This is a genomic window from Streptomyces sp. NPDC003032, assembly GCF_053591415.1.
Genome location: NZ_JBSFTT010000018.1, coordinates 57,672 through 112,520 on the forward strand (window position 1 = coordinate 57,672; position 54,849 = coordinate 112,520).

At 70.3% G+C, this 54,849-nt stretch carries 50 protein-coding genes and 2 pseudogenes (2 of these 52 running past the window's edge); 26 read left to right on the forward strand and 26 right to left on the reverse strand.

What is annotated here, in order from left to right; genetic code table 11:
• From ACWDZ7_RS24590 to ACWDZ7_RS24600, 3 genes are all read right to left on the reverse strand, one after another.
• A protein-coding gene (locus ACWDZ7_RS24590) for a hypothetical protein (RefSeq protein ID WP_451799775.1) crosses the window boundary here: on the reverse strand, positions 1-522 show its 5' portion. It extends 210 nt beyond the left edge of the window; the window shows 522 of its 732 coding nt (coding positions 1-522); it begins with the start codon at positions 520-522; its stop codon lies beyond the left edge, outside the window.
• A gap of 202 nt (positions 523-724) precedes the next feature.
• Positions 725-1,243 (reverse strand): DUF2716 domain-containing protein, encoded by a 519-nt coding sequence (locus ACWDZ7_RS24595; RefSeq protein WP_451799777.1) that lies wholly within the window; start codon positions 1,241-1,243, stop codon positions 725-727.
• A 513-nt stretch (positions 1,244-1,756) separates the two neighbouring features.
• A complete protein-coding gene (locus ACWDZ7_RS24600; RefSeq protein ID WP_451799778.1) occupies positions 1,757-2,170 on the reverse strand; it encodes a hypothetical protein in 414 nt (137 codons plus the stop codon).
• A gap of 318 nt (positions 2,171-2,488) precedes the next feature.
• Between ACWDZ7_RS24600 and ACWDZ7_RS24605 the strand changes: the two genes are divergently transcribed.
• The gene (locus tag ACWDZ7_RS24605) at positions 2,489-3,220 is read left to right on the forward strand and encodes a DUF7873 family protein (RefSeq protein WP_451799780.1); all 732 of its coding nucleotides are present in this window, start codon (positions 2,489-2,491) and stop codon (positions 3,218-3,220) included.
• Positions 3,221-3,656: 436 nt separating this feature from the next.
• On the opposite strand, the pseudogene ACWDZ7_RS24610 reads toward ACWDZ7_RS24605, so the two are convergent.
• Positions 3,657-4,112, reverse strand: a pseudogene (locus tag ACWDZ7_RS24610) (IS630 family transposase); the annotation flags it as partial.
• A 90-nt stretch (positions 4,113-4,202) separates the two neighbouring features.
• On the opposite strand from ACWDZ7_RS24610, the pseudogene ACWDZ7_RS24615 reads away from it, so the two are divergent.
• A pseudogene (locus tag ACWDZ7_RS24615) lies at positions 4,203-5,322 on the forward strand (SMI1/KNR4 family protein).
• A 1,182-nt stretch (positions 5,323-6,504) separates the two neighbouring features.
• Here ACWDZ7_RS24615 and ACWDZ7_RS24620 read toward each other — a convergent pair.
• The 3 genes from ACWDZ7_RS24620 to ACWDZ7_RS24630 form a co-directional block, all read right to left on the reverse strand.
• Positions 6,505-6,654, reverse strand: a complete 150-nt coding sequence (locus ACWDZ7_RS24620; RefSeq protein WP_451799781.1) for a hypothetical protein — start codon at positions 6,652-6,654, stop codon at positions 6,505-6,507.
• Between the two features lie 160 nt (positions 6,655-6,814).
• Entirely contained in the window at positions 6,815-7,372 is a 558-nt protein-coding gene (locus ACWDZ7_RS24625) for a hypothetical protein (protein WP_451799782.1), read from the reverse strand.
• A 357-nt stretch (positions 7,373-7,729) separates the two neighbouring features.
• Positions 7,730-7,873, reverse strand: a complete 144-nt coding sequence (locus ACWDZ7_RS24630) for a hypothetical protein (RefSeq protein WP_451799783.1) — start codon at positions 7,871-7,873, stop codon at positions 7,730-7,732.
• Between the two features lie 433 nt (positions 7,874-8,306).
• Here ACWDZ7_RS24630 and ACWDZ7_RS24635 point away from each other — a divergent pair, with 433 nt between their 5' ends.
• On the forward strand, positions 8,307-9,545 hold the full coding sequence (locus ACWDZ7_RS24635) for an FUSC family protein (protein ID WP_451799976.1): 1,239 nt from the start codon (positions 8,307-8,309) through the stop codon (positions 9,543-9,545).
• 252 nt (positions 9,546-9,797) lie between these two features.
• Here the strand turns inward: ACWDZ7_RS24635 and ACWDZ7_RS24640 are convergent, their stop codons facing one another.
• Positions 9,798-10,457 (reverse strand): NADPH-dependent F420 reductase, encoded by a 660-nt coding sequence (locus ACWDZ7_RS24640; RefSeq protein WP_451799785.1) that lies wholly within the window; start codon positions 10,455-10,457, stop codon positions 9,798-9,800.
• A 75-nt stretch (positions 10,458-10,532) separates the two neighbouring features.
• Here ACWDZ7_RS24640 and ACWDZ7_RS24645 point away from each other — a divergent pair, with 75 nt between their 5' ends.
• Together ACWDZ7_RS24645 and ACWDZ7_RS24650 are read left to right on the forward strand one after the other, a co-directional pair.
• Positions 10,533-10,883 carry a winged helix-turn-helix transcriptional regulator gene (locus ACWDZ7_RS24645; protein ID WP_451799787.1) on the forward strand — a complete coding sequence of 117 codons (351 nt, stop codon included), beginning with the start codon at positions 10,533-10,535 and terminating at the stop codon, positions 10,881-10,883.
• A gap of 285 nt (positions 10,884-11,168) precedes the next feature.
• Positions 11,169-12,092 (forward strand): endo-beta-N-acetylglucosaminidase H, encoded by a 924-nt coding sequence (locus ACWDZ7_RS24650; RefSeq protein WP_451799788.1) that lies wholly within the window; start codon positions 11,169-11,171, stop codon positions 12,090-12,092.
• A 159-nt stretch (positions 12,093-12,251) separates the two neighbouring features.
• Here ACWDZ7_RS24650 and ACWDZ7_RS24655 read toward each other — a convergent pair whose 3' ends face one another.
• Positions 12,252-13,028, reverse strand: coding sequence for a thioesterase II family protein (locus ACWDZ7_RS24655; RefSeq protein WP_451799790.1), 777 nt, complete (start codon positions 13,026-13,028; stop codon positions 12,252-12,254).
• On the reverse strand, positions 13,025-14,020 hold the full coding sequence (locus ACWDZ7_RS24660; protein WP_451799791.1) for an LLM class flavin-dependent oxidoreductase: 996 nt from the start codon (positions 14,018-14,020) through the stop codon (positions 13,025-13,027). The genes ACWDZ7_RS24655 and ACWDZ7_RS24660 overlap by 4 nt, the downstream gene beginning before the upstream one ends.
• 414 nt (positions 14,021-14,434) lie before the next feature.
• Between ACWDZ7_RS24660 and ACWDZ7_RS24665 the strand changes: the two genes are divergently transcribed.
• Together ACWDZ7_RS24665 and ACWDZ7_RS24670 are read left to right on the forward strand one after the other, a co-directional pair.
• A complete protein-coding gene (locus ACWDZ7_RS24665; RefSeq protein WP_451799793.1) occupies positions 14,435-15,304 on the forward strand; it encodes an AfsR/SARP family transcriptional regulator in 870 nt (289 codons plus the stop codon).
• Between the two features lie 375 nt (positions 15,305-15,679).
• Positions 15,680-17,134, forward strand: a complete 1,455-nt coding sequence (locus tag ACWDZ7_RS24670) for a flavin-containing monooxygenase (RefSeq protein WP_451799794.1) — start codon at positions 15,680-15,682, stop codon at positions 17,132-17,134.
• Between the two features lie 96 nt (positions 17,135-17,230).
• Here ACWDZ7_RS24670 and ACWDZ7_RS24675 read toward each other — a convergent pair whose 3' ends face one another.
• From ACWDZ7_RS24675 to ACWDZ7_RS24685, 3 genes are read right to left on the reverse strand one after another with little or no spacing between them, the layout of a single operon-like run.
• Entirely contained in the window at positions 17,231-18,835 is a 1,605-nt protein-coding gene (locus ACWDZ7_RS24675; RefSeq protein WP_451799796.1) for a long-chain-fatty-acid--CoA ligase, read from the reverse strand.
• Positions 18,832-23,391 carry a type I polyketide synthase gene (locus tag ACWDZ7_RS24680; RefSeq protein ID WP_451799797.1) on the reverse strand — a complete coding sequence of 1,520 codons (4,560 nt, stop codon included), beginning with the start codon at positions 23,389-23,391 and terminating at the stop codon, positions 18,832-18,834. Before ACWDZ7_RS24680 ends, ACWDZ7_RS24675 begins: the two co-directional genes overlap by 4 nt.
• A gap of 25 nt (positions 23,392-23,416) precedes the next feature.
• On the reverse strand, positions 23,417-23,680 hold the full coding sequence (locus tag ACWDZ7_RS24685) for an acyl carrier protein (RefSeq protein ID WP_451799798.1): 264 nt from the start codon (positions 23,678-23,680) through the stop codon (positions 23,417-23,419).
• 209 nt (positions 23,681-23,889) lie between these two features.
• Here ACWDZ7_RS24685 and ACWDZ7_RS24690 point away from each other — a divergent pair, with 209 nt between their 5' ends.
• The 3 genes from ACWDZ7_RS24690 to ACWDZ7_RS24700 all read left to right on the forward strand — a co-directional run bounded on the left by ACWDZ7_RS24690 (position 23,890) and on the right by ACWDZ7_RS24700 (position 26,645).
• On the forward strand, positions 23,890-25,344 hold the full coding sequence (locus ACWDZ7_RS24690) for a CoA transferase (protein ID WP_451799800.1): 1,455 nt from the start codon (positions 23,890-23,892) through the stop codon (positions 25,342-25,344).
• Between the two features lie 104 nt (positions 25,345-25,448).
• The gene (locus tag ACWDZ7_RS24695; protein WP_451799801.1) at positions 25,449-26,006 is read left to right on the forward strand and encodes a carboxymuconolactone decarboxylase family protein; all 558 of its coding nucleotides are present in this window, start codon (positions 25,449-25,451) and stop codon (positions 26,004-26,006) included.
• Positions 26,007-26,102: 96 nt separating this feature from the next.
• A complete protein-coding gene (locus tag ACWDZ7_RS24700; protein WP_451799802.1) occupies positions 26,103-26,645 on the forward strand; it encodes a GNAT family N-acetyltransferase in 543 nt (180 codons plus the stop codon).
• Positions 26,646-26,771: 126 nt separating this feature from the next.
• On the opposite strand, the gene ACWDZ7_RS24705 is transcribed toward ACWDZ7_RS24700, so the two are convergent.
• On the reverse strand, positions 26,772-28,046 hold the full coding sequence (locus ACWDZ7_RS24705; RefSeq protein ID WP_451799804.1) for a DUF5933 domain-containing protein: 1,275 nt from the start codon (positions 28,044-28,046) through the stop codon (positions 26,772-26,774).
• 494 nt (positions 28,047-28,540) lie between these two features.
• Here ACWDZ7_RS24705 and ACWDZ7_RS24710 point away from each other — a divergent pair, with 494 nt between their 5' ends.
• Entirely contained in the window at positions 28,541-29,845 is a 1,305-nt protein-coding gene (locus tag ACWDZ7_RS24710; RefSeq protein ID WP_451799806.1) for a hypothetical protein, read from the forward strand.
• Here the strand turns inward: ACWDZ7_RS24710 and ACWDZ7_RS24715 are convergent.
• Positions 29,832-30,674, reverse strand: coding sequence for a class I SAM-dependent methyltransferase (locus ACWDZ7_RS24715; protein WP_451799978.1), 843 nt, complete (start codon positions 30,672-30,674; stop codon positions 29,832-29,834). The genes ACWDZ7_RS24710 and ACWDZ7_RS24715 overlap by 14 nt on opposite strands.
• Positions 30,675-31,710: 1,036 nt before the next feature.
• Positions 31,711-32,073, reverse strand: a complete 363-nt coding sequence (locus ACWDZ7_RS24720; protein WP_451519484.1) for a helix-turn-helix transcriptional regulator — start codon at positions 32,071-32,073, stop codon at positions 31,711-31,713.
• Between the two features lie 129 nt (positions 32,074-32,202).
• Between ACWDZ7_RS24720 and ACWDZ7_RS24725 the strand changes: the two genes are divergently transcribed.
• The 3 genes from ACWDZ7_RS24725 to ACWDZ7_RS24735 all read left to right on the forward strand — a co-directional run bounded on the left by ACWDZ7_RS24725 (position 32,203) and on the right by ACWDZ7_RS24735 (position 36,716).
• On the forward strand, positions 32,203-32,943 hold the full coding sequence (locus tag ACWDZ7_RS24725; protein WP_451799807.1) for an anti-sigma factor antagonist: 741 nt from the start codon (positions 32,203-32,205) through the stop codon (positions 32,941-32,943).
• A gap of 115 nt (positions 32,944-33,058) precedes the next feature.
• A complete protein-coding gene (locus ACWDZ7_RS24730) occupies positions 33,059-34,849 on the forward strand; it encodes an RICIN domain-containing protein (protein WP_451799809.1) in 1,791 nt (596 codons plus the stop codon).
• Between the two features lie 40 nt (positions 34,850-34,889).
• The gene (locus ACWDZ7_RS24735) at positions 34,890-36,716 is read left to right on the forward strand and encodes an RICIN domain-containing protein (RefSeq protein WP_451799811.1); all 1,827 of its coding nucleotides are present in this window, start codon (positions 34,890-34,892) and stop codon (positions 36,714-36,716) included.
• Positions 36,717-36,724: 8 nt separating this feature from the next.
• On the opposite strand, the gene ACWDZ7_RS24740 is transcribed toward ACWDZ7_RS24735, so the two are convergent.
• On the reverse strand, positions 36,725-37,111 hold the full coding sequence (locus tag ACWDZ7_RS24740) for a cupin domain-containing protein (RefSeq protein WP_451799813.1): 387 nt from the start codon (positions 37,109-37,111) through the stop codon (positions 36,725-36,727).
• A complete protein-coding gene (locus tag ACWDZ7_RS24745; protein ID WP_451799815.1) occupies positions 37,108-38,022 on the reverse strand; it encodes an alpha/beta hydrolase in 915 nt (304 codons plus the stop codon). The genes ACWDZ7_RS24740 and ACWDZ7_RS24745 overlap by 4 nt, the downstream gene beginning before the upstream one ends.
• Before the next feature lie 139 nt (positions 38,023-38,161).
• Between ACWDZ7_RS24745 and ACWDZ7_RS24750 the strand changes: the two genes are divergently transcribed.
• The gene (locus ACWDZ7_RS24750) at positions 38,162-39,196 is read left to right on the forward strand and encodes a PucR family transcriptional regulator (protein ID WP_451799816.1); all 1,035 of its coding nucleotides are present in this window, start codon (positions 38,162-38,164) and stop codon (positions 39,194-39,196) included.
• Positions 39,197-39,316: 120 nt separating this feature from the next.
• A complete protein-coding gene (gene xylA, locus ACWDZ7_RS24755) occupies positions 39,317-40,483 on the forward strand; it encodes a xylose isomerase (protein WP_451799818.1) in 1,167 nt (388 codons plus the stop codon).
• 23 nt (positions 40,484-40,506) lie between these two features.
• Here the strand turns inward: xylA and ACWDZ7_RS24760 are convergent, their stop codons facing one another.
• From ACWDZ7_RS24760 to ACWDZ7_RS24770, 3 genes are read right to left on the reverse strand one after another with little or no spacing between them, the layout of a single operon-like run.
• The gene (locus tag ACWDZ7_RS24760) at positions 40,507-41,775 is read right to left on the reverse strand and encodes an ROK family protein (RefSeq protein WP_451799820.1); all 1,269 of its coding nucleotides are present in this window, start codon (positions 41,773-41,775) and stop codon (positions 40,507-40,509) included.
• Positions 41,776-41,797: 22 nt separating this feature from the next.
• Positions 41,798-42,919 (reverse strand): tetratricopeptide repeat protein, encoded by a 1,122-nt coding sequence (locus ACWDZ7_RS24765; RefSeq protein ID WP_451799822.1) that lies wholly within the window; start codon positions 42,917-42,919, stop codon positions 41,798-41,800.
• Complete coding sequence (locus tag ACWDZ7_RS24770) at positions 42,916-44,238, reverse strand: tetratricopeptide repeat protein (protein WP_451799824.1); 1,323 nt, start codon at positions 44,236-44,238, stop codon at positions 42,916-42,918. Before ACWDZ7_RS24770 ends, ACWDZ7_RS24765 begins: the two co-directional genes overlap by 4 nt.
• A 142-nt stretch (positions 44,239-44,380) precedes the next feature.
• Here ACWDZ7_RS24770 and ACWDZ7_RS24775 point away from each other — a divergent pair, with 142 nt between their 5' ends.
• The 3 genes from ACWDZ7_RS24775 to ACWDZ7_RS24785 all read left to right on the forward strand — a co-directional run bounded on the left by ACWDZ7_RS24775 (position 44,381) and on the right by ACWDZ7_RS24785 (position 45,894).
• On the forward strand, positions 44,381-44,812 hold the full coding sequence (locus tag ACWDZ7_RS24775; RefSeq protein WP_451799826.1) for a hypothetical protein: 432 nt from the start codon (positions 44,381-44,383) through the stop codon (positions 44,810-44,812).
• A 260-nt stretch (positions 44,813-45,072) separates the two neighbouring features.
• Positions 45,073-45,381 (forward strand): hypothetical protein, encoded by a 309-nt coding sequence (locus ACWDZ7_RS24780; protein ID WP_451799827.1) that lies wholly within the window; start codon positions 45,073-45,075, stop codon positions 45,379-45,381.
• Positions 45,382-45,432: 51 nt separating this feature from the next.
• Positions 45,433-45,894, forward strand: coding sequence for a hypothetical protein (locus ACWDZ7_RS24785; protein ID WP_451799828.1), 462 nt, complete (start codon positions 45,433-45,435; stop codon positions 45,892-45,894).
• 30 nt (positions 45,895-45,924) lie between these two features.
• On the opposite strand, the gene ACWDZ7_RS24790 is transcribed toward ACWDZ7_RS24785, so the two are convergent.
• Positions 45,925-46,818, reverse strand: coding sequence for an NADP-dependent oxidoreductase (locus ACWDZ7_RS24790; RefSeq protein ID WP_451799830.1), 894 nt, complete (start codon positions 46,816-46,818; stop codon positions 45,925-45,927).
• An 80-nt stretch (positions 46,819-46,898) separates the two neighbouring features.
• Here ACWDZ7_RS24790 and ACWDZ7_RS24795 point away from each other — a divergent pair, with 80 nt between their 5' ends.
• Together ACWDZ7_RS24795 and ACWDZ7_RS24800 are read left to right on the forward strand one after the other, a co-directional pair.
• A complete protein-coding gene (locus tag ACWDZ7_RS24795; protein ID WP_451799832.1) occupies positions 46,899-47,492 on the forward strand; it encodes a TetR/AcrR family transcriptional regulator in 594 nt (197 codons plus the stop codon).
• Positions 47,492-47,926 carry a DUF6196 family protein gene (locus ACWDZ7_RS24800; protein WP_451799833.1) on the forward strand — a complete coding sequence of 145 codons (435 nt, stop codon included), beginning with the start codon at positions 47,492-47,494 and terminating at the stop codon, positions 47,924-47,926. The genes ACWDZ7_RS24795 and ACWDZ7_RS24800 overlap by 1 nt, the downstream gene beginning before the upstream one ends.
• Here the strand turns inward: ACWDZ7_RS24800 and ACWDZ7_RS24805 are convergent.
• Positions 47,912-49,138, reverse strand: coding sequence for an erythromycin esterase family protein (locus ACWDZ7_RS24805; protein ID WP_451799835.1), 1,227 nt, complete (start codon positions 49,136-49,138; stop codon positions 47,912-47,914). The two genes, ACWDZ7_RS24800 and ACWDZ7_RS24805, sit on opposite strands and share 15 nt — an antisense overlap.
• A 58-nt stretch (positions 49,139-49,196) precedes the next feature.
• On the opposite strand from ACWDZ7_RS24805, the gene ACWDZ7_RS24810 reads away from it, so the two are divergent.
• Positions 49,197-49,949 carry a TioE family transcriptional regulator gene (locus ACWDZ7_RS24810; RefSeq protein WP_451799837.1) on the forward strand — a complete coding sequence of 251 codons (753 nt, stop codon included), beginning with the start codon at positions 49,197-49,199 and terminating at the stop codon, positions 49,947-49,949.
• A gap of 101 nt (positions 49,950-50,050) precedes the next feature.
• Positions 50,051-50,671 carry an L-threonylcarbamoyladenylate synthase gene (locus tag ACWDZ7_RS24815; RefSeq protein ID WP_451799838.1) on the forward strand — a complete coding sequence of 207 codons (621 nt, stop codon included), beginning with the start codon at positions 50,051-50,053 and terminating at the stop codon, positions 50,669-50,671.
• A 34-nt stretch (positions 50,672-50,705) separates the two neighbouring features.
• Here ACWDZ7_RS24815 and ACWDZ7_RS24820 read toward each other — a convergent pair whose 3' ends face one another.
• Entirely contained in the window at positions 50,706-51,656 is a 951-nt protein-coding gene (locus tag ACWDZ7_RS24820; protein ID WP_451799840.1) for a polyprenyl synthetase family protein, read from the reverse strand.
• Between the two features lie 298 nt (positions 51,657-51,954).
• Entirely contained in the window at positions 51,955-52,770 is an 816-nt protein-coding gene (locus tag ACWDZ7_RS24825; protein ID WP_451799842.1) for a DJ-1/PfpI family protein, read from the reverse strand.
• A 145-nt stretch (positions 52,771-52,915) separates the two neighbouring features.
• Here ACWDZ7_RS24825 and ACWDZ7_RS24830 point away from each other — a divergent pair, with 145 nt between their 5' ends.
• Positions 52,916-53,047 (forward strand): hypothetical protein, encoded by a 132-nt coding sequence (locus tag ACWDZ7_RS24830; RefSeq protein ID WP_451799844.1) that lies wholly within the window; start codon positions 52,916-52,918, stop codon positions 53,045-53,047.
• 32 nt (positions 53,048-53,079) lie between these two features.
• Here the strand turns inward: ACWDZ7_RS24830 and ACWDZ7_RS24835 are convergent, their stop codons facing one another.
• The gene (locus tag ACWDZ7_RS24835; protein ID WP_451799846.1) at positions 53,080-53,811 is read right to left on the reverse strand and encodes an SDR family NAD(P)-dependent oxidoreductase; all 732 of its coding nucleotides are present in this window, start codon (positions 53,809-53,811) and stop codon (positions 53,080-53,082) included.
• A gap of 65 nt (positions 53,812-53,876) precedes the next feature.
• Here ACWDZ7_RS24835 and ACWDZ7_RS24840 point away from each other — a divergent pair, with 65 nt between their 5' ends.
• Together ACWDZ7_RS24840 and ACWDZ7_RS24845 are read left to right on the forward strand one after the other, a co-directional pair.
• Positions 53,877-54,407, forward strand: coding sequence for a MarR family winged helix-turn-helix transcriptional regulator (locus tag ACWDZ7_RS24840; RefSeq protein ID WP_451799848.1), 531 nt, complete (start codon positions 53,877-53,879; stop codon positions 54,405-54,407).
• A gap of 212 nt (positions 54,408-54,619) precedes the next feature.
• On the forward strand, positions 54,620-54,849 hold the start of the coding sequence (locus ACWDZ7_RS24845) for an ANTAR domain-containing protein (protein WP_451799850.1). It continues 655 nt past the right edge of the window; only the first 230 of its 885 coding nucleotides appear in the window; the start codon lies at positions 54,620-54,622; the stop codon falls past the right edge of the window.

Below are 54,849 nucleotides of genomic sequence, written 5' to 3' on the forward strand. Positions count from 1 at the left end.
ACTGCCGCTCTTGGTCCTGGTGTTCTCGTACCGCATCCGCAGGTACGGAACCGGCGTCCGGGAGAGGATCGTCGGCCGCAGCATGCGCTTGCACCGCAGAACCGCCTCGTCCAGGCTCTCGTCTCCGCGGAACTCGCACTGGTACGCCGGGAAGACCGCTGAGACGACCTCGTTCAGGGTCTCGTTCCGCCCGTGGTGGTAGCCGTGCACGGGTGGTGAAGCCGCTGCCACGGCGTCGAACCGGTAGGCACCGTAAGAGAAGCCGGTGGCGATCGTGATCGGTCGGGCGCCTGGTCCGCGCCCGAGGCGGTGCTGTCTCGCGAACTCAAGAACAGCCCTGGTCAAGCCTTCGTCGTGGACGTCCAGCGAGTTCATTTGGTAGGCCCAGCCTCCGTCGACGTCGACGGCGAGGGAGAACATGAAGCGCGACATGGGCGACCATCGCCAGGCCATGGGCAGGCCAGGTACCTCCTCGACGTTCCCGATCCCCGCGACAGCCTGTTCGATGTTCATGTCCGTCATTTTCTCCTTCCTGCGCCAGCTGCATGATCTGGGGAGGAAGGCAGGCTCAAGCCAGCCTGGATCCAGTCCCGGAGCAAACGACTCCACGGGGCCCGGACCGGTCTGCCGGCGCTGTTTCGGCGCCTCACCGACCATGCCGCTTCGTACCGGACAACACTTCTGCGGACCCGGCTCCTCACCCCACCACGAACAGCACGCTGCGCTAATGACGATGAGCAGGCTGACCGGCTCTGCGTATCGGCACGCCGAGAATTTCGTCGACCTGCGCTCCTACGACATCGAGGAGCCCTTGCCCGAACAGACACAACGATTCCTCCCAGGGGTGCCCGAAGCTGCCGATCTGGAAGTCTTCCGTGAGGTAGACGTAGTAGTCGCCATCGGGATACGGGCTCAGCGGCCACGACTTCTGCCCCGGGCCTCCGGCCAGGTGGGGCGAGAACCGGAACGAGGCGTGTTGCCAGTCCAGTGCGTACAGCCCGACCTGCGGAGGAACACAGGACGTCAGTCCTTGCTGGACCACCTCGACCAGTCGGTCGAGCCGCTCGTGACCCGGGCCGTCATCCAACGACGCCAAGCTCCAGGTGGCCGAGGCGACGGGTTCCTCGATGGCCGGCCAATAGGCTGAGTTCATGCTGGGCCGAAACGCAAACTCCGCGTAGAAGCGGTCCCACACACGGCGGTACTCGGCTTCCGGGAGCGGGACCACGGACTCGTTCTTCACCCGCAGAGCCTACCGATCGGCCTCGTCGAGAAGCGCGCGAGTAGATCTTTCACGGAACTCCGGTCAGAGCGCAGCAACGTGGGGTGTCTACGGCAGACGGGCAGCCCGGTGCGCTCTCGCCGCGGCAAGGGCACGATCATCAGCCTGGCGGCGGCTGAGGCCGATCCGCTCCTATGACCGCGGTGTGCTGTCCCAGCGCCACGTGGGCAGACGAGGGTGCCCCGGCAGTTCGGCGCGGCCGGTAGCCGGCAGCAGGGTGAGCCAGGGATCACGCCAGCGCCGCGAAACGCACGCACCATGGCGACCAGCAGCGCGCCGCACGCCTCCAGCGAGGTGCTCGGCAGTTCCACTCCAGTGAACCGGCCTTACCGCCCCACGCCTCTGGGCCGCGTCCCGAAGGATGCTCACGGCGAGCCGCACGACAGAGTCGCTAGTGCACTGTCCATGAGGGTGCGGCCGACAATCACGGACAACGCACCAGCCCCCGAAGGACAGCCGGCCACTTCTCCAGTCTCATGGGGAGTTGGCCGGCGGCCCATCGGAGCGAAGCACGGCCTGCAACTCGTCGGGGGTGACAGGCCAGTAGTCACGGACGGGCTGACCGACTTCGGATGGCCAACTGGGACGAACGCGTTCGACGAAGTCTGCGAAGTCGGTCCGTAGATACCGAGAGTCGGACGGCTTCAGCCGGATTTGTTGGCGGCTGTCTGCCCACCAGATCTCGAAATCGGCAACCGTGCCCTCCGCCGGCCAGTCTTCGCCCTCGTTCGGAAGCAGCAGGACGTCGACAAAGCCTCCGACGCTCAGCCCGATGTCCACGAAGATCCCGATCGCACCGGGCCGGGGAACTTTCACCACGGTGCCCTGGAAGACCTGCCCGAAGCGCAGATCCCTCCGAATCCGAGCCCACTCGGCATCTGTCGCCACGAACAGATCATCGCGCCTTCGTCCGGGGCGCGAGTGGCTGGGACCCAACGTGAACTGCCGCAGCGCCCCCTCACGATGATCGCTTCAGCGACACGGCACTGCCGCTAGTGCTATGACCGGGGTACGTGCGGTAGGAGAGCCGTGGCCCTCCGCCTTGCGATGCACCGCACGGGCCGCCGGCCGGGCGGCCTCCTTACGGTTGGTGACCTTCGCGCCCCGGTCCGGGCTCACACTCGCCGCCCCGCCCTCTCGGGCGGAAGGGACGGCGCAGGCGTTTAATCGGATGTGCGTGCGGCGCGGGGTTGTTAGGTTCGCCGTGTGCCGAAGCTGAATCAGATCATCGCAGTCGAAAAGGGCGTCAAGTCCAAGGCCCTCCAGGAGCTCACCCAGGCTCACCAGGACGTGCAGAAGCCCGCCCTGCTGGCCGGCATCTCCCGGACCTACCAGCCCAAGGACGAGGAGGGCGAGCAGCTGCCGCCCGAGTCCACGCGGGTGCAGATCAAGGCCGAGGATGCTCTGCGGGCGACCGCCGGGACGCTGACGCGGCTCTTCGACGTGACCGCGACGAAGGACTGGGCGAACCGGTCCGCGGTCGCGGACGTGGTGGTCGACGGTACGGTGCTGTTGCCCCAGGTGCCCGTCCCGTACCTGTTGTTCCTGGAGAAGCAGCTCACCGACCTGCACACCTTCGTACGCAAGTTGCCAGTGCTCGACGCCTCCGAGTCTTGGAACCTGGACCCCTCGACGGACTCGTGGAGGACGGACCCGGTGCGGACCATCCGCACGAAGAAGGTTCCGCGCAACCACGTGAAGGCCGAGGCCACGGAGAAGCACCCGGCGCAGGTCGAGGTGTACTACGAGGACGTCCCGGTCGGTTACTGGACCACGGTGAAGTTCTCCGGCGCGCTGCCCGCCCGGCGGGTCAACGAGCTCCTCGACCGCGTCGAGAAGCTCCAGCAGTCCGTCAAGTTCGCCCGCGAGGAGGCGAACAACACCGAGGTCACCGACCAGCGGGTCGGCGACGCGGTATTCGGCTACCTGTTCCGGTAGCCTCCATATACGCCCTCCGTCGCGAGCGGAGGGTGCGCGATGAGCGCAAGCTGAAACTGATGTTGAAGCTGATGAAGGGGTGTCAGTTGGGGGTTCGAATCCCTCCCCCCGCACCACGTGCGGGGGTGGCCCAAGCCTGGCAGAGGCGGCCCCGTGAAACTCAGATTCTCGCTCCAGTCTCAGTATTCGCCGCCGAACACCGGATCGACCGAGCGTGGGCGAACATCGACGGATGGGGGTTCAAGTCCCCTCGGCGCCTCTCTCGTGGCGCTGTAGTTCAAAGGCAGAACACGTCGATCTCAACATGACCCGCGGTTCTTAAACGCCGCCGGTGTGCGCAAATGGGTGGCAAGCTGGAGCCCGGGAGCTGGACATGCTCCCGGGCTCCGTCACGTTCCGGCCCGCGACTTGTGCTGTGACCGGGAAGGTTCACCGGGTTGCGGATACGGGCGCGTTCGCGCCGTTGGGCCCCGAGGACGTCGGGGTGACGGGCGTTCTGGCTGCGCCAGCGCAGGTAGGCATGCAGGGCCCGTGTCTGGACGGTGTGGTTGGGGTGGTTGGGGTGGTTCGAGTTGGCCGGGGTGAACTGCCGTAGTGGTCCGAAATGCACCTCGATGGTGCCTTTGCGGCGCCGGTTGATCCCAGCAGGAGCTGGCGGTGGGGCGGATTCCCAGGCGCCCGAACTCGTCGAACGCGAAAGTGCGGTCCGGTCGTTCATTGATCGCGTACTCGATCCGGGCGAGCTTCGCGTCGAAGGCCGCATCCGGGGACTTCTTCCAGGTGGTCTTGGTGCGCTGCCAGTGGTGGCCGTCTGGACGACGAAGTCCTCGTCGTTACGATCGAGAAGGCGGGGACGGCCTCCCGCCCAGCGAGAGTTCAGGCATACGAGCCCGCGACGGGGACCGTGCTGCCGCCGACTGAAGCAGGCGTCACCCCAGCAGGGCCGAACACCGTTGTCAGTGCCGGATGACACCATGCGGTCATGAGTAGCGAGTCTTTCAACTGGCGCCACCTTCTCGGACGTTGGCAGGAGGAGTGGGTTCCCCGCGAGGACGAGGACGACGACGACGAGGACGACAACGACGGCGGGCAGAACGTCGTCCCTCCGGGCCGCCCCGGGGCGGACGAGGCGGCGATCGCCGCGGCCGAGGAGCGGCTGGGGCGGCGGCTGCCTCCCTCGTACCGCGAGTTCCTGGCCGTGAGCGACGGGTGGCACGTGGACCAGATGGCCGGGGTCTACCAGCTCGGCGGTGTTGCGGACATCGACTGGTTCCGGGATCCGTTCGACATGACCCCGCTGTACGAGCAGAACCTGGGCGACAATCCGCGCGAGGAGGACATCCTGCTGGCCGGGATGTGGCAACGGGCGCTGCGGCTTGAGACGGACTCCGACATATCGCACGCCCTGCTCGACCCGGGCGACAGCGACCGGGACGGCGAGTGGGCGCTCTACCTCTATATACCGCTGTGTCTGGGTCGAGGGAATCACCCCCGCCTCCTTGCCCGCCCTGATCGGCGAGGAAGGCGCCGAACTGAGCGCGCCAACGGATCCGCGCAAGGCGTCCTGGCACGCGCCCAAGCCCCATGAGCGGGAGGGCGTGGAACTCTGGGAGGACCGGGCCGTGGCCGCCGTCGGCCGCACCGCCCAAGCGTGGGCCTTCGCCTTCGACGGCCACTCCCACCACCACCTGAACAAGCTGTTCCTGTCTCCCGCTCCAGCCGCCTCCTTGTCCGGCCGCGCGGTGGTGGTGTGGCGCGACCCGAGGCGCTCGTCACCGGGTGACCACCCGGCCGCGTTCCACCTGTCGGTGGCCGAGCGGGGCAAGGAGCTCTACGCGTTCACCGTGCGGGGTACGGAGGTCCAGCGCTCCGGCGCGATACCCGAGGCCTTGGAACCCGCACGGCTGTTCCGTCCGGAGGACTCCGAAATGGTCGGCGAGCTACGCGCGTTGGAGGCCCTGCACACGGAACTCGGCCTTTCACTCCCCCGCTTCGCGCTGACCCAAGGCAGGCTCCCCACCTTCACCACCCGGTCCTGGACCCGGGAGCCACGCGCGGGCGAGGGGTTCTCCTACGCCTACTTCGCGCGGCATCGGCCCTGAACTCGGGTCCGTCCTCCTGCACACCCTCTGCCGTCGGCGGGTCCGTACCGCTGATGGCCTGGCCGGCAGCTGTGCCGCCGGCCGCCGAAGCCAGTCCTGCGGCCACACTCGCCAGGCCAAGCGCCTTACGCCGTACGTTCTCCTCCGGGCGAAGTACGTCAGGTCCTCGGTGGCGCCGAGCCCGGCGGCGGCCGCGCCGCCGAGCGCCAGCGCCTCTTTCCAAGCACCCCAGCACAGGCTGCGGGCCAGTACAGGCGGCGGCCCGCGCCAAGTCCCGTACGGCCGTGTCGTCGCCCCGTCGTGCCGCCTCCGCGAGCGCGCGCCGGACCAGCCCCGACCCGGCGGCGACCTCGCGCCGGCCAGGACGCTGACCGGTCCAGTCGGCGAGTTCGGCGGTGGCGTCGGCCGCGACCCGCAGGGTGCCGGCCCTTTCGGCGGTCAGGACGGCGAGCCGTCCCCCGGCACGGTAGCCGCCGCTCTCACGGGTGACCAGGCGCAACCGCTGAAGTTCCGTCAAGGCCTCCGGCACGGGGGTGCCCGCACCGACCGCCCCCAGGAGGGCCGCGGACACGGGAAGCGGCTGGAAGGCGCATAGGGCACCGAGCAGCCGGGCGGTTCCCTGGCCGGAGCCGTCCGGCGAGTCCCGAGGCCACCGCGGCCTCGTCCGCGGTGAAGGCCGCGGTGAAGGCCGCGGTGAAGGCCGCATGGGCGGTGCCGCCTCCCGCCTCCAACAGCGCCGCCGACGCGGCCAAGGCGCGCGGATGCCCGTGCACCTCGGCGGCGAAACGGGCGGCTCCCCGCGCCTCGGCGCCGCTGAGCGGCCGGTCGAGTCCGCGTTCGAGCTGGGCGAGCGACGCGCTCGCCGACAGCCCGCCGGGCCGGCAGTCGCGGGTACCGGCTCCCGTTTCCGCCGGGCCGTGCTGGGTGGAGGAGACCAGTACGTCACAGCCGGGCAGCGCGTCCCGCAGCGCGGCGAGCCCGCCGAGGCTTCGGTTCAGCCGGATTCACCGGGGGTTCGGACCTACATGAGGTGGAGAACGCGCGATGCGACGAGGGCCTGCGCGACGATCTCTCGCAGGCCCTCACAGCAACTCGCCTCGGCCGTGAACAGGACTGCTCAGGCAGCCCCGCTACCCGTTCCCGGGTGGGTGGGGCGAAATCGTCGGCGACCTTCACGTCTACCTATTCGCCGCCTTTGGCCTTGTGGGCGGGCGAGACGGTCACCTCGGCGCGTTCCTTCGGGGCGAGTTGGACCTGTAGGTATCCCCAGCGGGTGAACAGGGCCAGTTCAGGATGGGCGGTACGGCGGCCTTCCTTGAGAAGGCACCTCATGCTGCCAGAGGGCGGGCGGCAACGGCGAGTTGGTGAGGGAAGGCCGCATTCTCGTCGAACAGCTTGTGGTGCTGGAGGCAGTGGTAGAGCTGGCTGAGGAAGGAGGGGACCGAGCCGCTTGGCCGACTGAATGCGTACTGACGCGTGACCGAGTCCCGCGTCAACCGGTGATGCTGACGCGGCGCAGGTAAAGGATCTCGCCGCCCTCAGGGCTGAACCAGATCCGACGGTTCTCGGCCTCATTCTCCAGAACGGGGTTGTCGAAGACGTGGCTGCCGGGCTGGACCGTGACGGTGACTCGCTCCAGGCACCAGTCCGGTCCGCCGCCCAGCGGGACGTAACGGAGATAGACGGGGTACCGGTTGAGGTCTTCGGTGTCGAGCTGCGGCCTGCGCGGATCGTTGAGATCGCCTCGCTCAACGGTGCTCTCCTCGCCCATGATGAACGTCTGTGCCACGCCTTGCCTGAAGTCGTCGGCTGCGGTTTCCAGCCTGAACTCACGTCCTGCGATGCCCAGGCGAACCGTGCTGTCCGTGCCGGCCCAAGTGACGTCGGCCGTCTGCACATGCGCCTCGATCTTGGTAATGGCTACCATTTTTTGTTCTCCTTGTGTGTCATCGCCGGCATATCGGGATTGCCCGGTGCGTCGGCGACGTGTCTTCCGGGCGTCGGTGCGACAGGCCGGACTCGTGGTGAATCGCGGCCCGCGCAGGAACATCACTCGCGCCTCTGCGGCAGGATTGCACCTCACGCCGACCACTCATGCGTTGAGCAGGCATAGACAGACGGCCGACAACTCACAGGAGCGGACGGAACGGTGGCTCTGCACTTGGTGGCGCGCCACGCAACGGGACGCGGAAAATTGCTAGTCCTTCCGATTGCTGCATTCCCGCCACAAGCAAAACCACTCAGAAACCCACTCCTGTGAGTGAATAGAACCTCACGCCCACGCCATACGTTTCTTCCTCGCATATCGACGAGAATTACGGATGCCTCCGCCAGGCGTACGTCCTCGCCCTCCTGTCCCGCCATCGGGGTGGCGATCTCACCCGGCGCGACGGCCTTCACGGTGATGTCATACTCGGCCGACTCCAGTGCCAGTGCCACGGCCTGCGTGAGCCAGGAGCGGCGCGCCCAGGTCGGCGTCGAGCATGTCCCGCGCGGTGTCGTACGTCATGTCGACGAGGGGCGAGGCCGTGCAGACGCCGGTGTTGTTCACCAGGATGTCGATGCGGCCGCGTTCCGGGCCAGCTCGTCGGCGGCGCCGGCGGCTTTCGGCAGCCGCGTCACATCCAGGTGTACGACGGCGGCGCGGCGCCCGTGGCCGCGTACCTCTTCAGCGGTCTGCGCCGTGCGCCGTCCTCGCCGGTGTGCCACGTGATGCCGGCGTCCATGCCCTGCGCGGCGAGCCGGGCGGCGGTGGCGCGGCCGACGCCCGAGCCGGAGCCGATGCCAGAGCGGAGCCGATGCCATGCCCATGCCCATGCCCGAGCCCGAGCCCGAGCCCGAGCCCGAGCCGGAGCCGGAGCCGGAGCCGGAGCCGGTGACAACGGACTTTGGTGACACCACGCGACGGGTGGTGCAAAACGGCGTCTGGGGGGTTCCTGGTGCTGAAGTGTGGTGAGGGGCTCATGATCGGGCACGTGAATGGGATGCCGGACGTATCAGCACCCGTGATCAAACTGGTGCGGCGGACCACCGAACCCGTCGCGGCGCAGACGCTGCGTTCCACGGCCGCCGCCGTCATCTCCTTCGTCGTCGCCCTGATGGTCCTGCCCGCGCAACCCGCTCCCCTGACGGCCCCGCTGACCGCGCTCCTGGTCGTCCAGGTCACCTTGTACGCGACCCTCACCACCGGTATCCGACGCGTGAACTCCGTCGTCGTCGGTGTCCTCATCGCCATCGGCTTCACCACTCTGGTCGGGCTGACCTGGTGGAGCCTGGGCCTGACGATCTTCACCTCGCTGATCATCGGCCGTTTCGTGCGGGTGAGCGAGTTCGTGCCCGAGGTGGCGATCAGTGCGATGCTCGTCCTCGGTGTCTCCCAGGCCACGTCGGCGGCCTGGCACCGGGTTCTGGAGACGCTGATCGGCGCCGGGGTGGGCCTGCTGTTCAACCTGCTGTTCGCACCCCCGGTGTGGACGCAGTCGGCGGGGACGTCCATCGACGGGCTGGCGCGCGGGATGGGCCTCATGTTCCGCACCATGGGCGCGGAGATCGCCAAGGGCCACCTCCCCTTCCCTCACGCGGCCGCCCGGCTGCACGAAGCGCGGCGGCTGGACCACGACATCGTGGAGGTCGACGCCTCGCTGCGGCAGGCGGAGGAGAGCCTGCGGATGAACCCGCGCGTACGGGAGGGGCTGCTGTCCCGGGTGGTGCTTCGGACGGGGCTGGACACCCTGGAGATCTGCGCGGTGGTGCTGCGGGTGCTGACCCGGAGCCTGACCGACCTGGCGAAGTTCCGTACGGAGGAGTCGCTGTTCCCGCCGGACGTATCGGCCGGCCTCCAGGAGCTGTTCGAGCAGGTGGCCGACGCCATCGAGAGCTTCGCCCGGCTGATCACCACCCAGGTGGCCGCCAACGCGGAGCAGGCCGAGGAGCGGCTGACCGCCGCCCTGGCCGCGAGCCGGCTCACCCGCGACCGGGTCGCCGAGATGCTGCTGGAGGACGTGCGGGAGCACCCCCGGCAGTGGCAGCTGCACGGCGCGCTGCTCGCCGAGATCGACCGGATCCTCGACGAGCTGGACCTCGACAAGCGCACCGAGCGCCTCATGCAGGAGCTGGACCGCCAATCGGCGGACCTCAGCGAGCGCTACCCGCGGCTCGCGGCGCTGCGCCGCCGGCTGCGCGGCGAGAGCGGCAGGGAGCGGCGGCCGGCCGTGGAGGGCTGAGACCCACAGGCGTGGAGCACGTGCGGGGTGTCCGCCGACCGAGGAAAGAGGAGGCAGGCGTGCGTGTCGGAGGAGGCGGAGTCCGCGTACGACACAGACGTGCCAGCCCCGGACCGCGGTGAACCGGGTTCCAAGACGCACGTCCTGCCGGACACGAACGGACTGCCTGCACCTCATCGGAGTCCCGGTCGGCGACACCCACGACAGCGAAAGGGGTGGGAACTCCACTCCCCACGCAACGCCTGGTACGTCTCACACGCTCTGGGCTCCTGGGCCTGTCGCGTACGCCAAGGGGGGTGCGATCGCTCGTACGTCCGCCTGCTCCGCCACCCACAGTCCGATGAACAGTGCCGCGGTCGCCTCCAGGAGTCCGGCGCGTTCCAGCCCGCCGCCGGCCACCGGCTCGCAGCCCACGTCCCGCACCAGTTCGTACACCCGCTTGAGTGCGGCCTCATCGTCCCCGCAGACCGGAACCGCGAGTGGTTGACCGTCGAAGACGGGCGGGGTCATCCGCCACACGTCCTCATGACAGAGGTTGAACGCCTTGACGACCCGCGCGCCCGGCGCCGCCGCAGCCAGTCGGCACGCCGCCGAGGGGCCCCCTTCGGTCAGCAGCCGGAAACCGGGTCCGACCGGATTGGCACAGTCGAGCAGGATCTTCCCGCTCAGTGCCGCCTGGAGCTCTTTGACGACGTCTGCCCCCGCGCCGTAAGGCAGCGCGGCCAGCACGACCTCACCGAAGTCCGCCGCCGCGTGCAGACTCCCATGCCCTGTGCCTCCCCCGATGCGCGTCGCGAGCCGCTGGGCCTTCAGTTCGTCCCGGCCTCCGACGAACACCTCGTGGCCGACCCGCCCCCAGTGCGTGGCCAGTGCGTCCGCCATGTTCCCCGTTCCCAGCACGCCGATCTTCATCGATTCGCCTCTCTCCGTGCTTGTTCCAACCGCTTCGGGATGACACTAGGAAGTCCGTCAGGCACCATTTGGTACGTGACGACCGACGCCTATCTCGCCGACTGCCGCGCCCGCCTCGCCTTCGACCTTCTCTCCAACACGTGGAACGCGGTGCTCATTTGGGTCCTGCGGGACGGTCCCAGGCGTCCCGGTGAACTCCGCGAGCGCATCGGCGGCATCAGCCCCAAGGTCTTGACAGAGACGCTGCGGCGGCTGGAGTTCAACGGTCTGGTGGAACGACGCGCCTATGCCGAGGCGCCACCCCGTGTCGAGTACGGACTCACCGCTCTGGGAAAGACGCTGCTCGGCCCGATCGACGCGTTCGGCGCGTGGGCCTTCGAGCACGGTGATGAGGTCATGGCCGCTCAGGACCGAAACGGCGGGTGAGTTCAGCCGCGGTCCTCAAGCACCGCCTGCGGGGCGACGACGGGGTCGGGCGGGCGAGTGGGCTTTTTGCCCTTCGGCAACAACCGTTCCAGCGTTCCAGCGGGATTCGTTGTTCAGCCATCAGGTTGTCCAGGCGCCGGACTGGGCGCGACGAGCGTGGGAGCTGCGAGAAGTTCGCGCACGACTCTGGGGGTTCGGTCATGGGAGGTGGAAAACTCACAGGGCTCACTCGGCGCTTTCGAAACACGTCGGGCGCCGACCCATGCGATGGGAGACCGATCAACGATGTTCACTCTGGTACGGAGCAGAGTGCGGACGGCCGCGCTCGCGCTCTCGGCCGTCGCGGCCCTCACCTTCGGCACGACCGCCACGACCGGCGCGGCAGCGGCCCCCGCTCCCGCTCCCGCGAAACAGGGACCGACCTCGGTGGCGTACGTCGAGGTGAACGACAACAGCATGCTGAACGTCGGCAAGTACACCCTCGCCAACGGCGGCGGCAACGTCTTCGACGTCGCCGTGATCTTCGCGGCGAACATCAACTACGACACAGGCACGAAGGCGGCATATCTGCACTTCAACGAGAACGTGCAGCGTGTCCTCGACAACGCCGCCACGGAGATACGGCCGTTGCAGCGGAAGGGCATCAAGGTCGTCCTCTCGGTGCTCGGCAACCACCAGGGCGCGGGTTTCGCCAACTTCCCGTCCCGGCAAGCGGCTTCGGCGTTCGCGAAACAGTTGTCGGACACCGTGACCAAGTACGGGCTCGACGGCATCGACTTCGACGACGAGTACGCCGAGTACGGGAACAACGGCACCGGTCAGCCCAACAGCAGCTCGTTCGTGCACCTGGTGACGGCGCTGCGCGCGAACATGCCGGACAAGATCATCAGCCTCTACAACATCGGCCCTGCCGCGTCGCGCCTCTCCTACGGCGGCGTCGACGTCTCCTCCAAGTTCGACTACGCCTGGAACCCGTACTACGGCACCTGGCAAGTCCCCGGCATCGCACTGCCCAAGTCGAAGCTGTCACCGGCGGCCGTAGAGATCGGCCGGACGTCGCAGAGCACGGCCGCCGGCCTCGCCCGCCGCACCGTCCGCGAGGGGTACGGCGTGTATCTGACGTACAACCTCGACGGCGCCGATCGCAGCGCCGATGTCTCCGCGTTCACCCGCGAGTTGTACGGCAGTGACGCTGCCTACACGCCGTAGGACGACCGCACACCGCGCCTTCGACAACGTTGTCGGGGGCGCGGTGTGGGGCGACCATTCATCTCGCGGGCGGCGTTGGCCTGCCAGTCACCGCCTCGGTTGAGGCGACGGTATCTTTCACCTGGTCAGGCCCATACCATCTGCATCCAACAACGGTCCTCAGGCCCGCGCGGCCAGCCGGCGCAGGTGGCGGTGCACGCTGTGCTGGACCGCCGCGGCGTGTTCGAAGTGGTAGAAGTGGCTGCCGGGGAACTGGGTCACGCCGAGGAAGTCCGTGCAGTGGTCCGCCCAGGCGGCCATGCCGCCCGGTGCGGCGATCGGGTCCGAGGTGCCGCAGTAGGCCGCGACCGGGCAGGGCGCCGGTTCGCCGTCCTCGCGCAGGCTGCCTGCGGTCAGGAAGTCGGCGCGCAGGGCGGGCATGATCGAGGCCAGGGTGGCCGGGTCCAGCGTCGTACCCTCCGCCATCAGGCCCAGTTGTCCTACCCGGGTGAGGAGTTCGTCGTCCGACATGGTGGCCACCCGGTCCAGCTCGGCGGCCGGTTCCAGTCCAGGGGCCCATGCCGAGACGGCCAGGAGTTCGGGGGCCGGCAGGCCGCTCCAGACCGCCGCCACGGACAGCCGGTAGGCGAGCAGTCCTCCGAAACTGTGGCCGAAGAGCAGGTAGGGGCGGCCGTCGAGTTCCGCTTCGAACGCCTCCACCAGCGCTTCCAGCAGCGCTGTCACATCGGTGAACGGCTCCTCGGCCAGCCGTTCCTGGCGGCCGGGCAGTTGCAGTGTTCGTACCTCCATCGTGGAGGGCAAGGTGGCCGCCCAGGCCTGGTAGGCCGGGGCCGTGCCGCCTGCGTGTGGCAGGAGGAAGGCTTGGTGCTCGGCGTTCGGGTCGGCCCCGGAGCTGGTGAACCAGCGGGCGCCTCGAGTACTGCCGGTGGTCGTCATGCGCTCTCCTGATCCGTCTGGCGGGCCTTGGACACCAGTACGTCCGCGATCTCCCGCAAATGTGTCTCCGGCCGCAAGGACCCGATGCGGAGCACGATGTGGCGGGCGCCCGCCCGCACGTAATCGGCCACACGCTGCGCGCAGTGCTCACTCGGGCCCCACGCATAGGCCTGGATCGCCTTCATCTCCGCCAGGGAGCGGCCGTAGCAGTGCTCCAGGTAGTCGTCCAGCTCGACCCTGGCACCTCGTTCGTCCGGGCCCACGGTGACCGTCAGATACAGGGCCGGGGTCACCGCGCCGGCCCGGCGTCCCGCGCGTCGGCAGAGGTCCTCCAGGCGTCGCCGAGCGCGGGCGTAGGCCTCGGCCGAGGTGCGGAACGGCAGCCAGCCGTCGTAGAGGAGGGCCGCCCGTTCCAGCACGCTGGCGGTGTCGTCGGCGGCGAGCCACAGCGGCGGTCCGTCGGGCGCGGCCGGGCAGACCAGCCGGTCCAGGCCCTCCGCCTGCCAGTGCCGACCCGCGAAGCGGCTCGGCGCGCCGGGCCGGGTGCTGCTCCAGGCCGTCCGCCACAGCGCGGTGATCTCGTCGAGCCGGTCGGCGTCGTCGGCCGCCGGGGCGCCCACGGCGGCCAGTTCCTCGTCGGTCTCCGGCGCCGGGAAACCCGTACCCACTCCGAGGACGAGCCGGCCGGAGCTGACATGGTCCAGGCTGCTGATCATGCTCGCGGCCACAAGTGGGTGCCGCAGCGCGGGAGTCAGGGCCGCGGTGCCCAGGAGCACCTGGCGGGTCACCGCGCCCGCGGCGGACAGCACCACCATGGGGTCGAGCCGGGGGCGCGCGGTGAGCGAGTCGCCCGTCCACAGGGAGTCGAAGCCGAGTTCTTCGGCCCGTCGCGCGAAGTCCAGCAGGGGCGCGACGCTGTACTCGCCGAGGATCGCCTGCTCCCTGGTCGGCAGCAGGACCCCTACGCGGAGCGGCTGACGGGCAGCCCCCATCGCACACCTCTTTCTTGAATCGTGGTCAGCGGTTCCTGCGATCCAAGCAGCCGTTCCTGACAGGTTCCTGATCGCCCGGTGAAAGCGGATGGAGCCGCCGGGGTGGTGGCCCATGGTGGACCGGCCACCCGCGCCCAGCATCTCCGGTATCTCTTTCCCTGCGGCTATTGGAATAACTGTTAATGCTGCGCCCGAACCGGCCATGGATGGGGCGGAATAGCCCGCGCACGGACATGGAAAACACGCCTTTTCACTGTCCGACATGCACCCATCCGCCCCGACATCACCGCCGGGAATCGGCTTTGCTGCAGCGAGCACGCACTGGCGTAGAAGCGACGTCGCCGCTCTCGCACACTTGCGGTCAGGAAGGGAGCCGGAGTCAATTAGGGGAACCATGTACTACAGGAGGAAAAAGTGATCACCTATTCGCAGTTCAAGGATGCGCGCCGGAAGAGCGGCCCGATACCTGCGTCCGGATCCCAGGCACCGGCCGCTTCCGGGACCGGTCCGGTCTTCGCGTTTCTGGGGCCGCTGGAAGTGCGCGCGGGCGACCGCGCGTACACCGTCGGCGGGAACCGGCAGCGCACCCTGCTGGCGGCGCTGCTGGTGAGCCCCGGCCGTCCGCTCTCCGCCGAGCAGCTGTACACAGAACTGTGGGGGGAGAACCCGCCGCCCACCTTCGAGAACTCGCTCCAGGCCCACGTCTACCGGTTACGCCGGACCCTGCAGCAGACGGCGGGCCCGGACGGAACGGCACCCGAACTGCTCACGCGCTCGTCGGGGTACGTCTTGGAGGTGGACGGCGAGGAGACCGACGCGGCGGCCTTCCGCCGGCTGGCCGGCCGGGCCCGCGCCTGCACGCGGCACAGTCCCGCGCAGGCGCACCAGCTGCTCGACGAGGCTCTGGCGCTCTGGCGCGGCGCGCCCTTCCAGGACGTCGCCCAGGGGCCGATGTCGCAGAGCGTCGCTCTGGCGCTGGAGGAGGAGCAGCTGTGCGCCGTCGAGGACAAGCTCTGGCTGGAGATCCAGCTGGCGGACCCGGTGCACAGCATCAGCGAGTTGAAGCGCATGCGCACCATCCATCCCTGGCGGGAGCGCTTGACCGAGATGCTCATGCTGGCCCTGTACCGGACCGGTCGGCAGGCCGAGGCGGTGGAGACGTACAACAGCACGCGGCACAGGCTGGCGAGCGAGTTGGGAGTGGAGCCCTCGGTCAAGCTGCGCGAGCGGCTGCGGGAGATCCTCAACCAGGCTCCCTCGCTGGACGCGGTCGTCCCCGTGTAGGCGGCGAGGTCAGGCCGCTGTGTGACGAGGCTGCGGCAGTACGCCCGGAGAGAGGCGGGGGCGTACTGCCGCAGCCTCGTCTTGTTTTAGCGCGTCAGCCGCGCGTCAGCGCCCTGCGCGAGAATATTCCTAGAGCAAACTCCACCACGGTAATTCGGACCGGGTGTAAGAGTGTTGTGGGATGAGTGACGCCCGCTCTTTTTCTCTTTATGGTCGCAAAGGCATGGGCTTCTCTGCCCTTTTTTCTGCGGCACTTTTGCCGAAGGCGCCGACGCGGCCATTTATCCGGGGACAGTCCATCAGTCGACCTTCAGCCGTCGATCAGCGCCGCTGGCCATGGTGGTCGGCGGAAGAGGCACTACGAAGGGGATGATTATGGACGAGGACTTCGAGGTCGTCATCATCGGCGCCGGGATGTCGGGCCTCGGCATGGCCGCCCGTCTCAAGGAGGCCGGACGGCACGCGTTCACGGTTCTGGAGAAGGCCGCCTCGATCGGCGGGACCTGGCGCGACAACACGTACCCCGGCGCGGCCTGCGACGTGCAGTCCCACCTGTACTGGTACTCCTTCGGCGAGCAGCCCGACTGGACGCGCACCTACGCCGGGCAGCCGGAGATCCTGCGCAACCTCGAACGGTTCGCCAGGAGTCACCGGCTGGATGAGCACATCCGCCTCGGCGTGGAGGTCACCCAGGCCGCGTGGTCGGACGAGGACGGCGCCTGGCTGCTGCGCACCTCGCGCGGTGAGCGGCTGCGGGCCCGCGTGCTGATCACGGCGTGGGGGCAGCTCGACCGGCCGGCCTGGGCGCGCGTCGAGGGCGTGGACCGCTTCGAGGGGACACAGGCGCACACGGCGCGCTGGCCCGACGAGCTGGATCTGACGGGCAAGCGGGTCGCCTGCATCGGCAACGCGGCCAGCGCCGTCCAGTTGGTGCCCGCCATCGCGGAGGCCACCGGGCAGCTGACGGTGTTCCAGCGGTCCGCCAACTACCTGCTCCCGCGCGAGGACCGGGCGCTGGCGGACGACGAGCGTGCCGCGCTGCTCGCCGAGCCGCACCGCTACGCCGCTCTGCGCGAGGGCCTCTACCGCGAGCGCGACGGCTGGGCCACCGGCCTGCGCGACGACGGCAATCCGGTGCGGGAGGAGTTCCTGCGGGTGGCGGGAGAGCATCTGGCCACGCAGGTCGCCGACGGCCGGCTCCGCGACCGGCTCACCCCCGACTACGCCTTCGGCTGCAAGCGGGTGCTGATGAGCGACGACTACTACCCTGCGCTGTCCCGCGACAACGTCGAGCTGGTGACGGAGCCCATCGCCAGGATCGAGCCGGAGGGCATACGGACCACGGACGGGCGGCGGCACGACGTCGACGTGATCGTGCACGCCACCGGCTTCCAGCCGCTCGACCGCACCGGCGGGGTGGAGATCATCGGACGGAACCTGCTGAGGCTGCGCGAGGCGTGGAAGGAGGGGCCCGAGGCGTATCTCGGCGTGGCGGTCAGCGGCTTCCCCAACATGTTCATGCTCTACGGCCCGAACACCAACCTGGGCCACCACTCGATCCTGTTCATGGTGGAGAGCCAGATCGCCTACGTGCTTCAGGCGCTCGCGTCCCTCGACGCCGGCCCTGCCCGCACCCTGGACGTCATCCCCGAGGTGCAGCGGCGCTACAACGAGGACCTCCAGCGTGACCTCGCGGGCACGGCCTTCGCGGCCGATTGCGGGAGTTGGTACACGACGGGCGACGGCCGCGTGGTCAACAACTGGTCCTCCAGCATCGAGGCCTACCGCGAGCGCACCGCGGTCTTCGCACCGCAGGACTACACCGGATAGGTCTTCGTGGCCGCGCATGCCGCGCGTACGGCGGTGGCCCGCCCCCTCGGCTCGGTGAGGGGGCGGGCCACCGCCGTATGGAGTGTGCGCGGCCGATCAGGCCTTCGCGGCGGCCAGTTCGTCGCGCACCGCCCGCCGCAGGACCTTGCCGCTGGGGTTGCGTGGCAGTGCGTCCGCGAAGTCGTAGGAGGTGGGCATCTTGAAGTCCGCGAGACGGCCGCGCAGGAACAGCAGCAGGTCCCTGGCCCCGGCCTGCCGTCCGGGCTCCAGGACCACCCGGGCGTGCACGGACTCCCCCCACCGCTCGTGCGGCAGGCCCACCACGGCAGCCCCGGCCACGGCGGGGTGCCGTGCGAGGGCGTCCTCGATCTCGGCCGGGTAGACGTTCTCCCCCGCCACGATGATCATGTCGTTGACCCGGTCACGGACGTAGAGGAACCCGTCCTCGTCCAGACAGCCCGCGTCCCCCATGTGCACCCATCCGTCGACCACGGTGCGCTCCGTGGCCTCGGGCAGCCGCCAGTAGCCGAGCATCCGGGCGGGTGTGCGCACACAGATCTCCCCGACCTCCCCGGTCGGCAGCTCCTTGCCCTCGGGGTCCTCGATACGCACCTCGATGCCCGGGTACGGGCGGCCCGCCGCGCGCAGCCGCGGGCTGCCGGGGACATGGTCGGCGGGCGGCAGGCAGACGGCGAAGTTGCCGGTCTCACTGCTGCCGTAGATCTGGAGGAAGTCGCAGTCCAGGACGTCGATCGCCCGGCTCAGGAGAGCCTCGCCGATGGGGGAGCCCCCGTAGACCACCTTGCGCAGCGTGCCGAGGGCGCCCCTGGAGGCGGCCGGTTCGGCGAGCATCAGCTCCAGCATGGCGGGGGCCACGATGGCGGTGGTGACCCGCTCCTCCTCGATCACCCGTACCGCGTCGGAGCTGATGAAGGCCGGCAGGGAGACCACCGTGGCACCGGCGTTGAACGCCTGCATCCCGTACGAGAGGCCGCCGATGTGGAAGCCGGGCAGGCCGATCAGACCGCGGTCACCGGGCTTCCAGTCGAGCCAGTCCAGGCCGTGGTCGTCCATCGCCTCGGCGACGTTGAAGAAACTGCGGTGGGGAAGGACGACGCCCTTGGGCAGGCCGCTGGTGCCGCTGGTGTAGATCTGCACGACGGGGCTGTCCTCGCCGCCGTCCGCCTGCCCGGGTTCGGGCTTCCGCGGGTCGCTCCCGGGCTTCCGCGGGCCGCTTTCGGCGGACACCGAGTGCTTGAGGGCGGTCAGGGACTCGGCGTCGGCGGCGTGCGCGTCCAGGCACAGCACGGTCCGCAACGTGGGCAGACCCTTGCGCACCTCGGCGGCCACCGGCAGGTGCTCCTCGTCCACGAGGAGCACCTCGGTGGTGGAGTCGCGCAGGATGTGGTCGACCTCCCGCGCGGTCAGGCGCCAGTTGACGGGGACGAGGACCGCGCCGGTCCTGGCGCAGGCGAAGGCCAGCTCCCAGTACTCCACGGCCTCCTTGCCGAGGTAGCCCACGCGGGAGCCGGGTCCGACGCCGGACGCGCGCAGCACCCGGGCCGTGCGCTCGCTCTCCCGGTCCAGTTCCCGGTAGGTGAGCGTCCGGCCGGCGCAGACGACGGCCGGCTGGTCCGGCCGGAGCGCCGCCTGCCGGGCGATCACTTCCTGGAGTGTCCGCGGTCGCGGTGACGTGGTCATCGGTGTGCTCCCGTTCCTGCCGCGTGCGCCGGTGCCTGGGCACCGGACAGCAGCTGTTCGATGTGTTCGGTGAGCAGGTCCACGCTGGGCCGGTCGAAGGTGACGGACGCCGGCAGCGTGACCCGGAAGGCTGCCTCCAGCGAGTTGCGGATCTCGACCGCGTTGAGCGAGTCCATGCCCAGGGCGGCCAGTTCGGCGTCGGGTTCGAGGTCGTCGGCCGACTCGAAGCGCAGGACGTCCGCGAGCCGGGCCCGCACGATCGCGTTGATCCCGGCCGAGCGGGCGGCTCCGGGGGCGGTGGTCAGGGCGCTGATGTCGGTCTGTGCCCCGCCCGCGGCGGGCCCCGGGACCAGCTCCGCGAAGAGCGCGCTCGGCGCCCTGCGGGCCACGAAGCGGTTCCAGTCGCAGTGGCCCATGAGGACCTGGGTGCGCCCGGCGTCCAGCAGTGCGGGCAGCGCGTCGGTGGCCGCGTCCTGCTCCAGAAGTGTGATGCCCTGCCCCTCCCAGCTGCGGACCAGGGAGGAGCTGAGCTGTCGCCCGGGCTCGCGGGGCGCCCACGGCCCCCAGTTGACGGCGGTGGCGGGCAGGCCCGCACCGGCACGCTGTGCCATCAGGTGGTCGAGGAAGGCGTTGCCCGCGCCGGCGCCGGTCTGGGTGGCGGCGCCGAGCAGGGCTCCGGCCGTGGAGCAGGCGAGGAAGAAGTCCAGCTCGGGCAGGTCGGCGGTCGCCTCGTGCAGCAGCCATGCGCCGTAGACCTTCGTACGGAAGACGGCGTCCAGGCTCTCCCAGGTCTGCTGGGCGAGCGGGAGGTCCTGCGCGGCCTCCTGGGCGGCGTGGATCACGCCGCCCACCGGGGCTGCGGTGTCGGCGAGTTCGGCCAGGACGCGCGAGACGTCACTCGCGGAGCCCAGGTCGCACGCGTGGACGCTCGCCGTGACGCCGTCGCCGAGCGCGGGGGCCGGGCCGCCGGTGCGGCTCAGCAGCGCCAGGTGCCGGGCGCCCAGGGCGGCCAGTCGGTGGGCGAGGGCCCGTCCGACCATGCCGGTGGCGCCGGCCACCACATAGGTGCGGTCGGGGCGGATGGTGAGGGGCCGGGAAGCGGCGGGGACGGGCTCGGCCGTACGCAGTCGGCGCACCCAGCGCTCGCCGTCGCGGTGGACGATCTCCAGTTCGCTCTCCCCGGCCGCCAGCCACTCCCCCACCAGGCCGGTGACGCCGTCGGTGCCGGGCTGGAGGTCCACCAGGGTCACCCGGTATCCGGGGAACTCCATGCCGAGGGCCCGGCCGAAGCCCCACAGGGTCGCCGCGGCCGCCGGTTCGGTGGACTTGTCGCCGGGCAGGTGCTGTGCGCCCTCGGTGACCAGCCACAGCCGCTGGCCACGGCCGAAGCCCTTGCGGGCCAGGGTGTCCAGTACGGCGAGCAGATCGCGGTAGTTGGCCTCGCACTCGGCACGCAGCCGTGCCGCCGCGTCATCCGCGTCCGCTCCGGCGCCTTCCGTGCCGGAGCGCCACAGCCAGCACACGTCGGTGGGCGGCTCGCCGTCCAGCGCGCCCGCCAGGACCGTCGCGTCGGTGGCGACGGTCAAGGTGACATCGTCCGCGGCGGCGGCCTCCGCGAGCCCGCGCGGCAGCCGCGCCGTGTCCCCTGCGACGAGTACGCGCCGCCGCTCCCGCCGCGTGGCGGGCAGCGTCTGGGCGAGCCAGTGCTGCTCGTAGAACAGGCCGCCGCTCGCGCCCCGTTCGCCCTCGGGGTTCCGTTCCGCCTGCCAGGCGGCCTCGGCGGCCCGGCGCTGCGCGGTGGGCAGCCAGTACCGCTTGCCGTCGAAGGGGTACGACGGCAAGGGGATCCGGCGCCGCGGCGCGCCCTCGTGGTAGCCGGCCCAGGAGACCCGCACGCCCGCCTCGTACGCCTTGGCCAGGGAACGGCGGATCATGTCGCCGTCGTGGTCGTCGCGGAAGGTGCTGCTCAGCCAGACGTGGTCCGCCTCACCGGCCGAGGTCCTGGCCAGCGCGGTGAGCGCGGCCGAGGGGCCGAGCTCGACGAAGACGTGCCGGCCGCGCTGGTCCACCGCCTGGACGCCGGCCTCGAACTGCACCGGTTCGAGCAGATGCCTGATCCAGTACTCGGGGTCCGCCATCTGCCGTCCGCGGGCGACGCGTCCGGTCACGTTGGACACCAGGGCCATGGTCGGCGTGCGGAAGTCGACGGTGGCGAGCACCTCGCGGAACTCGTCGACGATCTCGGCCATCAGCGGCGAGTGGTACGGCACGGCGCCGCGCAGCGGGGTGAACTTCACGCCGCGTTCGGCCAGCCGCCGGCCCGCGTCGGCCAGCGAGTCGTTGCCGCCGGTGAGCAGGCACTGGCCGGGGCCGTTGACGGCGCCGACCGTCAGGTCCGGGTAGCCTTCGAGGAGCGGGGCGACCTCGGCGGCGGGCGCGCCGACCGCCGCCATGCCGCCCTTGCTGCGCACCGCCTCGCTCAGCCGCCCGCGCGCGGCCACCAGACGGGCCCCGTCCTCCAGCGAGAACAGACCGGCCACCGCGGCGGCGGCGAACTCGCCCAGGCTGTGGCCCATCAGCACCGAGGGGCGCACGCCCCAGGACAGCCACAGCCGGGCCATCGCGTATTCGAGGCTGAACAGCGCGGGTTGCAGGTACCGGGGTTCGTGGACGCGCTCGGGTGCCTCGCACTCGCCGCGGACCAGCTCACCGAGCGGGACGCCGAGCAGCGGGGTCAGGATGCGGTCGCACTCGTCGAGCGCGGCGCGGAAGACCGGGTACTGCCGGTGGAGGGCGGCGCCCATGCCGGGGTACTGCGTGCCCGTGCCGGAGAAGAGGAACGCCACCTTCGGGACGCTCGCCGCGCCACCGCGGGCGGTGCCCGCCGTCAGGGACGCGACGCGCTTGCCCAGCGCCCGTACCGTGTCGTCCCGGTCGCTCACCACCTCGGAGATCCGGTGACGGAAGTGGGCGCGCCCCGTGTTGGAGGTCCGGCACAGGTCGGCGAGCGGGGCGGCGGGATGCCGGTCCAGGTGGTCGAGGTAGCGCTCGGCGAGCCGCCGCAGCGAGGTGCGGCTCTTGGCGGAGAGGGTGAGTACGGCGCTGGGGCGCGCGTCGGCGCCGTCCTCCTCCGTTTCGGTGCCGGTCGTGGCCGGCGCCTCCTCCAGGACGACGGAGGCGATGGTGCCCGTCACTCCGAACCCGTTCACCATCGCGCGCCCGGTGCCTGTGCCGGGCCACGGGCCGCACTCGGTCGGGACGGTGACGGGAGCGTCGTCCCAGGCGATGCGCCGCGAGGGGGTGACGAGGTTCAGGTGCGGGAAGACCGTCTTCTCCCGCAGCTGGAGCGCCGCCTTGATGATCGAGCCGACACCGGCCGCGCCCTCCATGTGACCGATGTTCGTCTTCAGCGAACCCACCACCACGGGCCGGTCGCTGGTGTGCGACTGGGCGAACACATCGCTGATGGCGTCCATCTCGGTGGGGTCGCCGAGCGCGGTGCCCGTGCCGTGGGCCTCGACGTACTGGATGTCGCCGGGCTCCAGCCCGCACCGGGCCAGTGCGGAGCGCATGACCTGTTCCTGGGCGGCGCCGTTGGGGGCCACCAGGCCCGCGCTCTCACCGTCCTGGCCGACCGCGGAGCCCCGGATCAGGGCGTGGACGGTGTCGCCGTCCCGCAGCGCGTCGGAGAGCCGCTTGAGGACGAGCACCCCGCACCCCTCGGCGCGGGCGTAGCCGTCGGCCCGCTCGTCGAAGGTCTTGCACTGCCCGTCGGAGGCGAGCACCCCGCCCAGGGACAGGATGGTGTGGTTGTGCGCGTTGTGGATGACGTTGACGCCCCCGCTCAGCGCGAGGCCGCACTCGCCGCCGCGCAGCGCCTGCACGGCCAGGTGGGTGGCCGTCAGCGACGAGGAGCAGGTGGTGTCGACGGTCATGCACGGCCCGCGCAGTCCCAGGAAGTACGACAGTCGGCCCGAGACCGCGCTGTGCGTCAGTCCGGGGGCGAGATAGCCGTCGAGGTCGGCGGGGGCGAGGCCGGTGGACTCGAAGATGTAGTCGAGCGTGGTGACGCCCATGTACACGCCGGTGTCGCCGTGCCGCAGCGAGGTGGGGTCGATGCCGGCGTGCTCCAGCGCCTCCCAGGCCGTCTGGAGGGCCAGCCTCTGCTGGGGGTCGATGTAGGGGGCTTCCTTGGGCGACACCGAGAAGAAGGCGGCGTCGAAGCGGTCGACGTCGCGTACGAAGCCGCCGCGCGGCCAGTCGCCCGGGGAGTCAGGGTCCAGGGACTCAGGGTCCAGGGACTCGCTGTCCGGGGCCGGGGCCATCTGGCGGCGCTCGTCGGCCGGCAGGGGGCCGATGCCCGAACGCCCCTCGCGCAGGAACTCCGCGAACGTGTCGACGTCATTGTTCCCGCCCGGAATACGCAGTCCCATACCTACGATGGCTATGGGCTCGTATTTCTCGCGTTCAAGGGCGGCGAGCGCTTCCTCCTTGCGTCGCAAATCGGCGATTACGGCGGCCAGCTCGGCCGCTTTCGGATTCGATGGATCCGACATTTATTTCCTCCGGTCAGGAAACGGATCACGCACAGAGATGGTCGATCAACTGACCGGCGGTCGGGTGACCGAAAAGGGCGGCCGTCGAAATCTCGCACTCGAGCCTTCGCTCCAGGGAGAGCTTCACCTCGCTCAGTCGCAGCGAGGTGAGTCCCAGGTCAAGGAAGCCCATGTCCAGGGAGAACTCCTCGTGTTCGGTCATGAAAAGGGCGCTCCTGAACTCCCTCACAACCAGGTCCTCGATGAGCTCCCGACGCTCGTACTCCGGCAGGAGCCTCAGCTTCTCCATGGTGGGAATATCATGCGACACCCACGTCACCACCTCTCTACGAATCGACTGCTGACCGAAATCGAAACAGCCGTTCCTGATAGTGACCTGATAGCCGGCTGATGAAGACTTCCGCGCATCCGGAGGACCGCCGGCCGGACCGCCCACAGACATCCATAAATATGCCATGGTCGGTTTACCTCCGCCGAATCGGTGATATGTTTTCCGGCATGGACGAAAACGAATTCGATCTGGTCGGTGAATTAGACAGGACACTGAAGACGCTGGGCCTCTCACGCGACGAGGCCGTCAGCGAACTCGCCGTGGACGGACACGATCCGCTGGTGCCGTCCACCATTCGGCTGGGCTCGGCCATGGGTATAGCCCTGCTGTCCGCCGCCGTCGGCGCGGCACAGATCTGGCGGACCGCGACGGGCCGCCCACAGCGGCTGGGCCTGGACCTCGGGCAGGCGCTGCACCAGCTCACGCCCTACCTCGGCGGCGGCAACACCCTGAACGGCTACGGCTCCAACATGGGCAGCGTCCTCGGGCTCGACGGCGATCTCGCCCCCGCCCTGTGGGATCTGTACCGCACCGCGGACGACCGCTGGGCCATCCCGATCGCCTGCTACCCGAACACGCGGGACGCCTTCCTCGACCTGCTCGGCACCGCGCACACCCGCGAACACATCGGCGCGGCCATCGCGGGCCGGATCTCCTGGGACCTGGAGGAGGAGGCCGCCGCCCGGGGCGTCCCGCTGGCGATCGTACGCAGCAGGGAGGAGTTCCTCGCCCACCCCCAGGGCCGGGCCGTGCTCAGCGAACCCCTCGTGGCCGTCGAGCGCGTGGGCGACGCCCCGCCGCGTCCGCTGCCGGCCGGCGCCCAGCCGCTGTCCGGTCTGCGCTCCCTGCAGTTCACCCATGTCTTCGCGGGCACCGCGGCCGGCCGGGTCCTCGCCGAACAGGGCGCCGACGTACTACACGTGTGCGAGCCGAACGCCTTCGACCACGACCTGTGCTGGAACGAGACCGGCGTCGGCCTGCGCTCGGCCCGCCTCCCCCTGAACGCCGGCGGCGACGGCCGGCGCGCCTTCGAGGAACTGCTGCGCACAGCGGACGTCTTCGTGCACAACCACCGGCCCTCCAAGATGGCCCGGCTCGGACTCGGGCCCGAGGAGTGCGCGGAGATCTCGCCGGGCATCATCCATGTCTCCGTACGCTGCTACGGCCACAGCGGCCCCTGGCAGGACCGCGGCGGCTTCGACCAGCACGCCCAGGCCCTGACCGGCGTCAACTGGAGCGAACAGCAGGACGGGCGCCCCCGGTTGCCACCCGGCCGCATGCTCAACGACTACCTGGCCGCCTATCTCGCCGCCGCCGGCGTCATGAGCGCGGTGCTGCGCCGCGCGCGCGAGGGCGGCAGCTACCAGGTCCGGGTCTCCCTCGCCGGTGTCGCCAACTGGGCCTGGGAGCTGGGCACGTTCACGCGCCAGCAGTCGCAGCGGCTCCTTCCGCCGGCTCCGCTGCCGCCGCCCCGGCGCCTCACCCGGGCCACCCCGCTCGGCGACCTCTCCCTGGTGGCGCCGCCGGTCAGCCTGAGCGAGACACCGCCCGCCTGGCGCGGTCCGCTCCTGGTCCCCCGTGGCTCGTCGCAACCGCGTTGGGACGACGACCTGGCGTCCTGACGCCCCGCGGCGCTCGCCACGCCCTTTCCTCCCCCACCGCTCGCCTTCACGCGCGCTGCCCCGCTCTTCCCCGGCGGGCGGCCCGCCCCCAAAGGAGAGACCTCATGTCCCGCATCCCTTGCCTCGACGCCGAGGCCATGCCCGAAGCCCTGCGCTCCCTCAGCCAGGGACGCATCATCAACGTGTACCGGATTCTCGGCCACGCGCCCCGGTCGGTCACGCAGATCGCCCGGCTGGGCGCCGCGCTCTTCGCCGACGGCAGCCTCAGCGCGATCGACCGCGAGCTGCTCATCCTCACCTACGCCACCGGTTTCGAGGCCGAGTACGAGTGGGCGCAGCACGTCCCCATCTCCGGGGCCGTGGGTGTCACGGACGCACAGCGCACGGCCCTGCGCCGCAAGCAGTACGACGCCGACGTCTTCACCCCGGCCCAGCGGGCGCTCCTGGACTTCGCCGCGGCCGCGGCCGCCTCACCTCTCGTGGACGAGGCCCGCCATGCGGCCGTGGCCGCCCACTACACCGAGGAACAGATCGTCGAGACCCTCGTCCTGGCGGGCTTCTACTACATGCTCGCCCGCGTCTGCACCGTCCTGGACGTCGAGATAGACGCACCGGAGACGGACGAGCTGGTGCGGATGGCGCAGAGCATGCACGGTCACTGACGCGCTGTCGCGCGGGCCCGGGGGGTGCCCGTTCCGTGCCGGGGGCCGGCCACCGTACTGATCGGCTCTGTCAGAGGTGGGTGTCATGATCTTGGGATGATCTCCGACTCCCTCACCCTTCAGCAGCTCACCTCGCCCGGTGCCGTCACCCCTCAACTCCGGCGTGCCCTTGTCGAATGCTGGGTCGAGGTCACCAACTCGGGTGGTGGGGCCGGTTTTCCCTTTCCGCCCGTGGATGCCGATACGGTGACTCCGGTCCTCGATCGCATCGTCGGCCTGCTCTCCCCCGACACCAGTCGGCTCCTCACGGCGGAAGTCGACGGTGAACTCGCCGGGTGGCTCAATGTCCGTCGTGACGCGTTCGAGCTGATCGCTCACTGGGGCACCCTCCATCATGTCCAGACCCGCACCGCCGTGCGCGGGCGTGGGGTCGGACGTGCCCTCATGGAGGAAGTACGCAGGGTCGCCCGGGAGGAGATGGGGCTGGAGCAGTTGCATCTCGCCGCCCGCGGTGGCGTGGGCCTGGAGGACTTCTACGGGCGGCTCGGCTGGAAGGAAGTCGGTCGGTGGCCGGGCGCCCTCCGGCTTGCCGCGGACGACGATCGCGATGAGATCCTCATGATCCTCGACCCACTGTGAGGTGCCGCTCCCTCTGGACGGGGCACCGACGCGGAGTACGACGGCCCCCGCACCACCAGCCGCTGGGGCTGTGGCGGGGGCCGGTGACCTTCGATGAGTGGGGCGGGGCGGCCGCCCCGCTCCGACTCACACCAGTTCGGGTTGCGGTTCCGGTTGTGGGGTCGTCGGTGCGGCCTTCGGTTCCCGCAGTTTGGTGGTCCGTATGTATCCGAGGATCACTGAGGCCATCGCCAGGACGAGAAGCGGTCCGAACACCCACGGGTGGTTGGCCATTTCCATGGGGATGAAGCGGTACGACAGCAAGAGGGCGACGAAGACCGTCGCGCCGTAAGCGACCAGCTGGATTCCCTGTCGGTCCCAGCCGCGGTCGAGCGAGCGCAGTGCCGCATCGATCGTGACCGCGAATACCACACCGGCGATGATGTCCGCGCCGTAGTGATAACCGAATCCCAGCGTTGCGCCGAGCGTGGCTATCAACCAGAACGCGCCCGCGAATTGCAGAATTCTGGGGCCCTTGCGGGAGTGGATGAAGATTGTGGTCGCCCACGCCGTGTGCAGACTCGGCATGCAGTTGCGTGGGGTTTTCCCGTCGAATGGCATCTCGTGCGGGACAGTGATCTGCGGCGGCGTGTTCGGCCAGAGGTCGGCCACCGCCCAGTGCCCGCCGTCCGCGCCGTAGGCGAAGATCGGTCCGACCACCGGGTAGATCATGTAGATGCCGGGCCCGAGCAGGCCGATGACCAGGAAGGTGCGCACCAGGTGGTGGCCCGGGAAGCGGCGCTCGGTAGCCACGTTACGCAGCTGGTACAGCGCGACGACGACCGCGGCCACCGCGAGCTGGATGTAGACGTAGTCGAGGACGTGGGCGCCGATCGAGCCGGTGGCATCGACCATCCGGCCCACCACCCATGACGGGTTGCCCAGCGCGTGATCCGCGGTTGCCACATACTGGTCGAGCACCGTGGGGCGGGTCTTCCAGGTGATGAGCAGCCAGGCGTCGCCGGTTTTGCGACCGGCCACCAGCAGGAGGCCAAGGCCGACACCCTTCAGCAGCAGGACACGTTCGGCGCCGGTGCGGCGCGTGACAGCGATGACTCCATAGCCGAGCAGCACCCACAACGCGCCGTTGCCGAACATCATCTCGGCGTCGAGCGCCCACCGCACCAGAAAGAAGACGACGTCGATGCCGATCGCGATTCCGGCCGCGATGAACCGTTGCCGCCAGGTGAGCACCACCATCATCAACGCCATGCTGGCGTACAGCAGCGGACCGGATTTGGGCGCGAATATCACCTCTCGCATTTGATTGGTGATCGGCCCCGCCACGCCGTAGTGGCGCGCGGCGATCTCCAGTGCGATAAGAAATCCGAGGGCCACCACACTCGCCGCGGTCCACAGCATCGCCCGTGGCCGGCGCCACGCGGCGAGCGTAGTTCTGTAATTTATTCGCGAAAACACCCGCGATGCTTTAGATGTCAATTTTTTGGCCGATGTGTTAGATGTCGTTAGCTAAATAAATAAGTCACTCTGCACGCCGGATGACATGGCTTCCCGGTGAGTGACGGTCGATGAGGCGATCGTCATGAGTTCGAACATGCTATCGGAGCGGTGCGGGTGGGTTTCGCTGGTCATGGGTGGTACGGGGGGTTGCCTCGCGGCCTCGCCGTTCAAACTCCGGTGAGAATACTGTCAGAGGCGCGCGTCGGTCCCACCCGCGTTCACCAGCCGCTCGGACTCCGCTCGGATCCGCACCTACCGCTCATCGGCGGTGCCGTGCCCCCGGCACCCTGACATCCGGGGGTCGCAGAGCCAGAGGCCCGATTCCTGAGACCCGAGGAGATTTCCGTCGTCGCTGATCCGTTCGAGCTGTGGCTCGGACGGCTTATCGTCGTTGCGTGACCTACACATGGAGAAGACGACTGGGCGGGGCCGGGGCCTCGGCGGCTGCTGTCGCCGCGATGCTCGTGAGTGCGCAACCGGCCGCCGCGGCGATGCCGTTCGGCGTGGTGGACCCCGGCACCGTCTCGCAGTTCAAGCTCGACCAAGTCGTTTCCGGAGGTGGCACCGACGGTACGGATGCCGCGATCGCGGCGGTGGAGAAGACCGGCGCCGTCAAGAACGTCGATGTCGGTACGCTCCTCAACACGGCCGGCAACGCCGGCATAGCGGGCCTCTGTCACGACACCGGTCTGGCCGCGAGCCTCAAGCCCAGCGGGTACTGCTGGAAGAAGGAAGACGACCGGTCGAGCAGTTGGAACGCCACGGAGGGCGGTTGGACCCCCCAGGGCCTTTCCCTGCCGTACAGCGACAGCGGGACTCCCACTGACGGACAGTGGAAGGGCGTTCCCGCCTACGCCGCGACCTGGCATCACAGCACCGACATGGGCAACCCCGACCCGGCCGAGCGTCGCGGCGACGAGTACGCCCGGCTCTCGCTGGTGAGCATCAAGAGCGGGACGCCCAACTACCACAATCTGCTCCTGGTCCAGCCGCGGAAGAACGCGGACGGGACGGGCGACTTCCGGGTGGTGTCCGGCAATCACGTCGACGGTGTCGTCTGGTACGGCGACCGCGCCTTCGTCGCCAACGGCCGCTATCTCCAGGTGTACGACCTGCGGCACATCTGGAAGCTGAGCGAGCAGTCCAAGGAGGTGGGCGTCACCGGGACCAGTTCTTCGGGCCTCTGGCACAACTACGCCGTGCCCATGGTCGCGATGTACCGGACCACCACCGGCAACACCGCCTGCTCCGTCACGGCGGGCACCACGCCCTGCCTGAACTCCCTCAGCCTCGACCGCACCGGCGGTCAGGACTCCCTCGTCTCCGCCGAGTACAAGAAGGACGCGGCAGGCGGCCGAGTCGTCCGCTGGCCGCTCGACGCCACGACCAAGCTGCCCAAGGGGCATGCGTCGGCCGCGTACTCCTCCCCGGTCTGGTCCATGCAGGGCGCGGCCACCGACGGCACGAACTGGTACATGTCAGGGACGTGCCCGACGGGCGCGGGCGGCGGCACGGCCGACGATCCGTACTCCTGCGTCCACAAGGCACAGGCCAACGCCGCGCCGCACGTCATGACCGCCGCGCCGGTCTACACCCAGAACCTGGGCTACTCCTGGTCCACGGACCGGCTGTGGGGCATCAACGAACGCATCAACACCACTGCGGGCAAGCGCGTCGTCTTCTCCGTCAACACTCCCTGACCCGCCAGACGAGGACCTCCGTGCTCGGCCCCCGTTCGGAGAACCGGGACGACGGGGAAGCCCCGCGCAGCAGTTGGCGCAGGGCTGTCTCGAAGGCGGCTCGGCGTGAGCCGAAGAGGTGAGGGGCCGAGGACGACATCGAGAAGACCCAGGCGACGACATCGTCGTACGTGCGTTCCAGCGCCTGCCCGCCCGCGACGACGAGGCGCTGCGGGCCGGTGAATCCCGCCCTGGTCAAGATCGCCGCCTCCCCGCTGGGGGTGCCTTGCGTCAGCACTCCTCGGCCGGCTCGCCGGGTCGGGCCGAGGTAGCGCCTGACCAGGTCTTCGATGGCCGCGTAGGGCACTGCCGGGTACGGGAGGCCGGCGGCGGGGCGGGGCTCCGTCTTCAGGTCCGAGAGGTGCACCAGGGCTCCGCCGGGTTCGAGCATGTCCCTCGTGGTCGCCGCCACCAGGTCGCGGTCCATCCAGTGGAAGGACTGTGCGAACACCGCCACAGTGAACCGGCCCAGCCCCGCGGGCAGTTCTTCCGCCCTGGCCGGGAGCCAGCGCGTTCTTCCGGTCACTCGTTGCTCGGCGGACCGGCGCCTCGCTTCGGCGATCATCTCTCTGTCCGGGTCCACACCCACGACCTCGCCGAACAAAGGCGCCAGGATCAGGGCGAGGGTTCCCGGTCCGCAGCCCACGTCCAGGAGGCGTCCTCCTCCGTCGAGTCGGAGAACGTCCGCGAGCGCGTCGACCAAGCCGGGGGCGTACGGAAGCCTTCCGCGGTGGTAGTAGGGGGCGCTGCCCGCGAACAACTTGTCGTCCCACTCCCAGCCGGCCACCATGCCGTCCACACCCCACCTTCCGAGGCCCCTCACCGTCCGGCTGCCGATGATTCCACGGCTCATGGGGCGCCCCCTCCCCAACGATCACGCTTCCGCGCCCGTCGCGCTTCCCGTGCGCATGTCCATGCGGATGCCTGATGCCGGCGCCGTCGCGCAGCAGTTTGCGGGTTTGGAGGCGGGCCTGGTCGCGGGTGTCGGCGAGGGCGGTGAACTCTTCGTTGACGCGTACGCCGCTCGGAAGAGTGAAGTCGCCGCGGCCGCCGGTGTGACTCATGATGCGTACGGCGGTCCGCAGCCGCAGCACCTCGATGAGGCCGCGCTCCACCGCCTCCCGGTAGCCGACGTCGACACCGCCGAGCGGAACCGGGGATCTGGCGTGGGTGACCTGCGTCGTGACGGAGGCGTTCGCCGCGGCCGTCGACGTCGACTGCGTTCCCGGCTCTTCGAGCGAGCTCGCGCTCACTCTGCGGCCGTCCCCCAGGCCCCCAGGCCCGCAGCATCCGGCATCTGGCGGGCAGCGCGACCCTGACGCCGCTGGTCGCCGCCGACGACCTGCACGCGCTCTCCGCCTGCCTCCTGGACCGGCTGCAGAAGATCAACGGCGTGCGTGCGGGCCGAGGGCACTGTGGCCGTGTCGGCCCGGGCCGGACCGCTCCCCTGGCCGTGCTGGACCGGCGCATGCCTGGACCCTCACCGCCGATGGCCGGATGCCGCTCGCCGACCTCGCTCAGCGCTCAGCGCTCGGCACACGGACGTGAGCGTCACCACCACCCGCCGCCGTCCGGCTCTGCGCTGACACCGTCGCGCTGCCCGGCTCCGGGTGGCCGATCAACGTCACGTTCCAGGACCAGGCCCCTGCGGCTCGGGCGGAGACCACTGCCTGCGAGAGCGGCGTGGCAGAGCAACGTGGCGCAGATGCTGCCGGGCTTCCGCATCGCGGACCGCGACGTCATCGCGCGCACCGTCAAGCGCATCGGCCGGCCGATCGGCGAGCGGGGGGCCGGCGAACCGGCCGCGCGCGATGGTGTGTCGTCGGTCAGGCCGTGGCGTGGTGCCGGTCACCGGTGTCGGCGTCGGCGTCGGTCGGCACCGCGCGGTTGGCCTCGTCCCGGGCCAGCAGGGACAGCAAAGAGGCCACGGCCAGGCCGGATTCGGCCGGGTGACGCAGCACCTTGCTGGGGTCGATCTGGTAGGTATTGGTGCGTCCCTCCCTCGTATGGGAGAGATATCCGTCCTGCTCAAGGTCGGCGATGATCTTCTGCACCGCTCGTTCCGTGAGCCGGCAGTGCGCGGCGATGTCGCGGATGCGGGCGTTGTGATTGTCCGCGATAGCTGCCAACACCCGCGCGTGGTTGGTGAGAAAAGTCCATCCGGTGTGTGTCTCGGGCACTCCATCCATGGGCCAACTCTAGCGACCAGGTGTGCATGTTTTCAAAAACACGTACTACGTTTCAGGTATTAGTTGACGTACGTGGTGCCGGGCGGGCAGCCTGGAAACGGCGGTAGGCGGTGACGAGAGGGAGAGGCCATGCCGGAGCCCGCACACTTTGAGTCCCTCACGGGGAAGGGCGACGAGCATGGTCAGGGCGGCCGACCACTGGCGCCCCTTCCGCCGATGCCGTTGCCGACGACCTTCGACGCCTTGGTCGACGGCGACCGGCTGATCGTGATGCTGCGGGGGGAACTGGACCTGGACACGGGCCGACGGCTGCGGCCGGGTCTGCGCCATACGCTCAGCCGGTCGGCCCGCGTCATCGAACTCGACCTGAGCGGCGTGGGGTTCTGTGACTGCTCCGGTCTGAACGTCCTGCTCAATCTGCGCCAGTGGGCGCTGGAACAGGGCAAGGCCATCACCATCGGCTCCCACAGCCGCGCGGTCGAGCGGATGCTCGAACTGACCGGCACCCGCCACCTGTTCGCGATCTCGTACCCAAAAGAGGAGCACAGCGCGGAACCGGCGGCCGAGGACGCGGACCAGCAACCGGAAACCGACCAGGAGCTGCGCGCCGTGGTCGCCCAGTTGCGACGGGCCATGCAGACCCGGCCCACCATCGACCTGGCCCGCGGCATCCTGATGTCCTCTTACCGCCTGAGCCCCGAGGCCGCCTGGGACGTACTGGTCACGGCCTCGCAGAACACCAACACCAAGCTGTACCGCCTGGCCGGTGACCTGGTGGACACCGCTCAGGGGAGTGAGCTGCCGGAGGCCGTGCGGGAACAGCTCGTGGCCGCGGTCGCCAGGACGAACACGGAGCATTCCCTGAACTGAGGCGGACACCTCGGGCCGTACCGCTGCGTCAGGGCCCTGTCAGCGTGGACGGGCATGCTGCCACGACCCAGCGGGAAGGACGAGGGCGATGCGCCAACAGCGGTGGCGGTTAAGGGTGTTCGCGTCTGTGGGCGCGGTGTGGGGTGTGGCGGTGGTCTCGGTCGGGCTGAGCGCTCCGGCCGCGCACGCCGTGTCGGCGGTGAACATCACCGCCGTGCACAGCGGCAAGTGCCTGGAGGCCAAGGACTCCTCGCAGTCCGCCGACGCCCCGATCGTCCAGGCCGACTGCACGGGGCAGGCCGGCGCCGAATGGTACGTACGTGAATCCCCCAGCGGCGGCAACACCATCAACATCGTCAACGCCCACAGCGGGCACTGCCTGACCGTTCCCGGCCCGTCGTCCGCACGTGTGGGTACCCAGACCCGGCAGGGGGCCTGCACCATCTCGGCCGGGGCGGACTTCCGGCTCGTCGACACCGGCACCGCGTACGTCCGGATCCAGGCCGCCGCACCCGCGCCCGCCCTCTGCCTCGACGTCGCCTCGGGCTCGCACGCGAACGGCGTCCCCCTGCAACTCCTCACGTGCGACGGGCAGTCCGGCACCGGCTTCGCGCAACGGGCTCCGCGCGTCGGCAACGAAACTCCCCTTGATCCATTGCCGCCGGGCACGCCCACCGCGCCTCCCGAGCGGATCAGCGTCACCTCCGGCGGCGCCCAGACGAAGCCCGCATCGGATTCCCACGGCGCTTCGGCCGTCAGCGCCGACGGGCGCCGCGTCGCCTTCATCTCCAACGCGACCGACCTGGTGCCGGGCGACACCAACGGCTACAGCGACGTGTTCGTACGCGACCTGACGACCGGCACCACGCAGCGCGTCAGCGTCACGGACAACGGCGCGCAGGGCAACTCCGGCTCGTCCGAGGTCTCCATCAGCGCCGACGGCCGCCACGTGGCCTTCGAGTCCGGCTCGTCGAACCTGGTCCCCGGTGACACCAACGCTTCCGGTGATGTCTTCGTACGCGACCTGACAGCCGGCACCACGCGGCGCGTCAGCGTCGCGAGCGGCGGCACCCAGGGCAACTCCGGGGCTTCCTCACCCTCCATCAGCGCCGACGGACGCCACATCGCCTTCGATTCCTTCTCCACCACCCTGGTGCCCGGTGACATCAACAACGAGTGGGACGTCTTTGTACGCGATCTGACGACGGGCACCACCCGGCGCATCAGCGAGACCGGCGCCGGGAGCGACGGCTACGACAACTCGACCACGCCGGTGATCAGTGCGGACGGCGACCACGTCGCCTACTCCTCCAACTCGGCCGCGCTCGTCCCCGGGGACACCAACAACAAGCACGACATCTTCGTCTGGGACCGGCAGAGCGGCGCCACCGAGCGCGTCAGCGTCGCCAGCGACGGGAGCGAGGGGAACAACTACGCCACCTCCTCGTCGATCAGCGCGGACGGCCGCCACGTCGCCTTCGGCTCCCAGGCGACGAACCTGGTGACGGGCGACAGCAACGGCAAGCAGGACGTCTTCCTGCGCGACCGGCGGACCGGCACCACCGAGCGCGTCAGCCTCTCCGGGGGTGGCGGGCAGGGCAACGGCTACGCCGCCCACGCGGCGGTGAGCGACGACGGGCGGTACGTCACCTTCGTGTCCGGCGCGAGCAATCTGCTCGTACGCGACAGCAACGGCGTGGACGACATCTTCGTACGGGACCGGCAGACCGGCACCACACACCGCGTCAGCACCTCCGGCAGCGGGATCGAGGGGGACGCCCTCTGCACCCTGCCGTCGATCAGCGGTGACGGGCGCTCCGTCGCCTTCACCTCGTCCGCGGCGAACCTCGTCGCCGGGGACACCAACAACCGCCCCGACGTGTTCGTCCGCCGCGTCGTTTCCTAGCGAGCCGCCATCCGGTCTCGCGCAGAGAAGGAGTCTGATCGTGCGTCACCTCGTGAGGTCGCGTCGCATGCGGCTGCTGGTCGCCCCGTGTACGGCCGTCGTGGCGGTGGCCTCGGTCGGGCTGAGCGCTCCGGCCGCGCACGCCGCGTCGGCGGTGAACATCACCGCCGTGCACAGCGGCAAGTGCCTGGAGGTCAAGGACTCCTCGCAGTCCCTCGACGCCCCCATCATCCAGGCCGACTGCACGGGGCAGACCGGCGCCGAATGGTACGTACGCGAGTCCCCCAGCGGCGGCAGCACCATCAACATCGTCAACGCCCGGAGCAACCACTGCCTGACCGTTCCCGACCCCGCCTCCGCCCGCGGGGGCACCCAGACCCGGCAGGGGAACTGCACCGCCGGCGCCGGAGCCGACTTCCGGCTCGTCGACAGCGGCGCCGAACACGTCGGGATCCAGGCCGCCGCACCCGCGCCCGCCCTCTGCCTCGACGTCGCCTCGGGCTCGCACGCGCACGGCGCGGCTCTCCAGCTGGCCCAGTGTTACGGGCAGTCCGGCAGCGGCTTCCAGCAGCGGGCTCCCCGGACCGGGAACGAGACGCCGCTCGACGCCCCGCCCGTGCTCCCGCCCGCCACCGTCGCCGAACGGGTCAACCTCACCTCCGGCGGCGCCCAGACGACCATGCAGGGCATGGACGCCTCGCCGGTCCTGAGCGCGGACGGGCGGTACGCGGCCTTCATCTCCGACGCGACGACCCTCGTACCCGGCGACAAGAACCTCACGTCGGACGTGTTCGTGCGGGACCGGACGACGGGCGCCACCGAACGCGTGAACCTCACCGACGGGGACGCCGAGAGCAGCGCCGCCGGCTGGTCGGACGAGCCGTCGATCAGCGCCGACGGACGGTACGTCGCCTTCGAGTCCGTCGCGCGCAACCTGGTGACCGATGACACCAACGGACACAGGGACGTCTTCCTGCGCGACCGTACCAACGGCACCACACAGCGCGTCAGCGTCGCCGGCAACGGCTCCCAGGGCAACAACTGGTCCTTCTCCCCCTCGGTCAGCGCCGACGGGCGGTACGTCGCCTTCACCTCCAGCGCGAGCACGCTTGTGGCGGGCGACACCAACGGGGCCGACGACATCTTCGTCCACGACCGGCAGAACAGGACCACGCAGCGCGTCAGCGTCACGGGCGGCGGCGGCCAGGGCAACGGCGAGTCGAGGACGCCGTCCTTCAGCGCCGACGGACGGTACGTCGCCTTCACCTCCGCGGCTACCAACCTCGTGACCGGTGACACCAACGGCGCCGACGATGTCTTCGTACGCGACCTCCAGGCGGGCACGACCCAGCGCGTCAGCGTGACCGGTACGGGGGGCCAGGGCGACAAGTGGTCGGCGGCACCGTCCATCAGCGCCGACGGGCGCCATGTCGCGTACTCCTCCTTCGCCACCAATCTCGTCGCCGGTGACACCAACGGACGCAGCGACGTGTACGTACGGGACCGCCAGGCCGGAACCACCCAGCGTGTGAGCGTGGCCGACAACGGCACTCAAGGAGACGGGCACTCGGACAGTCCGTCGATCAGCGCGGACGGGCGGCACGTCGCGTTCTGGGCCTCCGCCGCCAATCTCATCGCCCGTGACGCCAACGATTCGAGCGATGTCTTCGTGCGCGACCGGGAGACCGGGAAGACGCAGCGCGTCAGCACCGCTTACGCCGACGGCGGAGACGGCGACCACTACTCGTCGGAGGCGTCCATCAGCGCCGACGGGCGCCTCGTCGTCTTCTCCTCCGCCGCCTCGGACCTCGTCCCCGGCGACAGCAACGGCGTGTTCGATGTCTTCGTGCGCCGGAGCACCGCCTGAGGACTTCCTTATTCGGTCCGCGCTTCGAGGCGGCTGCCTCGGGGCGCGGTGATGGACATGATGTCGCTGGGAGCGTCCAAGGTGATGCGGTGCCATCGTCCCCGCGGCACGATGACGGCGGTTCCGGCGGCCAGCTTGATCTCCTCCTCCCCCTCGCCCGGCCGTTCCGGGCGGAAGTGGAGGCGTATCGCACCGGTGAGGCAGGACACGACTTCTTCCGCCTCGGGGTGGACCTCCCAGTGGTCGGCATGGACGTCGGCGGCGGTCTTCACATGGAAGGTCATCACCTGCCAGCCATCCCGCTCGGTGTCGAATTCGGGCTGCGCGGCGCGTACTTGACCGCCTTGGTCTAGGTGGATGAAGGAGCCGAAGAGATCGACCGGGGTGACAGTCATGCCGGGATGTCCTCTCGGTCGCTCAGGGCGCGGCGCAGGGCCGCGCCGAGTTCGGTGAGCTGTCGCTGGGAGATCTCGGCGGACAGGATCGCCTGTGATCCGTGGAAGGTGCCGGCCCACTGGTGCAGCTCCACCGAGACGCCGGCCTGCAGCATGCGCAGTCCGTAGTCGATGCCCTCGTCGCGGTTCGGGCAGTACTCGGCGGTGGCCAGGTAGGCGGGCGGCAGGCCGGACAGGTCGGTGGCCCGTGCCGGGGCGGCGTACGGTGTGGCGGGCGTGGAGCCCAGGTAATGCCGCCATGCCTGGGTTATCTTGGCGCGGTTCATCCAGGGCGTGTCGGTGAAGTTCCGCTGCGACCACGTCTCCTGCCGGTCGTCGAGCGTCGGCTGGTTGAGCAGTTGGCAGCGGATCGCGGGCCCCTGTTCGTCGCGGGCGCGCAGCGCCACCGCGGCCGCGAGGGTCGCGCCGCCGCTGTGCCCGCCGACCGCGATCCGCGCGGGGTCGATGCCGAGTTGCGCCGCGTGCTCGGCCGCCCAGAGCAGCACGGCGTAGGCGTCGTCCGGAGCGGCGGGGAAGCGGTGTTCGGGGGCCAGGCGGTAGCCCACTGAGATGACCGTCTGGCCGGAGGCGTCGGCGAGCCGGGCGGCCCACGGGTGCTCGGTGTCCACATCACCCATGATCCATCCGCCGCCGTGCATCCAGATGAGTGCGCCCCGCGCCTGATGCGGGCGGTAGATCCGCACCGGCACGTCCGGCCCGGCGGGCACCACGCGGTCCTCGATCACCATTCCGGTGGTGTCCGGTGCCGGGATCGCGGCGGCCAGCTCGGCGAGCTTCTTGCGTTCGGTGGCCGGGTCGGACAGGTCGGTGCGGGGGAACAGCGGGACGAATGCTTCGAGTTCGGGATCCATGTCTGCCATCCTCGCCGTCGCCGCTCCCGGAGGTCATCCGCCATCCGTCGGGCAACTGGCGCGGATCACGCGCCGGTCGGCGCACCGGTCGGTGTCGGTGCGACCGTGGGCCCGCCGGTGGGGCGCCTATCCTCCTGGCATGGAGGCATTGGCCGTACGGCTCTCTCAGCTGGACTCGCACGTCGAAGGCGCGATCCGCGTCGTCATGTTCTACGACACGCTGATGCGCCGCCGGGTGGACCTCCCCGCGCTCGCCCGCGCCTCGTCGGGCCTGGCGGAGTGCGTGGCCGGCATCCGGCTCCACGGGACGGGTCGGGCGATCCGGACCTCGCCCGACGGCAAGGAAACCGGCGCCCCGGCGCGCCCCGCTTCCTCCACCGCGTCGATCACCCTTGACGAGGAGGAGATCGGCACGGTCTGGCTGGAGCGCCCGGGAGCGCCCTCCTCCCTCGACGAGGTGCTCCTCGACCGGCTGGCGATAGCGGCCGCCGCGGTCGTCGAGCGGTACGGGCCCGCCCGCACCACCATGGCCGACCCCGCCCTCGTCGAGCTGGTGGTCAGCTGCGACAGCGACGAGGCGGCCAGGGCCCGGGCGCTGCGCCTGCTGGGTTTCGCCGCCGGCGTTCCGGTCCGTGTCGTCGCCGTACGGTCGCGGCTTCCGCTGGACCAGGTCGCCGGTCTGCTCTGCCCGGACCGCCCGGTGAAGGCGGCGCCGCTCGCCGACGTGGGCGTCGTGCTGGCCACCACCGTGGACCTGGCCCGGATTCCGGCCGGTGTCCGCGCGGGCATCGGCGGCGCGGCCGAGAGCCCCGACCGGTCCTGGCTCCAGGCCCGCGCGGCCCTGCGTTTCACCACGCCACGCCGGCCGGCCGTCCGCCACGAGGAGCTGGGAGCGCTGGCCCTGCTCGCGCAGGTGCCCGAGGACGCCGTGCGGGGCAACGCCGATGTGGTCGCGGTCGACCGGGTCGCCGGTGACCCGGAGGTTCTGGAGACGCTGGACGCCTACTGCTCCACCGGCTCTCTGCGGCGGGCCGCCGAACTTCTCCATCTGCATCACAGCAGCGTCGCCCGCCGCCTCGACCAGATCGGCAAGGCCCTCGGCATCGAACTCACCGAGCCCACGGGACTGCTACGCGCCCGCCTCGCCCTCACCGCGTGGCGACTGCTCTTTTAGTCGAACTCAGAACAAATCGCGCCCGCACCTCACACTCGACAAAAGCCAGGTCTAGCGCGGGAACGGCTCATCGAGTATTGGTAACAGTGAAAACAAATCCTGAGCGATGAAGGGGCGACCATGACGGACCTCTACACCCCCACCCCCGAGGACAAGTTCACGTTCGGCCTGTGGACCGTGGGCTGGCGGGGCAACGACCCGTTCGGCGAGCCCACCCGCCCCGCGCTCGACCCGGTCGAGTCCGTCGAGCGGCTCGCCGGGCTCGGCGCGTACGGCGTCACCTTCCACGACGACGACCTGATCCCCTTCGGCTCGTCCGAGGCCGAACGCGAGGCGATCGTCAAGCGGTTCCGCTCCGCGCTCGACGCCACCGGCCTGAAGGTGCCGATGGCCACCACCAACCTGTTCACGCACCCCGTCTTCAAGGACGGCGGCTTCACCGCCAACGACCGCGACGTACGCCGCTTCGCGCTGCGCAAGACCCTGCGCAACATCGACCTCGCCGTCGAACTGGGCGCCACCACGTACGTCGCCTGGGGCGGACGTGAGGGCGCCGAGTCGGGCGCGGCGAAGGACGTACGCGTGGCACTGGACCGGATGAAGGAGGCCTTCGACCTGCTCGGCGAGTACGTCACGCGCCAGGGCTACGACCTGCGCTTCGCCATCGAGCCCAAGCCGAACGAGCCGCGCGGCGACATCCTCCTGCCCACCATCGGCCACGCCCTCGCGTTCATCGAGCGCCTGGAGCGCCCCGAGCTGGTCGGCGTGAACCCGGAGGTCGGCCACGAGCAGATGGCGGGGCTGAACTTCGCGCACGGGATCGCGCAGGCTCTGTGGGCCGGCAAGCTGTTCCACATCGACCTGAACGGCCAGTCCGGCATCAAGTACGACCAGGACCTCCGGTTCGGCGCCGGTGATCTGCGCCAGGCGTTCTGGCTGGTCGACCTGTTGGAGACGGCCGGGTACGAGGGCCCGCGGCACTTCGACTTCAAGCCGGTGCGCACCGACGGGTCCGACGGGGTGTGGGAGTCCGCGAAGAACTGCATGCGGAACTACCTGATCCTGCGTGAGCGCGCCGCGGCCTTCCGCGCCGACCCCGCCGTGCGGCAGGCCCTCACGGACGCCCGCCTCGACCAGCTCGCGCTGCCCACCGCCGCCGACGGCCTGGACGCGCTGCTCGGTGACGCCTCCGCCTACGAGGACTTCGACGTGCGGGCCGCCGCCTCGCGCTCGATGGCCTTCGAGCGGCTCGACCAGCTCGCCATGGAACACCTCCTCGGTCTCTGACGGGCCTTGACCTCCTGCTCGCCTCAGGGCGCGGCGCGCTCCGCGTAGCCCAGCGGGTCCGCGAGTACGTCCCTGACGACCAGGGCCGCCGAGCCGCGCGCCGCGTCACCGGCCGGCGACGAGGCCCGCAGCCTGCCGCTGCCCGGGGTCCACAGGCCGGAGACGACGCGTCGCTCCAGGCATCTGTCGATCGGGCCGTGGAGCCAGGGCATCAAGGAGCGGTACGTGCCGCCGAGGACGATCGCGTCCGGGTCGAGGAGGTTCACCGCGCCGGACAGCACGAGACCCAGCGTGTGTCCGGCGCCCGCGATGGCGGCGACGGCGCGCTCGTCGCCCTCCAGCGCCCTGCGCTCCAGCTCGGCGACGCCCGGCTGTCCCGCGTCCTCGGCGATGCCCGCCGCGCGCAGCAGCGCCCCCTGGCCCGCGTACTGCTCCAGGCAGCCCCGCGCGCCGCAGCGGCACTCGGGCCCGTCCTCGTCCACGACCACGTGCCCGATCTCGCCGGCGAACCCGTGGGCGCCGCGCAGCAGTTCACCGTCGATGAGCAGGGCGCCGCCGACGCCGATCTCGCCGGTGAGGTAGAGGAAGCTGCGGACCTTGCCGAGGCGGCCGAACCACATCTCGGCGAGGGCCGCCGCGTCCGCCTCGTTCCCCGAGCCGACCGGCAGCGGGCGGGGCGCCGTGTCCGGCCCGTCGAGGTGGGCCTTGCCGAGCCGCAGCTTCGAGAGGGCCTGCGCGAACATGCCCTCGGCGGCCACCCGGTTCCACTGAAGGTTCGGCGCCTGGCGCACCACACCGCCGGAGACCAGACCGGGCAGCGCCAGATGCGCGGCGACGGGGCTCAACTCCTGCTCCCTCGCCGACTCCAGGGCGCGGGCGGCGATCCGCGCGGCGCGCGCGATGACCTCGGCGGGCGGTACGCCGCGGTTGTCGAGGTGCTCGGTCAGGCGTACCCGGTCGGTGCCGGCGAGATCGACGACGCACACGGTGACGTAGTCGATGTTGATCTCGACGCCGAGCCCGGCGCACCCGGTGCGCGCCACCTTCAGGACCGTGCCGGGCCGCCCGGCCTGTCCGCTGAACGACTTGCCCGACTCCGTCAGGAAGCCGCCGGCCAGCAGCTGCTCCGTCAGCGAGGACACGGCCGCGCGGGTCAGCCCCGACCGGCCCGCGACGGCGGCCCGGGTGGTCTCACCCTCGTCGTGCACGGCACGGAGCACGAGGCTCAGGTTGTGCCGGCGCACAGTGGATTTGTCCGCCTTGGGCTCCAGCGGAGCGCGGTGGTTCGTCATGGTGGGTCGAGGATATCGGCTGCTAGCGGGCCTTCTTCTTGTCGAACCAGATGGTCGCCGCCGTCGGCACGAGGCCGGCCCAGAAGATGAGCTGCGGCACGGACCGGTCGGTCCAGGGGATCTCGGCGATCAGCAGGGCGCACAGCATGGCCCAGCCCGCCTGGGCCAGGACGATGCGGGCCCAGCGGCCGCGGCGGACGAGTGAGCGGACGTTGAGCTGGACGCCCGAGCGCAGCCGGCGATAGCGGCGCCAGGCTCCGAAGGCCCAGATCACGGCCATGATGAACAGGAACCACAGGCGTTGGCCGACGGGGATGGGCAGCTCCGGGGCGGGCCGGTCGTCCGCGGGGAAGACGTCGACCATGGCGCCTGCCAGGCCCACGCAGAGCAGGGCCAGCCACCGGGTGCCGCGCAGGAGGCGGTAGGTGGCGTGGTCCAATTGCTGCCGCATGTCGGCGGAGTTGGGCTCGGCGGCGAGCGCGTCCGCGTACATCTCGGCGGCCTGGGTGGCTCCGACTCCCGGCGCCTGCGCCGCCTTCCTCGTCCGGCGGGCGAGGGCCTCGGCGTGCTGGGGGTCGATGCGGAGGATGGCCTCGTCGAGCATGTCGGAGACCGTGCCGTTCCCGGCCGTGCTGGCGATGCGGTGCGCGATCTCGTGGGCGTAGACGTCCTCGGGGCCCAGCCGGAGCGCCTCCATCGCCAGATCGGCGGCTTCGCGGGTGACGCGGTCGGCGGCCTCGTGGGTGAGCTGCCGGGCGCCGCTTTCGCGGGCGTAGCGGACCAGCGCCTCGCGCCACACGGCGTCGGCGAGCATGGCGTGCGCGAACGAGTCGTCGGGGGCGACGCGGATCAGCTCGCGCAGCACGGGCTGGACCTTGAGCCAGCCGTTGTCGTGTGTCATGGCGTGGGCGCGGAGTCTGAGCGCGCCGTAGTCCTCGGGGGCCAGCTTGAGGGCCTCGTCGGCCGCCGCCGTCGCCTCCGCGGGCTGCTCCGCCTGGAGGTGGCAGTAGCCGATCTTGACCCAGGCGCGTATGTCGCCGGGATCCTCGGCGAGGCGGCCGGCCAGCAGGGCCTTGGCCTGGTCGTAACGGTCGAGTTCGATCAGGGCCTGGGCCTTCTCGACGGCCGGGTGCAGCGTGCTCACAGCTTCCGCTTCTTCTTCAGGTAGGTGACCAGGTCGTCATACGTGCCGCCGTCGTTGGCGTACATCGCGACGTTGCGCGCCGACGCGAACCACGGCTCCGTGGACGGCACGGTCTGCTTCGCCGCGTTCAGCAGGTCCTTCATGCCGATCATGCGGACCGTGCCGGTGCGCGCCGAGTCGAGCAGGGCGCTCTCGGCGGCCGCCTCGCACAGGTGGGCCAGGTCCGCGCCGGAGAGGCCGTCGGTGACCTTGACGAGCTTGCCCAAGTCGACGTTCTCGACGGGGCGTTCGTCGAGGTGGTAGCGGAGGATGCTCTCGCGGGCCGGGGCGTCGGGGGGCAGGACGAGCAGGGTGCGGTCCAGGCGTCCGGGCCTGCGCAGGGCGATGTCCACGTCCCAGGGGGCGTTGGTGGCGGCGAGCACGAAGACGCCCTCGTTGGCCGCGGAGTCGATGCCGTCCATCTCGGTCAGGAGCTGGTTGACGGTGTTGCGCATGCCGCTGTGCTGGGTGCGGCTGCGCTTGGCGCCCAGCGCGTCGAGTTCGTCGAGGAATACGACGCAGGGGGCCTGGCGGCGGGCGGTCCGGAAGATCTCGTGCATGTTGCGCTCGGAGTTGCCGATCCACATGTCGAGGACGTCGTTGACCGACACGGACAGGAAGTTCGCCCCGAGTTCACCGGCGACCGCGCGGGCGATGAACGTCTTGCCGCAGCCGGGCGGCCCGTACAGGAGGAGTCCGCCGCGCAGGCTCTTGCCGTACAGCTTGCGCAGTTCGGGGTTGCGCATGGGAGCGAGGAACGCCGCCTCCAGGCGCTCCTTCACCTCCTGCATGCCGCCGACGTCCGCCAGGCGGATGGTGCCGGGGGCGTCGATGTCCCAGGCCGAGGCGTCCTCGGGGTCACCGCTGCCGTCGGCGGTCAGCGGCGCCTCGGCGCCGACGAAGCGGGGCGGGATCACGTCGCCGACCTGGTCCGCGGCGGCGCGCCAGTCGAAGCCGGTGCGGGGCGCCTCGGGGGCGGGCGCGGGCGGGGGCGTGGGGGTGGGCTGGGGCCCGGCGGAGGGCTGGAGTCCAGGGGAGGGCGCGGGTCCAGGGACGGACGCGGGTCCAGGGGCGGGCGCGCCCATGGCGCGGGCCATCAGCGCGCGGGCCTGGCCGTCGCCCGGTGCGTGCTGCAGGGCGACGGCGACCTCCGCGACCGCGGCGTCCGGCTGCCCGGCGTCCAGCAACAACTCGGCCAGATGCAGCCGTAGGGGTACATCGGCGGGTGTCGCTTCAACGGCCGTGCGCAAGCTTCGTATCAGGGGGGAGTCCTCGGACATGTGGCCACCTTATGTACACGTCACCCCTGGCCCGGCGCCGGGCTCCGCTCCGGACGCGGCCCCGCCGGGGTCAGTCCGCTGTCAGCGGTCCACGTCAGAATCCGGCCACCGAATGGTTCCGCAGGAGGGGCAGGGAGATTTGATGAAGGGAAGAACCGGCGGTGCGCTGCTCGCGACGGCGGTCGCCGCGGCGGGCCTGGCGGGCACGGCGGCCGCACCGGCGCGGGCCGCGGGCTCGACCACGGCGTGCGTCATGCGCGAGGGCAGCCCGCACACGGACTGGACCGGGATGAAGTGGGACGCGGACATCCTCTGTGACAACGCGCCGGGCGACGTACGCCTGCAGTCGTTCACGGGCAGTCCGGTGGTCGGCCGGATGGTGACCACCCGCAGTTGGTTCGTGTGCTGGAAGGTCGGTGACCAGCATGCCGGGGGCAACAACATCTGGTACTACACCCAGGCCGACGAGATCGTGTCGCGTCCGACCGCGCAGGGCTGGGGCTATATGCCCGCCGTGATGCTGGAGACCACCCAGGACCCGGTTCCGGGCCTGCCCAAGTGCTCGTGGGGGTGAGGAAGATGAGACGGACGACTGAAGTGACTGAAGTGACTGAAGTGACTGAAGTGACTGCGACTGCGACTTCCGGTGGGACGTCGGTGGTGCGGGGCCGACTCGGCGCAGGCGGAGGACGCCGTGCCGCCGGGGCGCTACTGGCCGCGGCGATGGCTTCGATGTGCCTGCCCACGACCGCAGCGGCCTCGCCCTCAACCTCTTCCTCGCCCTCGCCCTCGTCCTCGCCCTCGTCGGGGCCGGTCTGCTACGTCCGTGACGGCGTGCGGCACACCGACATCAAGGGACATACGTACACCAAGGACCTGTACTGCGAGAACGCGGTGGCGGACGTCTTCGCGACCCCGGAGGTCTACGGCACCGTCATCGCCAAGCTGAAGACGTCACCGAGCTGGTTCGTGTGCTGGGAGAGCGGTGACCTGCACCAGGGCGGCAACCGCATCTGGTACTACACGCAGGGCGACGAGGTGACCAACTGGCCGCTGTGGAAGGGCTGGGGGTACGTCCCGGCGTTCCGCATCGAGACCGAGCCCGACCCGTTCCCCGGCCTGCCGCCCTGTCTGCCCAGCTGACCGCCCCTCCCCCACGTTCCGCCAACCGCCACCCGAACCAGGAGTGAACTCATGCCGCTCACCAAGGCATTACGACTCGGCCGGATCACCGCGACGGCCCTCATGCTCGCGGCGGCCGCGGCCTGGCCGGCCACCGCCCCGGCCTCGGCGGCCACGGAGGCCACGGAGGCCACGGACGACGTGACGTGCGTTCTGCGCCCCGGCATCACTCACAAGGACACTCTCGGCAACACCTTCACCGGTGACCTGTACTGTGCCAACGCCCCCGGAGACCTGTACGGGCGCCCGGCCTTCGACGCCCCCGTGACCGGGCGCCTGAAGACGACGCAGAGCTGGTTCGTGTGCTATTCGATAGGCGAGGCGCACAAGGGCGGGAACAACGTCTGGTACTACACGCAAGGCGACGAGGCGGTGAACCTGCCCGGCATCCAGGCCTGGGGCAACATGCCCGCGAGCAGCGTCCTCACCAGCACCGATCCCTTCCCGGGCCTGCCGCGCTGCCCGTGGCACTGAGCCCGTGCGGCCGCGCGGCCCAAAAACGGCTCAGACGATCACGACCCGGCGCCCGCGCGTGTGACCGGCTTGGCTGTCGATGTGCGCCGCCGCGGCCTCGGCGAGCGTGTACGACTTCTCGACCGGGATGTGGAGCCTTCCCCGCGAGATGAGGTCGGCGGCCTCGGCGAGCGCGTCCGGCACGCTCCCGGCCACGCCGGAGAATCGGACACCGAACTCCGGCGCGCCGAGATCGGCGATGGAGATGACCTTCCGCGGATCACCGGTCAGCTCGACGAGTTCGCGGATCACGCCCGAGCCGGCCAGATCGAGAGCCGCGTCGACATGGCCGAGCCGCCGCACCCGCTCGACCCAGCCGTCGCCGTACGTCGTGGCGACGGCGCCCAGGCTCCGTAGATAGTCCTGGTTCGCGGCCCCGGCCGTGCCGATCACCGTGATGCCGCGCTCGCGGGCGATCTGGAGCACCGCCGATCCGACTCCCCCGGAGGCACCGCTGACCAGCAGCGTCTGCCCGGCCCGCACACCGACCTGGCTGATGACGCGCAGCGCGGTCTCCACCACGGAGGGGTACCCGGCCGCCTCTTCGAACGTCAGGCCCTCGGGCATACGGGCCCAGGCCGACAGCACGGCGAACTCGGCGTAGGTGCTCGAACCCTCGCCGAACACGTGGTCGCCGACCTCGACCCCTTCGACGCCCTCGCCGACCTCGTCCACCACCCCGGCGGCGTCCAGCCCGACCCCGGAGGGCAGTTCGGTCGGATGGGCGCCCAGGATCTGGCCTTCACGGACCCTCCAGTCGACGGGGTTCACGCCCGCCGCCCGCACGGCTATGCGTACTTGGCCCGGGCCCGCGTGGGGCTCCTCGGCGTCTACGAGTCGCAGAACATCGGGACCGCCGAACTCGGCGAAGCTCACTCTCTTCATACGGAGAACGTAACACTAACGGTTAGTGTTTAGGAACGGCTTCGACTTTGCATCTGATAGTGCTCTGATAGCGTCAAGGAATGACCGTGCCGCCCGGACGCCGTGAACGCAAGAAGGCCGCGACCCGCCAGAAGATCGCTGACGCCGCCCTGCGGCTCTTCCTGGAACGCGGGTACGACGCAGTAGGCATCCGTGACGTGGCCGCAGAGGCCGACGTGGCCGTCACCACGCTCTTCTCCCACTTCGCCTCGAAAGAGGCCCTGGTGTTCGAGCAGGAAGAAGACTTCGAGCAGGGTCTCGCGCGGGCGGTCAGCGACCGCGCCCCGCACGAACCGCTCATCCCCGCGCTGCGCCGCGAGATCCAGGCGCTGGTGCGGCACTGTTCGGCGGAGAGCGCCGCCCCGATCTGGCGCATGATCGACGGATCGCCTGCCCTGCGGCAGTACGAGGAGTCGATGAGGCTGCGCCACGCGGAGTCGCTGGCGACGGCCATCGCCGCCGAGCTCGACGTGCCACGGACCACAACGGCCTGCCGGACCATCGCGAGGTTCGTGATCGACGCCCATTCACTGGCCCGCGAGTCGCCCGATCCGGACGCCGCGGTGGACGAGATCTTCCAGATGATCGAGGCGGCCTGGGAGGCCGCCCGCCCTCGAATCAAGGAGTCCCGCTGATGGTCAGTGTGAGTACGGAGACCGCGGAACAGACAGAGCAGCGGCTGCGCCGTGTGATCGCTCTGGCCGACCTCGTCGTGCACGACGGCGTCTGGTGTTTCGATGAGTCTCCGGCCGACCAGCCACCGGCGCTCACCGCCGAGACGCTGGCAGTCGTCCGGGACCGGGAGAGCTGGAGCCGCCTGGTCCCGCTCACGCAGGAGCGCGACGGCGTCGAACGCTTCGGGATCTTCTCCTTCCACTTCCCCGATCACGGGGACAACAGCGGTTTCGTCGGCTGGCTGGCCACCCACCTCAAGGCCGAGCTGGGGACCGGCGTATTCGTCGTCTGCGGCAGCAACCGCGCCCGCGGCGGCATCTACGACTACTGGGGCTGCCCCATCGACTTGCTGGACCAGGCCGTCGCGGTTGTCGGGGCGCTACGGGACAGCTGACTGCCTGACGTCCTTGAGGAACACGATCCCGTCGCTGTCCGCCAGGTGGGCCGGGTCGAGCGGGGCGTAGCCGAACCAGGGGGACACGCGGGGCGCGGGGCGGGTGTCGCCGAGGGCGGTGGCCAGCCGTGGGGCGTCTATGACGTAGCGGTCCTCCGGGAGCGCGTACAGGAGGCCTTCGACGGTGTCCGGCGGCGGCGCGTCCACGCCCTGGTGCCGGATCGTGCCGAGGGCCGTGGCCACGAAGGCGTACTCCTCGCCGAGTCGGGCGCTCACCAGCGCGCCCGCGCCCCACCACTCCAGCGGCATCCCGCCCATCCGCATCGTGCACTTCGCCCGCTGGAGATGGGAGTTGTGGGCGTGGACGAGTGCCGGGCCGCGAGCGGCGACGGCGAGGAGGTTGTGGGCCATCATCTGGTCCCGCACGCCCGCAAGGCGGGCCAGGCGGGCCGGTGAGGTGTCGGCCATCCAGTGGTGGTAGCGCAGCAGGCCGAGAGCGGTACGCCCGTACAGACACGCCCGGTCCCAGTCGTCCTGGGAGGTCACCGCGGTCAGGTGCGGCGTCTGCGCGTCGAGCAGCGCCACCAGTTCGTCGGCGAGCAGCCGCAGTTGACCGGCCTCCGCCGACCGGCCCACGGACCGGGCCGGGTCCATCATCACGGCGGGATCGGTCCACCGGTCGTCGGCGCCGAGCAGGTGGTCGAGCGTTTCCGCGGTGCAGGGGAGCAGGTCCGCGTCCACCCGGGTGGAGAGGTAGCCGTGGAGTGCGGTGAGGGCCTGCCGGGGGCTCGCGGCGGCGGCGATCTCCAGCGGGCCGTCGAAACCCGCGAAGCGGAGCCGTTCGGGGGCGGGCCGGCCGTCGTTGTCGGCGCGTACGTTGTAGGCGCGCATCCAGCGTACGAGCTCGCGGTTGGCGGCGGAGGCGCCCCAGCCGTGGCTGAATCCGTGCTCCATGACCTCGTCGAGGGTGCCTGTGCCCGAGGTGACGTAGTCGTCCACGGCCAGGCCCCTCACGCAGTCGCTCTCGATCGCGATCGTCCCGTAGCCCTCCTGCTCGACGAGCTGCCGGAAGACGTCGTTGCGCAGGTCGAGCAGATCCTCCTCGCCGTGGGTGGGCTCCCCCAGGGCGAGCAGCCGGGGTCGGGCCGGGAGCAGTCCCATGACGGTGGCGGCCTCGACGGCATGGGCGGTGTCCTTGATGTCAGTAGCCATGCCTTCAACGGTATCTTTGAACCTTCGGTGGAAGCTTTTCGGCGATATCGGCAGGGACATGGGACGGAACCTTCAAAGCGGGGAGCGGCTCAGGCCGGTTGATCTGGCACGCGGGCACGGTCTGTCCACGCAGGCGGTCAGGAACTACGAGGAGTCCGGCATCCTTCCGGCCGCCGCTCGCACGCCTCACGGCTACCGCACCTATACCTCGCTGCACGCGGGGGCCCTGCGCGCGTTTCTCGCCCTGGTGCCGGGCCACGGCCACCGGACGGCGACGTCAATCATGCGGGCGGTGAACAGCGGCGCGATCGAGGAGGCGCTCCGCCTGATCGACGAGAGCCACGCCCAGCTCCTCGACGACCGCCGGACCCTCCAAGCCGTGGAGCGCGCCCTTCGCGACCTGGAACCCACGGGGGCGTCCGAACGCGGGCCGACCGCGGCACCCGGAAGAACCGACGGCACGTTCATCGGCCCGCTCGCGGGGAAGCTCGGCGTCCGGCCCGCGACGCTGCGCAAATGGGAGCACGCCGGGCTCGTACGCCCACGCCGTGACCCGCGGACCGGGTACCGCGTCTACGACGAGGCCGACGTACGGGATGCCCGGCTGACCCACCAACTGAGGCGCGGCGGCTACCTGCTGGAGCAGATCGCCCCGCTGATCGCCCAGGTACGGGCGGCCGGCGGACTGGAGCCGCTGGAGGCCGCCCTGCGCGACTGGCACGGTCGGCTCTCCGCCCGCGGGCGGGCGATGCTGGCGGGGGCGGCCGAACTGGAGGCGTACCTCCGTGCACGCGAACCGGCTGGGGCCTGACCCGCGTTCCCCGATCCTCTTCGACACCGGCATCGGGGACGCGGGCCCCGAGACCGAGCCGTCGGTCCGCCTTCCGCGGGCTGATCACCTAGACTCCACCAATGGCGAAGTACTTCGACGTGCACCCAGACAATCCCCAGCGGCGCAGCATCACCAGCGTGGTGGACAGCATTCGGTCCGGCGCGCTCATCGCGTATCCCACGGACTCCTGTTACGCGCTGGGATGCCAGCTCGGCAGTCGTGACGGCATCGGGCGGATCCGTACGATCCGTGACCTCGACGAGCGTCACCACTTCACCCTCGTGTGCCAGAACTTCGCACAGCTGGGTCAGTTCGTTCAGCTCGACAACGACGTGTTCCGGGCCATCAAGGCGGCGACGCCCGGCCGCTACACCTTCATCCTCCCCGCCACCAAGGAAGTCCCGCGCCAGCTGCTGCACCCGAAGAAGAAGACCGTCGGAGTCCGCATTCCCGACCACACGGTCACCCAGGCGCTGCTCGCCGAGCTCGGCGAACCGCTGCTCTCCAGCACTCTTCTCCTGCCCGACGAGGACGAGCCGCTCACCCAGGGCTGGGACATCAAGGAGCGGCTCGACCACGTCGTGGACATCGTTCTCGACTCCGGTGACTGCGGCACCGAGCCCACCACCGTCATCGACTTCTCCAGCGGCGAAGCCGAGGTCGTGCGCCATGGGGCCGGGGACACCAGGCGCTTCGAGTAGCGGGGCCGGTACATCGTCAGTCACCTCGGGCCAGTCATCCTGGGGCGGGCAGGAAGTGGGTCTCGGCCTGGACGCGCGCCCGTAGGGCGAAGCCGAAAGGGCAGGTCGGCGCGAGGTGGTCGAGCAAGGTGTAGGCCTCTTCGCGCAGCGCTGCCAGCCGCGCATGGTAGGGGCGCAGCACTTCTGGTGCGGTCATTATGGCGCGCAGCTGTTCCCTGTCGGTCGCTGAGGAGGGAGCCTCCTTCAGCAGGCGCAGGGCTCGTTGCCGACCGCGGCCGGGCAGGGTGTGGAGCAGGTGGACGAGCAGATAGGTCGGTGTCCGGTTGCGCAGGTCCTCACCGGGCCCGTCGCGTAGATCGTCCTCGTCGTTGCGGAACTGTGCCAGCATGCCGAGGACCCGTCCGAAGCGGTGCCACCCGGCGATCCGTTCGGCGTTCGCGTCGGTGGGGTGTGCCATACCGTTGGCGAGCCGGGCGGCCATGGAGCAGGCCATGGCGTAAATGGCGCCGCTCTTGTCGCGGTAGACGGCGAGGATCTCCTGCGGGGTGGTGCGCTGGGGCTGGTTGAGGAGATCTCCGAGCTGGCCGTTGACGGCGGCCGTCCAGCCTTCGAGATATGTCCTCGCCAGGTCGTCGCGTACGGGGTGCGGCGCGTCCATGGCGGCCAAGGCGCGCAGCGGCAGCGCGTATCCGCACTCCAGCGCCGCCGTCAGGGCGGCGCCACGGGGAACTCCGTACAGATGCGGCCCGGCGTCGCCGTCGACGAAGTCGTCGAAGGTGTTGGCGGCGCGCCACCACAGGGCGTGCGCGGCGGCGACCGGGACGGCCGGCGCGGGGTCGCCGGTCATGGCCGCGTGTACCAGGAGCGGCAGGGAATGTTCATGCGGCGAGGCTCTGCCGCGGGTGATGAGCCGACTGAGGGAACCCCGCAGATGGGCCTGCTGGGCAGGGTAGGCATCGAGGAGTTCGGCGAGGTACTGGCGCACTTGCGGAAGGGTGCGGGCCAGGGCAGCTTCCGCCTCTACTGGGCTGGGGAGCAAATCTGCCTCCGTGGCAGGTGTCGCGCGGCCTTCGGTGATGGGGGCGAGTGGGCGCAGCCGCCCATGTTGACCGTCACAGGTGTGTTGCCCACCCGGCTGGTCGGCCCACCACACACCGCTTGACCGGCGGAGCGCGCGCCCGGCTCGCAGCGAAGTGAGTTACGGACCAGGGTCGCGGACGGCGCACTGTATCGGTCACAGTGCGCCGTCCGCGTCTGGGCATGCCGACAACAGAAGCGAGTACTCAGCGGGCCGCATCCGCGAGCAGCTTCAGGGCGAGCGCCTCGGTCTCGGCGTCTGCCTTCTCCGGGCTCCCGGTGTCGTACGGCGGATCGGGGTCGTACTCGACCGCGAGCTGCATCGCCTGCGCCACCTTCACGTCGGAGAGACGGGCGGCCAGGTGGAGTCCCATGTCCATGCCCGCGGAGACCCCGGCGGCGGTGATGATCTTCCCCGTCTCGACGAAGCGTCCGGGGGTGTAGATCGCGCCGACGTCCTTGAGGTACGGACGGGAGGCCCAGTACGTGGTGGCGGGCAGGCCGCGCAGCAGGCCTGCCGCCCCGATGATCAGCGAGCCCGTGCACACCGACGTCGTCCAGACCGAACGACGGTGGATGCGGCGAATCCATGCGTGCGCCTCGGTGTCGGCCATCATCGCCGTGGTCCCTCGCTCTCCACCGCCGGGTACGAGCAGCACATGGGCTCTGCGTACGTCTCTCATGGACCGTTCCGCGACCAGACTCAGCTCACCGGTGTCCGTGAGCACCGGCCCGGCCTCGCGCGCGACCATCGTGACCCGCGTGTTCGGTAGCCGGCACAGCATCTCGTAGGGCCCCACCGCGTCCAGCGCCGTGAAACCGTCGTAGAGAAGTATCGCCACCTCCAGCTTCCCGTCCGGGTTTTCGTTCGGCTTCTCGTCCGGCTTCTCGTCCGGGTTCTCGTTCCCTGACGCGGCCCACGCCGGGCCGCCCATCCCGACGGCCGCGACCGCCGCGCCCGCCACCGTGCCGCGCAGCAGACCGCGACGGCTCGGCGCCCGCTTGGCGTCATCCGTGCTCATGTCCCACCAACACCCCTCGTCAGTCCAGCGGTTGTCGGTTCAGTAGTCGTATGCCGCCGCGGCGGAGTTCCCGGCCGGCCGTGGGAAACGGGTGCGCGGGTGCCGTTCCGCGTGCCCTGGAGGTCAGGACGTACGCTGACCAGTCATGAGAGACGATCCGCAAGGCCTCGGCGCAGGGTGTCAGGGACGCGACCCGGACCGCGGGAGAGTCGGGGTGCTCGGCTGGGCCCTGCTGGTCCTGCTCATGGTCGCGCTCCTCACGCTGTGGCCGGGGTGACGCGCGACCGCGCGACCGCGCGACTGAAGACGTCAGCGGGTCCCGCGTGCGCCCCCGTTGACGTGCAGCACCTGGCCGGTGATGTGCCGTGCCGCCGGTGACGCGAGGAAGGCGATCGCGCCCACGATGTCCGCCGGCTCACCGGCGCGGCCCGTCGCGGTGGCGGCCACGAGCTGCTCGCGCCGCTCGGCCGGCAGCCGGTCCCGGAAGAACTCGGTGTCGGCGATATAGCCGGGCGCGACGACATTGGCGGTGATGTCGCGCGGGCCCAGTTCCGCCGCCAGGCTCAGGTTCCAGGTGGCGAGTCCGGCCTTGGACGCGCCGTAGGACCCGCCCTGGTCGGCGGCGATCGAACCGATGTGCACGACGGCGCCGCCGGACGCGAGCCGTCCGTCCAGCGCCTTGGTGGTCAGCGCGGCGCTGACGAGATTCGCGTCGAGGTTGGCGCGGAAGGCACGCGCGTAGGAGGCCAGGTCCGCCTCCCCGTCGGTGTCGAGATCGGCGTTTTTACCGGCGTTGTTCACCAGGACGTCGATCCGCTCCGGGAGTTCGGCCAGCAGTGCGGTGAGCGCGGCGGGCTCGGTGTGGTCGCACACCAGGGCGCGTACGCCGGGCCGGTGTGCGGCGGTCTCCCGCACCAGCCGATCGAGCGGTTCGGGACGGCGGCCGGTGACGATCACGGCGTCGCCGTGCTCGGCGAAGTGCTTGGCCGCGGCGCGGCCGATGCCGGTTCCGCCGCCGGTGATCAAAACGGTGCGTGCCATATGCTGACTCCCGACTCCATTGAGGTCTAAATTTAGGTCTAAACATAACACTGGGAGTGTTCGTCATGGCAAGAGACACCGCGCGGGACATCGCGGCCGCCTGGGAGCGCGAGCGTCCCGGCACCCCGGTCGGCTCGATCGGGATCGTCACGCCGATCTGGCAGCTGGCCAAGCTGTTCGGCGACGACCGGCGCCGGGTGCTCGCCCGCGCCGGGGTCGACTCCGCGACCCTCGACCTGCTCAGCGTGTTGCGGCGCAGCGGCGCGCCCTACACCTTGAGCACCCGCGAACTCGGCCACCGCTCCTTGATCACGGCGGGCGCCATCTCGCAGCGCGTGGCCCGTGCCGAACGCGAGGGCCTGGTCACCCGCCTTCCCGGAGAGGGGCGGCCCCGTACGGTCGAGGTCACCCTGACCCGAGCGGGCCACGACCTCGTGGAAGCCACCGTGGACCAAGTACTGGGCCGGGAAGCGGGCTTGGTGAGCGGCCTCACCGCCGACCAGCAGGCCCAGCTCGCCGAGCTGCTCGGCCTGCTTCTCGACGACGTACAACAGCGCCTGGGCGATGACCGCCTGACTCAAGTGGGGCACGACTGACGCTCGCCACCCGAGGGCCCGCCTGTGGTGGCCGATCTCTCAGCGACTGCCACGACAACGCCTGACGGGCCACGCTACTGTCGGCCCTGGTGCTCGGTGAGCAGCCCCTCTCGCGGGCCGGGCGGGGCAGCGAGGACGTCGGAGTCCTCGTTGGTACCGCTGTTCGCCGAACACGAGGAGCAAGTTCGAACGGCGCGGGAGAAAAGAAAAGAATGACGGACCACCAGCCTGAGCCTCGGCCCGAGGAGGATCAGCCCTCCTCGCGGGAGCGGGAGCGGGAGCGGGAGACGGAGCGGCTCGCCGCCCAGGCCCAACAGCTGCGGGAGCAGGTCTCCGAGCTGGAGGTGCAGGTGCGCGCGCGACCCAAGATCGCGCTGGCCGAGGGCGTACTGGTCGAACGGTACGGCCTGCCGGACGCGGGCGCGGCGTTCGCGTTGATGCG

Bases quoted from the DNA above. Each gene is read 5' to 3' on its own strand.
- ACWDZ7_RS24620 (WP_451799781.1), bottom strand. From the start codon at position 6,654: ATGAGGTGCCTTCTCAAGGAAGGCCGCCGTACCGCCCATCCTGAACTG.
- ACWDZ7_RS24625 (WP_451799782.1), bottom strand. From the start codon at position 7,372: ATGTTCCTGCGCGGGCCGCGATTCACCACGAGTCCGGCCTGTCGCACC.
- ACWDZ7_RS24635 (WP_451799976.1), top strand. From the start codon at position 8,307: ATGCCGGACGTATCAGCACCCGTGATCAAACTGGTGCGGCGGACCACC.
- ACWDZ7_RS24640 (WP_451799785.1), bottom strand. From the start codon at position 10,457: ATGAAGATCGGCGTGCTGGGAACGGGGAACATGGCGGACGCACTGGCC.
- ACWDZ7_RS24650 (WP_451799788.1), top strand. From the start codon at position 11,169: ATGTTCACTCTGGTACGGAGCAGAGTGCGGACGGCCGCGCTCGCGCTC.
- ACWDZ7_RS24655 (WP_451799790.1), bottom strand. From the start codon at position 13,028: ATGACGACCACCGGCAGTACTCGAGGCGCCCGCTGGTTCACCAGCTCC.
- ACWDZ7_RS24660 (WP_451799791.1), bottom strand. From the start codon at position 14,020: ATGGGGGCTGCCCGTCAGCCGCTCCGCGTAGGGGTCCTGCTGCCGACC.
- ACWDZ7_RS24670 (WP_451799794.1), top strand. From the start codon at position 15,680: ATGGACGAGGACTTCGAGGTCGTCATCATCGGCGCCGGGATGTCGGGC.
- ACWDZ7_RS24675 (WP_451799796.1), bottom strand. From the start codon at position 18,835: ATGACCACGTCACCGCGACCGCGGACACTCCAGGAAGTGATCGCCCGG.
- ACWDZ7_RS24680 (WP_451799797.1), bottom strand. From the start codon at position 23,391: ATGTCGGATCCATCGAATCCGAAAGCGGCCGAGCTGGCCGCCGTAATC.
- ACWDZ7_RS24685 (WP_451799798.1), bottom strand. From the start codon at position 23,680: ATGGAGAAGCTGAGGCTCCTGCCGGAGTACGAGCGTCGGGAGCTCATC.
- ACWDZ7_RS24690 (WP_451799800.1), top strand. From the start codon at position 23,890: ATGGACGAAAACGAATTCGATCTGGTCGGTGAATTAGACAGGACACTG.
- ACWDZ7_RS24695 (WP_451799801.1), top strand. From the start codon at position 25,449: ATGTCCCGCATCCCTTGCCTCGACGCCGAGGCCATGCCCGAAGCCCTG.
- ACWDZ7_RS24700 (WP_451799802.1), top strand. From the start codon at position 26,103: ATGATCTCCGACTCCCTCACCCTTCAGCAGCTCACCTCGCCCGGTGCC.
- ACWDZ7_RS24705 (WP_451799804.1), bottom strand. From the start codon at position 28,046: ATGCTGTGGACCGCGGCGAGTGTGGTGGCCCTCGGATTTCTTATCGCA.
- ACWDZ7_RS24715 (WP_451799978.1), bottom strand. From the start codon at position 30,674: ATGGTGGCCGGCTGGGAGTGGGACGACAAGTTGTTCGCGGGCAGCGCC.
- ACWDZ7_RS24720 (WP_451519484.1), bottom strand. From the start codon at position 32,073: ATGGATGGAGTGCCCGAGACACACACCGGATGGACTTTTCTCACCAAC.
- ACWDZ7_RS24725 (WP_451799807.1), top strand. From the start codon at position 32,203: ATGCCGGAGCCCGCACACTTTGAGTCCCTCACGGGGAAGGGCGACGAG.
- ACWDZ7_RS24740 (WP_451799813.1), bottom strand. From the start codon at position 37,111: ATGACTGTCACCCCGGTCGATCTCTTCGGCTCCTTCATCCACCTAGAC.
- ACWDZ7_RS24745 (WP_451799815.1), bottom strand. From the start codon at position 38,022: ATGGATCCCGAACTCGAAGCATTCGTCCCGCTGTTCCCCCGCACCGAC.
- ACWDZ7_RS24750 (WP_451799816.1), top strand. From the start codon at position 38,162: ATGGAGGCATTGGCCGTACGGCTCTCTCAGCTGGACTCGCACGTCGAA.
- xylA (WP_451799818.1), top strand. From the start codon at position 39,317: ATGACGGACCTCTACACCCCCACCCCCGAGGACAAGTTCACGTTCGGC.
- ACWDZ7_RS24760 (WP_451799820.1), bottom strand. From the start codon at position 41,775: ATGACGAACCACCGCGCTCCGCTGGAGCCCAAGGCGGACAAATCCACT.
- ACWDZ7_RS24770 (WP_451799824.1), bottom strand. From the start codon at position 44,238: ATGTCCGAGGACTCCCCCCTGATACGAAGCTTGCGCACGGCCGTTGAA.
- ACWDZ7_RS24775 (WP_451799826.1), top strand. From the start codon at position 44,381: ATGAAGGGAAGAACCGGCGGTGCGCTGCTCGCGACGGCGGTCGCCGCG.
- ACWDZ7_RS24785 (WP_451799828.1), top strand. From the start codon at position 45,433: ATGCCGCTCACCAAGGCATTACGACTCGGCCGGATCACCGCGACGGCC.
- ACWDZ7_RS24790 (WP_451799830.1), bottom strand. From the start codon at position 46,818: ATGAAGAGAGTGAGCTTCGCCGAGTTCGGCGGTCCCGATGTTCTGCGA.
- ACWDZ7_RS24795 (WP_451799832.1), top strand. From the start codon at position 46,899: ATGACCGTGCCGCCCGGACGCCGTGAACGCAAGAAGGCCGCGACCCGC.
- ACWDZ7_RS24800 (WP_451799833.1), top strand. From the start codon at position 47,492: ATGGTCAGTGTGAGTACGGAGACCGCGGAACAGACAGAGCAGCGGCTG.
- ACWDZ7_RS24805 (WP_451799835.1), bottom strand. From the start codon at position 49,138: ATGGCTACTGACATCAAGGACACCGCCCATGCCGTCGAGGCCGCCACC.
- ACWDZ7_RS24810 (WP_451799837.1), top strand. From the start codon at position 49,197: ATGGGACGGAACCTTCAAAGCGGGGAGCGGCTCAGGCCGGTTGATCTG.
- ACWDZ7_RS24815 (WP_451799838.1), top strand. From the start codon at position 50,051: ATGGCGAAGTACTTCGACGTGCACCCAGACAATCCCCAGCGGCGCAGC.
- ACWDZ7_RS24825 (WP_451799842.1), bottom strand. From the start codon at position 52,770: ATGAGCACGGATGACGCCAAGCGGGCGCCGAGCCGTCGCGGTCTGCTG.
- ACWDZ7_RS24830 (WP_451799844.1), top strand. From the start codon at position 52,916: ATGAGAGACGATCCGCAAGGCCTCGGCGCAGGGTGTCAGGGACGCGAC.
- ACWDZ7_RS24835 (WP_451799846.1), bottom strand. From the start codon at position 53,811: ATGGCACGCACCGTTTTGATCACCGGCGGCGGAACCGGCATCGGCCGC.
- ACWDZ7_RS24840 (WP_451799848.1), top strand. From the start codon at position 53,877: ATGGCAAGAGACACCGCGCGGGACATCGCGGCCGCCTGGGAGCGCGAG.